Origin of the sequence: Phytoamicus setariae, assembly GCF_016722925.1 — a bacterium.
Taxonomy (GTDB): Bacteria; Pseudomonadota; Alphaproteobacteria; order Rhizobiales; family Rhizobiaceae; genus Rhizobium_E; species Rhizobium_E setariae.
Map to the genome: position 1 here is coordinate 1 of NZ_JAEQNC010000017.1, position 56,773 is coordinate 56,773.

The window sequence follows — 56,773 nt, forward strand, 5'->3', positions numbered from 1 at the left end:
TCCCCTAAAACCGAACCTTTCAGTCCAATCTCAGGAGCGAGCTCGTTGGCCGCCAGAAGCAACCGCCGCCCCGTTCGATGAAGCGGGTTATAGGCCCCACTCCTCATACTGTCAAACCCTATTTTGGAGAAATATGAAGTTTTTTTGAAGCTTCGAGGTTTCCAGCGCTTTGCCGGGCATCGCCCCCCGAAATCCAATTTCACCACGTATCTTTTGGGTTTTTCGCCCCGAACTTTTCACATTTTCAGGCAATGGGGATGAAGATTACGCACACACGGGCGCGTGTTTGACTCCCGCCCTATTATATTGCACTCATGCGGCAAGAACGGCGGGACCTATTCATCATATGGCGCATTCATGACAGATGCCAAAATCATCCGTTCTATCGGTGATGAGCCACCAATCCTGGCGGAAGGCCGGCGCACGCCCGACCGACGCGAGGTTTCGTTGCGCTGGCTTTCGGGGACGTTCCTCACAGGACTTACAAGTTCCATCCTGATGGGCGTTGCACTGTTTGCTGCGCTCGAGGGACGCGAATTGCTGGCAATTCCAGCCGAAGCCTCCACCATGACCCGCCTCGGATCGGATCCGAAAGAAGGGGCAGCCACCTTCGCACAGAAGGGCAAGCGCCTGATCGCCGCCACCATCGCCGCAAAGCCCGCCGACAAGTCGGTCATGGATGTACCGACTGTTGTCATCGAAGGCGAAAAACAAGTTATTCGCAAACGCCCCTTCGCACATGTGAAGATGGCGCTTGCCGCCAGCTATCCGCTTGAGGAGAGTTATCCGCGCTTCGACCCGCTCAATATGGTCTCGTCAGGTGAAAAGGCGGTCGCGGCTGCCCCCTCGCCGGTGTTCTACGGCTCTGACGTCGAATCGGAAGTGGCGCTCAAGACCAGCGATTTTCCAGCCGGGACCTCGCATTTTCCGCTGGCGGCCTCCATGTCCCTCGATGAGGTGGAGGAGAACGTCCGTACCAACGGCTCGGTGCTGACGGCCGGCGATGCGCAGGTCTCTACCCTTTACTACGTCGATCCGCAGCGTTTTGCGTCCGACAGCGACACCCTGGACATGATCAATCGCCTGTCAGCGCGGGTGGTCGAGGAAAACACCACCGTCGCCATACCCACGGCCATCACCGAGGCGACGCCCGAATATGCCGACGACATCATTCCGGTGCGCGCAAACGCCAAGCTCGGCGCCGTGCTTCTCGGCGCCGGCTATGCCAAGGCAGAGGCCCAGGACATCGAGGATTTCATCTCGACAATTCTGCAGCGGCGCGAGCTCAGCGAGGGCGAGGTGCTGCGAATCGGGATTATCCAGGAAGGGGAAAAGGCACGCGTCGTCCGCGTCAGCCTCTATAAGCGCGGCACCCACCAACTGACTGTCGCCATCGATGACAAAGGCAAATTCGTCACCGGCGCCGAACCACCCTATCTCGCCGCGATCGCCACCGCCTTCGACGACAACCCGACCGTTGTCGCCGACAGCCGCGACCTTCCCAGGGTCTATGACGGTATTTATCGTGCTGCGCTCTCCTATGGGATGAGCAAGGACATGACGGCGCGGATGATTCGCCTGCTCGCCAGCAGCGTCGACTTTCAGGCACGTCTCAAACCATCCGACCAGCTGGAAGCCTTCTATTCCGTGGAAGACGAGACGGGCGAAGCGACCGACGAATCCGAACTCCTCTACATCCACGCCAAGTTCGGCGACACAGACACCAGGCTCTACCGGTTCCAGGATCCCGACGACATGTCGATCGACTATTACGATCAGGACGGAAAGAGTCTCAAGCAGTTCCTGATCCGTAACCCGCTGCCGAACGGCTCGTTCCGGTCGGGATTCGGAATGCGCCGGCATCCGATTCTCGGCTATATGCGCATGCATACAGGCGTGGACTGGTCAGCGCCGCGCGGCACGCCGATTATCGCGGCCGGCAACGGCACGGTGATCAAGGCGGGCTGGGACAGGGGCGGCTATGGAAACCAGACGCTGATCCAGCATCCGAACGGTTACGTCACGTCCTACAATCACCAGAGCGCCATTGCCAAGGGCGTCAAGGAAGGCGCCAAAGTGGTGCAGGGTCAGGTGATCGGCTGGGTTGGCACGACAGGACAATCGACCGGACCGCACCTGCACTACGAAGTGATCGTCAACGGCAACAAGGTGGATCCCCAGCGGATTCGCCTGCCCGGCGGCAACTCGCTGCGAGGCGCAGATCTCGCCAAGTTCGAGCAAGAGCGCAAACGCATCGATGATCTGCTCAACAAGGGCGAAAGCAAGCAGGTCGCCAGCCAGTAATGAATTCATCCGGAATTGCAAACGGCGGCATTTCTGCCGCCGTTTTTATTCTTATACATTGTCAAAATATTCAGGCTGCCGCTTGCGCCTCGGTACGCTTGGCCGAAAACAGCAGCCGGTCGGATCCGGCCGTGACATGGATCTTCGAACCGTCGGCAAAATCGCCCGACAAGATACGTTCGGACAGCGGATCCTGCACATAGCGCTGGATCGCCCGCTTGAGCGGACGCGCGCCATAGACCGGATCGTAACCCTTGTCGGCCAGCCAGTTGAGCGCATCCTCGCCCATATCGAGTTCGATCTTGCGGTCCGCCAGCAACTGGTTGAGCCGGCCCAGCTGGATTCTGACGATCGTGCCCATCTCCTTGCGATGCAGCCTGTGAAACAGGATGATCTCGTCGACGCGATTGAGGAACTCCGGCCGGAAAGCCGATTTCACCACATCCATCACCTGATCGCGGACCTTGTCACTATCATCGTTCTCGCCCAGCTGGACGAGATATTCCGCGCCCAGATTGGAGGTCATGATGATGATCGTGTTCTTGAAGTCCACGGTGCGGCCCTGGCCATCGGTCAGGCGACCGTCATCGAGCACCTGCAGCAGCACGTTGAACACGTCGGGATGCGCCTTTTCGATCTCATCGAACAGCACGACCTGATAGGGCCGGCGCCGCACGGCTTCGGTCAAGGCACCGCCTTCGTCATAACCGACATAGCCCGGAGGCGCGCCGATCAGCCTGGAGACGGAATGCTTCTCCATGAATTCCGACATGTCCATGCGGGTGATCGCGGTCTCATCATCGAAGAGGAAGCGCGCCAGTGACTTGGTCAGTTCGGTCTTGCCGACGCCGGTGGGGCCAAGGAAGATGAACGAGCCGATCGGCCGGTTCGGGTCCTGAAGCCCGGCGCGCGCACGGCGAACCGCCCGCGAGACCGCCTGCACGGCATCGCCCTGCCCGACGACGGATTTCGCCAGTTCGTCTTCCATCCTCAACAACTTGTCGCGCTCGCCTTCCAGCATCTTGTCGACTGGAATGCCGGTCCAGCGGGAAACAATATGGGCGATGTTGTCGGGGGTGACGACTTCCTGCACCATGGCTTTCGCCAGACCGTCCTCGCTTTCGGCTTCGACAAGCTGCTTCTCGAGATCCGGGATCGTGCCATAGGCAAGTTCGCCGGCGCGCTGGTATTCACCCTTGCGCTGGGCGATCGCCAACTCGTTTCGGGCATCGTCGAGCTGCTTCTTCAGATCGGCGGCAAGGCCGAGCTTCTGCTTTTCCGCCTGCCAGCGGGCAGTCAGCGCATTGGCTTCTTCCTCGAAGCGAGTCAAATCCGCTTCCAGCTTCTCCAGCCGATCGCGCGAGGCGTTGTCGGTTTCCTTCTTCAAGGCTTCGCGCTCGATCTTCAGCTGCATGATCTTGCGATCGAGCTCGTCGAGCTCTTCGGGCTTGGAATCGACCTGCATGCGAAGACGCGAAGCAGCTTCATCCATCAGGTCGATAGCCTTGTCGGGCAGGAAGCGGTCGGTGATGTAGCGGTTCGACAAGGTCGCAGCCGCCACCAGCGCCGAATCGGAGATCCGCACCTTGTGATGCTGCTCGTACTTCTCCTTGAGACCGCGCAGGATCGAGATTGTATCCTCGACCTTCGGCTCATCGACGAAGACCGGTTGGAAACGACGCGCAAGTGCGGCGTCCTTTTCCACATGCTTGCGGTATTCGTCGAGCGTGGTCGCACCGACGCAGTGCAACTCGCCGCGGGCAAGCGCAGGTTTCAGCAGGTTTGACGCATCCATCGCGCCTTCCGCCTTGCCCGCACCGACCAATGTGTGCATCTCGTCGATGAACAGTATGATCTCGCCGTTTTCGGCCTGCACTTCGTTGAGCACGGCCTTGAGACGTTCCTCGAACTCACCGCGGAACTTTGCACCGGCAATCAGGGCGCCCATATCGAGCGCCATCAGTTTCTTTTCCTTCAGCGATTCCGGCACGTCGCCGTTGACGATGCGCAATGCCAGACCTTCGGCAATCGCCGTCTTGCCGACGCCGGGCTCGCCGATCAGCACGGGATTGTTCTTGGTACGGCGCGACAGGACCTGGATGGTGCGACGGATTTCGTCGTCGCGGCCAATCACCGGATCGAGCCGGCCTTCGCGGGCCTCGGCCGTCAGGTCACGCGCATACTTCTTCAGGGAATCGAAACCCTGCTCGGCATTGGCCGTATCGGCCGTGCGTCCCTTGCGGATCTCGTTGATCACCTGATTGAGCGATTGGGCCGACACGCCGGCCTTCTTCAGCGAATCTGCTGTCGAGGCGGTCGATTCCAGAGCCAGTGCGACAAGCAGGCGTTCGACGGTGACGAAGGAGTCGCCGGCTTTCTTGGCCTGCTCCTCGGCATTGTTGAAAATGCGCGCAAGCGGCTGGGCAAGAGAAAGCTGCCCGTTGCCGCCGGACGATTTCGGCAACTTCTTCAGCGCTTCATCATTGGCCAGCTTGGCGATCTTGGCATCGCCGCCGGCGCGGTCGATCAGCGAGGCCGCCATGCCCTGCTCGTCATCAAGCAGCGCCTTCAGCACATGCTCGGCGGTAAACTGCGGATTGCCCTCGCCAAGGGCATAAGTCTGGGCGTTCTGGAGAAAGCCGCGAACGCGCTCGGAATATTTCTGTAGATTCATTGTGTGCTCCGTTTCCCGTTCCGCCCTCTCTCGGCACGGAACGAACAGTCAGGATTCGGCTCCCGTCAAGGCAAGCCGTTTGGGGATATGCTCCCGCTGGACTGAATATGGGATCGGCGTTGCGGAAATAAAGGGTGTGCCACAGAGTTTTTTCGTACGTATTCAGCCATTTGCTTATCCCGGTATTCGGAGTGCCAGCCGTGTCAGCCGGTCGATGCGGCTGCGAATATCGCCAATTGATCGGCGAAAGCCCTTACATATGCCGGCCGCGCTTCGCCGCGAGCGACATAGGCGGAGAGGTTGGAACATTCCTCCAGAAGACCCGATCCCTTCAACCGGAGCAGCACCTTGCCCCGGTCGGGCGAGCGTTCAAAGGCGGCAGTTGTAATAGGCATCGTTGTTCTCCCGATCCTCTGACCTTGAAGACGATTGGCTCAGCGATATTCCGACACCCGCACTCGTAATAGTTATCGTGGAGGGCCGGATCGAAGTCGATTACGATGCGAGGCGACGCCCCAAAAATATTTCCGGGATGAATGTCGGATTTCGGTCGGGTCCATCGTCTATAGAGTGAAGGCCGGCAACCCGCCTGCCCGGAATTGAGCTACCAGGATCCATTTTTCGAAGCGAAAGGAGGAAGTAGCGATGGCAACTCCCAAGAACATGATTTGCGTATGGTACGACAATGATGCCGAGGCAGCAGCCAAATTCTATGCCGAGATTTTTCCTGACAGTTCGGTGAAGGCCGTCCACCGTGCTCCCAGCGATTACCCATCAGGAAAGGCGGGCGACGTGCTGACGGTCGAGTTCACGGTCGCGGGCATTCCGTGTCTCGGCCTCAATGGCGGCCCCATGTTCAAGCACAGCGAAGCATTCTCGTTCCAGATTGCCACCGACGATCAACAGGAGACGGATCGCTATTGGAACGCCATTGTCGGCAATGGCGGCCAGGAAAGCGCATGCGGTTGGTGCAAGGACAAATGGGGCATATCCTGGCAGATTACCCCCCGTGTATTGACCGAGGCGTTGGCTGTGGGTGGTGCGGAAGCAAAGCGCGCATTCGAGGCGATGATGGACATGGGCAAGATCGATGTCGCTGCAATCGAGGCTGCCCGGCGCGGATGATGCAGCTGACGCGCGGCTCGTGTTGCGCGGGGTGAAGTCCGCGATTGGCGGGACGGATGCTACACCCTGCTCCCGCCAATGACCCGCCGGATCGAAATGGCAGACGGCAAGAATGGGAGGTCACCGAATGAAGCTCTATTTCAGCCGCAACCCCAATCCGCGGCTGGCGGTCGCGGTTGCGCGTTTTCTCGACGCGCCGGTCGAGTTCGAATTCGCAGCCCCCTTCGCGCCGGGGCAGGCGGAAAAATTCCGTCCGCTCAATCCGAACCTGTCGATTCCGATACTGGAGGAACCGCAAGGCACGCTCTGGGAAGCTGACGCCATCGCCTGCCGTTTGTCGCAGCTCACGCAGTCGGATTTCTGGAGGCGTGACGACGACGAACCTGACATGATCCGCTGGCTGAGCTGGGGCAAGGCGCGATTCGTGGCGGCCACGGACATCGTGCATTTCGAGCGCGGGACGAAGCAACGGTATGGTTTCGGCCCCATAGATGCCGCGAAGGTGGAAGAAGGGCTCGAAATGTTTCGCGAAGCCTCCGCCATCCTAGACGCCCATCTTGCCGGTCGCGACTGGCTGCTTGGAAACGCCGTATCCTATGCCGATTTCCGCATGGCCACCTTCCTGCCTTTCAACGACATCGCACGGCTGCCGCTCGACGCTTACAGAGCGATCCTGCGCTGGTACGAAAGACTGGAAGCGCTGGACGCCTGGCGGGCGCCATTCGAAGGGCTCGATGCGCCGGAACTGCCGCCGGTGCCGATCGAAGGAAAGTAGAACTGTGCGGCATGCCTACCTCTCCCACGGGGGAGAGGTAGGGACTCACATCTTCATCCCTGGAATGGCCAGTGGATTGTCCTCGAGTGCCTGGCGGTCGGGGCGGTCGATGCGGGGCGTGCCGGTGAATGCGTCGAACACGCTCTGGACGAAGTCCTGCGGCAGGTTCCTGGTGATCAGCACCATGCGCGTGCGCCGATCGGCCGCGTCGGGCCACTTCGCCAGTCGTTCGGGCGGATGGAAGACGGATTGCACGCCGTGCAGGATCAACGGCCGCTCGGGATCGTCGGTGAGCGCCACGATTGCCTTCATCCTGAGCAGCCTTTCTGCATGCGCCGAACGCAGGAGGTCGATGAACATGCCGATCGCGGCGGGATCGACCGGCCTGTCATGGATGATGCTGAAGGATTTGATCTCGTCGTCGTGGCGATGACCGCGGTGATGATGGTGGCCGTGGTGATGGTCGTGGCCGCAATGATCGTCGCAGATATGGTCGTCATGCGCCTCGTCATGCAGCCAGCGCCCGACATCGGCGATCTTGGTTGCAGAATCATAAAGCCCCGCCGAAAGCGTCGCATAGCGGGCGGCCCTTGCGGAATCGCCGTCGATGATTTCGGCAAGCGGATTGAGCGCGCGCAGCCGCTCGGTCAACGGGGGCACGACATCCGTATCGGCAAGCGTGAGCTTGGTGAAGATCAGCCGGTCAGCGACGGCCACCTGCCGACGCGCTTCCTCGTGGTGGTCAAGCGTGGAGAGGCCGTTGACGGCATCGACGAGCGCGATGACGCCATCGATGGAGAAATCGCGCGCGATCTCCGGATTGCCGATTATAGATTGAATGACCGGCGCGGGATCGGCAAGCCCGGTCGTTTCGATCACCACCCGCTTGAGCGGCTTGATGCGGCCGTCGGCCATGGCCTCGCGGAAATAGACGAGTGTATCGGTGAGTTCGCCACGGACAGTGCAGCACAGGCAGCCGTTGGAAAGCTCGACCATCGCGTCGCCCGAGGATTCCACCAGCAGGTGGTCGATGCCAACCTCGCCGAATTCGTTGATGATCACGGCCGTGTCGGCCATGTCGGGATCCTTCAGCAGCCGGTTGAGCAAGCTCGACTTGCCCGCGCCCAAAAAGCCCGTGAGGATGGAAACCGGAATGCGGTCGGCAGGCGCGGCCATGATGATGCTCTAGTTCGACGGGCGCGGTTCGGGAATCGGAATGAACTCGGCCACGGTCTCGCCTTCGTCGGCTTCGAGCGCGGCGACCTTTTTGCCTGCAGGAATGATCGTGACCAGTGAAACATTCAGCGGTCGGTCGATCTTGCGCGCATAGGGCGAACCCTTGTCGCCGGCAGCATCGTCACGGCCCTCAGAACGGACCTTCTTGCCCTTCTTGCGGCAGATGTCCTCCGAAATGTCGTTTACCGCTTCGAGATGAGTGCCATACGGCTGGAGCCGTGCGAGCGTCGGCAGTCCGAACGAAGCACTTCCCGAAAGGCCTTTTTCCAGCAATTCGGCAGACAGATCGGCACGATGGATAAGGCTGTCTGATCCAAGCACCACCGACACGACTGCCCTGCCGTTGCGGGTGGCGGTCGACACCTGATTGAAACCCGAGGCGCAGATGAAGCCGGTCTTCATGCCGTCGGCGCCGGCAAAGCGGCCGATCAGCTTGTTGAAATTGCCATATTGGCGCTTGCCGACCTTCACACCTTCGAGCGAGAAATAGCCGGCATACTCGGGAAATTCCTTGCGGATCGCGACGGCCAGCAGCGCGAGGTCACGCGCAGTGGTGTACTGTCCCTTGCCGGGAAGCCCGTTGGGATTGATGAAATGCGTTGAACTCATGCCGAGCCGGGCAGCTTCTGCGTTCATCATGTTGACGAAGTCAGGCATCGTACCGCCGACATTTTCAGCGATCGCATACGCCACGTCATTGGCCGACTTGACCAGTAGCACCTTGAGCGCATCATCGAGCGACATGGAATCGCCGGGCTTGAGATACATCTTGGACGCAGGCTGGGCAGCAGCTGCTTTGCTCATGACCACCGGCGTCTCAATCGTGATGCGCCCGGCCCGAACCTGGCGAAAAACGGTATAGGCGGTCATAAGTTTGGTCAGCGAGGCGGGATACCATTTCTGGAAGGCATCCTCGTGTTCGAGGACCTTTCCGCTCTTGATATCAACAAGCATATGTGGGTTAGCGAGAGCTTCGCTTACTATCCCCGTCGAGAGTGCAAGTCCAAGGCACGCTGCAAACGCGCGCGCCGAACCACGCCGCAAAATTTTACTCATAGCGTCAACCGCCTCAAATCCGTACTGTCGAAGAACTTTGTTTACCCGCCGTTATTTAGACTATATGGCAGAGAAATGGCAGCTCCCTTTTTAATATTAGCAAAAACTTTTGCGGAAAAGCGGAGTTGCGCGCCGACCATGAGAGGATCAATTCAAGATGCCAATCCTGAACCGCGCGAGCGAAATGCATGACGAGATCACTGCCTGGCGTCGCCAACTACATCAAATGCCTGAGCTTTTGTTCGATGTCGTCAGGACGGCTGGGTTCGTCGAAACGAAGCTACGCGAATTCGGTGTCGACGAGATCGTAACCGGACTTGGACGCACCGGCGTCGTCGGTTTGATCAGAGGCGCGAACGGCCCGGGCCCGACAATTGGCCTGCGGGCAGACATGGACGCACTGCCGCTCATCGAGACGACGGGCAAGCAATGGGCCTCTCAGACATCAGGCAAAATGCATGCCTGCGGCCATGACGGGCACACCGCTATGCTGCTGGGTGCGGCCAAGTATCTCGCCGAGACCCGCAATTTCGCCGGCCAGATCGTGGTCATCTTCCAACCGGCCGAAGAGGGCGGCGGCGGCGGCCATGAGATGGTCAAGGACGGCATGATGGAGAAGTTCGCCATCTCCGAAGTCTATGGCATGCACAACATGCCCGGTCTGGATGTGGGAACGTTCGCCAGCCGCAACGGCCCGATCATGGCCTCGACAGACGAATTTGTCATTGCCGTGCGGGGCCGCGGCGCTCATGCCGCCATGCCGCACAAGGGCATCGATCCGGTGCTGATCGCGGCCCATATCATCACATCGCTGCAGTCAATCGCATCGCGCGTCACCGACCCCTTCGACTCCACTGTCGTCTCGGTAACCAAGATGAAGGGCGGCAATGCCCACAACGTCATCCCCGACGAGGCGACGATCGGCGGCACGATCCGTACATTGACGCCCGAACTCAGGACCCAAACCCAGGAACGGCTGCGGCAGATCGCCGAGGGCATTGCCAGCGCCCATGGCGCAGAAGCGCGCGTGCAAATCCATTCCGGCTATCCCGTCACTGTCAATCACGCCACGCAAACGGCAGCAGCGCTCGACGTCGCGAGCGAAATCGCCGGCCTTGCCAATGTCGACGGCGAGGTTCGGCCGACGATGGGCGGGGAGGATTTCTCCTACATGCTCAATGCGCGGCCGGGCAACTTCATCTTCATCGGCAACGGCGATACAGCCGGACTGCACAATCCCGGCTATGATTTCAACGACGAGATCATCCCCTTCGGCGTTTCCTACTGGGTGCGCCTTGCCGAAACGCGGCTCGCCTCGCTGGCCTGAATTTTTCTCTCAAGGATATCATCATGACCGCCCAAAGCTGGCTTACCCTTCCCACCCACCGCGACTGGCTGATGGGCGAGGCAAACAGGCTGTTCGAGTATTTCCAGTGGCGGTCGATCAATCCCAAGGGTGGGTTCTACGAGTTCGATGCCGACGGCAAACCACTGAATGCAGACAATCCCGTGCGCGGCATCCATATGTCGGCCCGCATGGTCCATTGCATGACGATCGGCCACCTGCTCGGCCGGCCGGGATGCGCCGACCTGATCGACCATGGCATGGATTTTCTCTGGAACGCCCACCGCGACCGCAAGCATGGCGGCTATTTCTGGCAGGTCGACAATGACGGCCCGTGCGATGCGACCAAGCAAGGCTATGGCCACGCCTTCGTGTTGCTGGCCGCGTCTTCGGCCTCGCTCGTCGGCCATCCGGTCGCTGAGGAGATGCTGGCCGATGTGACCGAGATCCTCGACACCAAGTTCTGGGAAGACAACCACGGTGCCATCGCTGAGGAATTCCAGGCCGACTGGACCGCCATTCCCGGCTATCGCGGCCAGAACTCCAACATGCACCTGACAGAGGCCTTGATGGCCGCCTATGAGGCGACCGACGAGGACCACTATCTCCAGAAGGCCGAGCGCATCGCCGACCTCATCATCAACCGCCTTGCACGCCAGACCGGCTTTAGGGTCGGCGAGCATTTCGACGAGAACTGGAACCTCCTGAAGAACTACAAGGGCAACGAAATGTTCCGCCCCTCCGGCACCACGCCGGGCCATTGGCTGGAATGGTCCCGGCTGCTGCTGCAACTCTATGCACTTGGCGATCACCAGCACGACTGGATGCTGGAAGCGGCGCAGGCGCTGTTTGCCCAATCCATGGCGCTCGGCTGGGACCACGCCCACGGCGGCTTCTTCTATACGCTCGACTGGAACGACCAGCCGGCCAAGCGCGCCAAACTCTGGTGGCCGATGGCCGAGGGCATCGGCGCGGCGTCCTTCCTCGTCAGCAATGCGCCCTCCGACATGCACGAGAGCAGCTACCGGCTAATCTGGAACACCATCGCCTCAAGATTCCTCGATCGTGACAAGGGCGGCTGGCACGAGGAATTGAGCGAGCAGATGGTGCCTTCCCATGAAGTCTTCGCCGGCAAGGCCGACATCTATCATGCCCTGCAGGCCTGCCTGATCCCGCTTTATCCAGCCGATGGCTCGCTGACGAGCGGCATTCTGCAGGCACAGGCTGACTAGGAGCACGTGGATAATGGTGCGCGAAAACGAAATCCGGCAAAACGAGGTGGCGGTATCAGCGCCGGAGCCGATGGACGCGCACCTTTGCTATATCGGGCGGATTTCCACACCCTGGACATCGCGGCTGATGACGCCACGGCAAGGCCGGCATGACGGACCGGTCTGCACCATCGAGATTTTCGAACCCTGGGTGGCTGGACTGCAAGGCATCGAGAAGTTCGAACGGCTCGAGGTGCTTTACTGGCTCGATCAAAGCCGTCGCGATCTGGTGCTGCAAAGCCCGGCCAGCAGCGGCAAGGTGCATGGCACCTTCTCGTTGCGCTCGCCCGTCAGGCCGAACCCGATCGGCACATCGATCGTGCTTCTCGAAAAAGTCGAGGGCAACAAACTATTCGTCCGTGGCATGGATTGCCTCGACGGCACGCCGCTCCTCGATATCAAGCCGGACCGCACACTGTTCAAGCCGATCGCACCGCCCCAGCCCGGCGATTTCGAAACTGGGCCGAAGGGTCATTGCGAAAAAGCGTAAGCCTTATCCGGTCGACCGTGATAGGACGTGCTAAAGGTACACGGATATGGACGACAGAACATGTACGCGGCACACGCAATCGATCACCACGACAAGCCCGCCTTTTACGATGAGCTCTGCGCCCAACTTGGTGCCCTGCTCGACGGCGAACTTGATCCGATCGCCAATGCGGCCAATGTTTCGGCCCTGATCAAGGAACTGGTGCCGGATCTCAACTGGGCCGGCTTCTACTTCCTGCGCGCTCCCGAGGAACTGGTGCTCGGCCCGTTTCAGGGCAAGGTCGCCTGCGTCCGCATCGCGGTCGGCAAGGGCGTGTGTGGCGCGGCGGTCGCGGAGCGGAAATCCATGTTGGTGGCCGATGTCCACGCATTTCCGGGCCATATCGCCTGCGATGCCGCCTCGCGCTCGGAACTCGTCGTGCCACTCATCCGCGATGGCGCCGTGTTCGGCGTACTCGATCTCGACAGCCCCCTGCCCGGCCGCTTCGATGCGGAAGACCAGGCAGGCTTCGAACGTCTGGCGGAGATCTATGTCAGGGCCAGTCGGCCGCTCTGATCTGCTATCACGTCATGTTGGTCGCCAGCGCCGCAACCGCGGCATAGCGTGCCGTCTTGGCCAGCGCGACCAGCAGTACGAACTTACCGATGGGTTCGCGCATCACGCCTGCGACCATGGTCAGCGGATCACCAATAACGGGCACCCAGCTCATCAGCAGGCTCCATTTGCCATAGCGCTGGTACCAGCCCTGTGCTCGCTCAAGCATGGCGGAGCCGACAGGAAACCAGCGTCGGTCGCGAAAGCGCTCGATGCCGCGCCCGAGCAGCCAGTTGATCACCGAACCCAGCACATTGCCGACACTCGCCGTCGCCACGAGAAGCACGACCGAATAGTCGGTGGTTGCCAGCAGCGTCGCCAGCACCGCTTCCGACTGCAATGGCAGGATGGAACCGGCAATCAATGCGGCCATAAACAGCCCGGCAAGGGTGGCGAGCAATGTCATCCGCGCACAGGTGCCGGGCGCGCGGCGACGGCATTGGCTTGCGGCCAACCGATATCGATGATGACAGGCAGGTGATTTGAGCCGAATTTCGGCCCGATGCGCCATTGCACCATGCCGACTACAGGCGAAAGCGCGACGTGATCGATGGTGACGCCGGCCGTCATCAGCGCCTCAAAGCGCATGCTGAACCGGGTTACAGCAGGCCAGGAGCGCCCCTGAAGGAATAGAAAACCCGTCTTGTCGAAGAACCCTCGGAAATAGGCTGACCATGGCGGCGTGTTCCAGTCTCCGGCCACGACAACAGGCACAGCCTTGGACTCCCTGGCGACATGATCGGCAAGCGTCTGGAGATAGAGATTGCGTTGCCGCCAGCGGCCCGGGCGGCGCGGGGTGTCGGGGTGTACTGCATAGACGACAAGCGGCCCGTTGGGCGTATCGATGACGACGCGCAGCGGGTGACGATAAAGCGGTTCTGCGCCGATATCCTCCTTTACAGTCGCCTCCGAGCGAATGGGAAAGCGGCTGAAGATCTTCATATCGTCGGTATCGACAAGATCTCCGCTATTCTCGAACGGTAAAAACCCGGCTTCGCGGATTGCCTTCTCAAAGCGCGGTCGCGTCTCCTGGGTGACGACGATATCCGGCTGCTGGCTGACCAGAAACGACACGAACTCCCTGGGGTCGGGATTGTCGACATACAGATTGGCGGTGATCAGCCTGAGCTTGCGTTCGGAAACGGCGTCGGGCGCAGCCGGCAGAGCAATAACCGGCACCAGGGACACGGCAAGCGTGACCGCAGCCAGAATTTTGCCCGCCCAGCCCGGAATGAACAGCGAAACTACAAGCAGCAGTGCGGCCAGCAGGATGGCGAACAACCAGAAGAAGGTCGCCACATCCAAGAGCCAGACATCGCGGCCAAGCGACAGCGTCACCGCCAGCCCGCAAAGGAAAAGCGCTTCAACGATGATGAAGGTCATCTGCAACACGTGGCCGGAACCTCGAAATATGGGTCAGTGTGCGATCACTTCCGACACTATCGTAGGCATGCCAATAGCGCCGGACACCGACAATGTCAATTAGACACACAAAATGCGAAGCAATATCAGTGAATTAACCGGAAAAAGCGAAACCAGCGGCGCAGTCCAGAGCACAGCATTGCTGATGCCGCTTGCCCCTCAGCCTAACCCTCTCCCCACAGGCGGGGGAGAGGGAAACCGAGAGGCCGCCAAAAATCAGAGCTTGATGGCGAAATGCTTGCGGATGGTTTCCTCGATCTTCCAGAGCCCCTTGAAACCCGGCTCGACCACGAAGGCATCGCCCGGTCCCAGCACTACAGGGACGCCGCCATCTGGCGTGATCGTCATCTTTCCCTGCATGACATGCACGAATTCGTAGTCGGTATAGGTGGCATGGTAGGTGCCAGGCGTCGCTTCCCAGTAACCGGAAATCATGCTGCCGTCGTTGGACGTATGCAGCACCCAGGTCTTCATGCTTGGCGTCCCCTCAACGACAACCCAGCCGTCGAGATCCGTCGTCACCGGCTCCTGAGCGTCCTTGCCAACCAGCTTTACAATCGTATCCATCGTGTTCTTCCCTCTCCACTTGGGTGCGGTTATCGCGGCCGCACGCCCGGCGTCAGGTGTCGCACACAGATTGAAAAGGGCAAGGTCGAAAATGTCCTCCCGGTGTCGCTTTCCGGCTTGACCCGGGCGGGATGTCCGGCTGGTCTCATCTGCCAATATCGGGCGCGGCGGGATCGAAATACATGCCGGAGGAACGGAACTCGCCCGGACTGACCCCGAAGACCCGGCGGAACGCCTTGCCGAAGTAGTTGGGATCGTCAAAGCCAACCTCAGCGGCGATCTGCTTGACCGGCATGGAGCCGGCACCAACAAGCAGCCGCGCCGCCCGCCGCATCTTTTCCTGCAGCACATATTCCGCCGGCGGCAGGCCGACCGCAGCGGCAAAACGCCGGGAAAAATGCGCCCGACTGAGACCCGCCACGGCAGCCATCGCATCGATATCCAGCTTTTCGGCCAGGTGCGACGCCACATGGGCAATGACCCGCGACAGCTCCGGCGCCATCGGCTGCTCCGACACATCGGTGCCGAACACATCGGCAAACAGCACCATCACCGCCTCATAGGCGAGCGCCGAGGCACGCGGCGCGCTGTCGCCGGCTTCGCCCTCCAGACGCAGGCAAAGATCGGCAAGCCGGTCGATGCTCTGCGGTTTCGGACGGAACACCGGCCCGACTGCCGTTGAAATCAGCGCATGGATGCGAATGGCCTCGGCGCCGCTCATCGAGATCCAGAAGAATTCCCAGCCTTGGCCCTGATCAAGCCAGTAGCGATGCCGATGCGGCACGGTCAGGATCATTGCCTCGCCCGTCGACACCGAAAGCCGGCGCCCCTCGTAAGCGAGATTGCCCTGCCCCGCGAGCGTGAACTGGAAGATGGTGAAGGGCGTCTGGCCGCGCTTCAGCCCATCCCAGTCATAGCCGGGCCCTTCGCGACGCTCATAGCCGGCGCTGGTCGGCATGACATGCAGAGGATGGCGCGCACGCGGCAGCGATACGCTGCGCATCATCGGCCCACGCGCGATCAGATCAGACAGCATGATATTACCCTCGATAGCACAGACACCCTCTTATTCCCGAAATATCAGCAAATTATAAGTGGATTTTCTACACGCGCAGATATCAGGGAGTGAGCACGAAATGGCAAGCAATCCGAAAATCGCCTTCATCGGCGCCGGATCGACGGTGTTCATGAAGAACATCGTCAGCGACATCCTGCAACGGCCGGCGCTCTCGGGCGCGACGATCGCGCTGATGGACATCAATCCCGAACGGCTGGCGGAAAGCGCCGTCGTCGCCGGCAGGATCGTTGCGACGCTCGGCGTGCCGGCGACGGTCGAAACCCATGCCAGCCAACGCCGCGCGCTTGACGCGGCGGACTTCGTCATCGTCGCCTTCCAGATCGGCGGCTATGAGCCCTGCACCGTCATCGATTTCGAGTTGCCGAAGAAGTATGGTCTGCGCCAGACCATCGCCGACACCCTCGGCATCGGCGGCATCATGCGCGGCCTACGCACGGTGCCGCATCTGTGGTCGATCTGCGAGGACATGCTGGACGTCTGCCCGAACGCCATCCTGCTGCAATATGTCAACCCGATGGCGATCAATACCTGGGCGATCGCCGAAAAATACCCTGCCATCCGGCAGGTCGGCCTGTGCCATTCCGTACAGGGCACCGCCTGGGAACTGGCGCGCGATCTCGACATCCCGGTTTCGGAAATCCGCTATCGCGCCGCCGGCATCAATCACATGGCCTTCTACCTCAATTTCGAGCACCGACAGCCGGATGGATCCTATCGGAACCTCTACCCGGACCTGCTGGCCGGCTATCGCGAGGGTCGTTTCCCCAAGCCCAGCCACTGGAACCCGCGCTGCCCTAACAAGGTGCGCTACGAGATGCTGACCCGGCTCGGCTATTTCGTCACCGAGAGTTCCGAGCATTTCGCCGAATATACGCCGTGGTTCATCAAGGACGGCCGCGAGGACCTGATCGAGAAGTTCGGCATTCCGCTTGACGAATACCCGAAGCGCTGTGTTGAGCAGATCGCCCGCTGGAAGACAGAAGCCGAAGCACTGAAGAATGCCGACACGATCGAGATTCGCGAAAGCCACGAATATGCCTCCGAAATCGTCAATTCCGTCTGGGCCGGCCAACCTTCGGTCATCTACGGCAATGTTAGGAACAACGGCTGCATCAGCTCGCTGCCGGCAAACTGCGCTGCCGAGGTGCCTTGTCTTGTCGATGCCAACGGCATACAGCCGACGTTCATCGGCGAGCTGCCCACCCAACTGACCGCGCTGATCCGCACCAACATCAACGTGCAGGAACTGACGGTGAAGGCGCTGACGACCGAGGACCGCGAACACATCTATCACGCCGCAATGATGGATCCGCACACGGCCGCCGAACTCGATCTCGACCAAATCCGGACGCTCACCGACGAACTCTTGAAAGCGCATGGCGAGTGGCTGCCGGAATGGGCGCGGGGATAACGGCACCTTCGAATAAAAAGAGCCCGAAGCTTTCGCTCCGGGCCAAGACGACACGGCCTCTCATGTGACCGCGACGGGATGGCTGCGGCGCCGGATGATGACGCCGCAAATTCTGGCTTAGCCGTGATAGGCGGCTTCGCCGTGAGCGGAGAGGTCGAGGCCTTCGCGCTCGGACTCGACGGTCACACGCAGGCCGACGATCAGGTCGACGAGCTTGTAGAGGATCGCCGAGGCCACCACCGTCCAGGCGATGGTGATGGCGACGGCCTGCACCTGAACCATGAACTGGCCGCCCATCGTCTGTTCGCCGACATAGCCGATGCCGCCGAGCGAGGACGAGGCGAGGATGCCGGTCGCCAGCGCGCCGAACAGGCCGCCGATGCCATGGACGCCGAACACGTCGGCGGTGTCATCGTAGCCGAACTTGTTCTTCACCACGGAGACGAAGAAATAGCACAACGGCGACACCAGAATGCCGAGAACGATGGCACCCATCGGGCCGACGATGCCGGCAGCCGGGGTGACTGCGACCAGGCCGGCGATCATGCCGGAAGCTGCGCCGAGCATCGACGCCTTGCCGCGGGTGACGGCTTCTACAGCCGACCAGGAAAGGATTGCGGCGGCAGTGGCGATGAAGGTGTTGACGGCGGCCAGCATCGCGCCGCCCGAAGCCTCGAGGTTGGAGCCGCAGTTGAAGCCGAACCAGCCGACCCAGAGCATGGCGGCGCCGACATAGGTGAGCGTCATCGAGTGCGGCGCCATCATATCCTTGCCGAAGCCGGTGCGCTTGCCGACCATGATCGCACCGACAAGACCAGCGAAGCCAGCATTGATGTGCACGACGGTGCCGCCAGCAAAATCAAGCGCGCCGAGGCCGAAGAGATAGCCCTTGGAATCCCAGACCATGTGGGCGATCGGGAAATAGACGACCGTGACCCAGAGCAGGCAGAAAACCACGGCGGCGGAAAACTTGATGCGCTCGGCAAACGCGCCGAGGATCAGCGCCGGGGTGATGGCCGCAAACGTCATCTGGAACAGCATGAAGATGTATTCGGGAATGACCGCCTTGGAGAAGGTCGCCGACACCGTTGTCATGTCGACGGTATTGAGGAACATCTTGGCGGTACCGCCCCAGATGGCGCTTTCGCCGCCACCAAAGGCAAAGGAATAGCCGTAGAGGACCCAGACGATCATGATCGCGGCAGCCACGACGGTGCACTGCATCAGCACCGACAGCATGTTCTTGGCGCGCACGAGGCCACCATAGAACAGGCCGAGGCCGGGAACGGCCATGAACAGCACGAGGATCGTGCACAGGAACATGAAGGCGGTGTCGCCCTTGTCCGGCACGACCGGGGCTGCCGCTTCTGCGGCGGCGGGTGCAGCGGCTTCCTGGGCAAACGCGATGGCCGGGGCCAGCGCAACGCCGAGCGTGAGCCACGCGCGGCCGACAGATGATGTGAGCTTAGAGAAAGACATCAGGTAAAACTCCCCTGCAAGTTCCGGCTGTCAGAGCGCTTCGGAATCGGTTTCGCCGGTGCGGATACGCACGGCATGGTCAATCGAGTAGACAAAGATCTTGCCATCGCCGATCTGGCCGGTTTTGGCGGCACCCGCGATAGCCTCGACCGCCTGGTCGACAGCGTCGCCCGGCACGGCGAGCTCGATCTTGAGCTTTGGCAGGAAGCTGACGGCATATTCCGTGCCGCGATAGATTTCGGTATGTCCCTTCTGCCGTCCGTAACCCTTGACCTCGGTCACGGTCAGGCCCTGGATGCCGACAGCGGTAAGCGCCTCGCGCACTTCGTCCAGTTTGAACGGCTTGATTATGGCCATCACTATTTTCATCTGGTTTCCCATCCTTTGACGAACATTTGCGGCAGCGGGCCGCCTCTCCGTTATCGCGGGCCAACCTTGCGCGCCTTCCCGTGACTGCAGATAGGAATACAAACGCCGTGCCAGTTTCGTTGACCGAAACTAACCGATTGAAAAGTAATATGATTATTCGGTAGCAATGAAAAACGGACGCCGCCCGCGTCCGCAATTGCTTAAATTTTGCTCAATGAAAAACAGATGCGCAATTATTAATCATTTGCCCGATTACGAATCAGCCCCTCCTGGGCCATCGAGGCAATGATGCGTCCAGAACGGCTGAAGATGGTGCCGCGGCTCAGTCCGCGCGCGCCGCCGCCGAACGGGCTATCCTGCGTGTAGAGGAACCAGTCGTCGACCGTCTCGGCACTATGAAACCACATGGAATGGTCCAGGCTCGCCACCTGCAGCGAGCGATCGAAGACGGAACGGCCATGCGGAAAGAGCGAGGTATCCAGCAAGGTCATGTCGGAAAGGTAGGCCAGGAACGCCGATTGCAAGGCCCGGTCGCCCGGAAATCTACCGTTCGGCCGCACCCATACATGTTGCAGGGCCGGCAGCGGCTCGTCGGAAACATAATGGGTCATCGAAACCGGGCGCATCTCGAAGGGACGCTCGCGCAGCCAGTAGCGCTTGACGTGCTCGGGTGCACCCTGGAGGAATTTCTCGGCGACGGTGGCGGGGTCATCGAGCGTTTCGGGCGCCGGCACGTCTGGCATGTTGGACTGGTGGACAAAACCCGGCTCATCGACCTGGAACGAGGCCGACAGCGTGAAGATCGGTTTGCCGTGCTGGATCGCCACGACGCGGCGCGTGGTGAAACTCGCGCCGTCGCGAATACGCTCGACTTCGTAGAGAATCGGCACTGCGGGATCGCCGGGCCGGAGGAAATAGCTGTGCAACGAGTGCACGAAGCGGTCCGCCACGACGGTGCGCTGCGCGGCGACCAGCGCCTGGGAGATGACCAGTCCGCCGAACACGCGCTGCCAGCCGACATTCGGACCTATGCCGCGAAACAGGTTCTCTTCGATCTTTTCAAGGTCGAGAATGCCGATCAGATGTTCCATGTTGCTCACGACGATATCTGGGCGCGTCATTTTGGCATTCTCCGGCAGTTTCTTCGCAGGTGCACATCCTCTATACTCCATGACAATTCATCATCAAGGGAGTTTCCAATGCTCGATATTCTGGTTGCCGGCGGCGGCTACACCGGCCTCTCGGTTGCCGTATCGATCAAGAAGGCCGCGCCGCACCTGAATATCATGGTTGTGGATGGCGCACCCGACGGCGCCTGGCAGAAAGACGGCCGGGCTTCTGCTATCGCCGCTGCCGCCTCGCGATTGCTCGATGCGCTCGGCGTCTGGAGCGAAATCCTGCCGAAGGCGCAGCCGATCAACAGCATGGTCATCACCGATTCGCGAACTGCAGACCCGGTTCGGCCCGTTTTCCTGACATTCGACGGCAATGTCGCCGACGGCGAGCCCTTCGCCCATATGGTTCCCAACCCGGCAATGGTCGGCCCATTGATCGAAATGGCGAAATCCCTCGGCGTCGAACTGCGTTACTCCACCACCGTCGACGGCTTCAGGAGCGGCCCAGGCTCCGTCAATGCGCATCTGTCCAGCGGCGAAACGCTGGCCGCGCGCCTGCTCGTCGCCTGCGATGGCGTGAAATCCAAACTGCGCGAAATCGCCGGCATCAAGACCGTGAATTTCGATTACGGCCAATCGGGCATCGTCACCACGGTCGAGCACGAACGGCCGCATGGCGGCGTCGCCGAGGAGCATTTCCTCCCCGCCGGCCCATTCGCCATTCTGCCGCTTCCGGACAACCGCTCCTCCCTGGTTTGGACCGAACGCACCCATGACGCCGACAGGCTGGTTGCATCGGACGACCTCGTCTTCGAGGAAGAGCTCGAGCGCCGTTTCGGCCACAAGCTCGGCACGCTGAAAGTGGTCTCCGGCCGGCGGGCGTTTCCGCTTGGGCTGACGCTGGCACGCGCCTTCGTCGCCGAACGTTTCGCGCTTGCAGGCGATGCGGCCCACGGCATTCACCCGATATCTGGCCAAGGCCTCAATCTCGGTTTCAAGGATGTGGCCGCGCTCGCCGAGACAATCGTGGATGCCGATCGGCTTGGCCTCGACATTGGTTCGCTTGCCGTGCTGGAACGCTACCAGTCCTGGCGCCGCTTCGACACATTCCGCATGGGTGTGACCACCGACGTGCTGAACCGTCTGTTCTCCAACGACATCACCCCGATACGGGTCGCCCGTGATTTCGGACTCGGGCTTGTCGAACGGATGCCGACGCTAAAGAGCTTCTTCATCCGGCAAGCCGCCGGCGTCAGCAGCGAGGGCAACCCGAAGCTGTTGCAGGGCGTACTTCCCTGACCGGCCGGGAAAATAGTTAACGTCCTTGTCTTGAAAGTTTTATGGATTGGTGACTATCTTGAGTGATCCGGGTGCGTCGCATTCGGGCGCTTGTTCTGTTCAAGATAGAAAGGAATGACACTGTCAACAGTACACGCAAAAGGAGGGGCACCATTCGCCTACTCCAAGAGCATGGAACGCGGTAACGATACCGCCGCCAGCGCTCTCAAGCTGGTCCTCGAAAGCCTTGAGGACTCGAAAGCAGAAAACATAACCTCAATCAACATCACCGGCAAATCCGCGCTCGGCGACTTCATGGTCGTTGTGTCCGGTCGCTCGAACAGGCACGTGGCCGCAATCGCCGACCACCTGCTCGACGACATCAAGGCCGGCGGCATGGGTTCTGCGCGCGTCGAAGGTCTGGAGACCGGCGACTGGGTGCTGATCGATGCCGGTGACATCATCGTCCACATCTTCCGTCCGGAAATCCGCGAGTTCTATAACATCGAGAAGATGTGGGCCGCGCCGGATCTCGAAGAGGGAACGGTGCACTAGCATGCCGACGCTCGCCGCTTAAAACGGCAGCGGGTATTGATCGCCAGAAACGCTGCGGAAGGTGCGCCTTCCGCAAGATGTAAATTCGGTCCGGAATTGGAGTGCCAACATGCGGATTTCCCTATTCGCGGTGGGCAGGTTGAAGAACGGGCCCGAAAAAGAGTTGGCCGAGCGGTATTTCGACCGCTTCGCCAAGGCTGGGCCTGCTGTCGGCCTGGAACTTGCCAGGATCAACGAAATCAATGAGAGCCGTGCCGGTAACGCCGAAACGCGTAAGCGGGAAGAGGCTACCCATCTCGAGAAGATGCTGGCCGACGGCGCGCTGCTGGTGCTGCTCGACGAGCGGGGCAAGGCGCTCGACAGCCCCGGCTTTGCCGACCTTGTCGGCACTATCCGCGACCAGGGAAAGCGCGAACTCGTCGTCGCGATCGGTGGCCCTGATGGGCTTGACCCGGCGCTGGCGGCCCGCGCCGACCACATGCTGTGCTTCGGCAAGATGACCTGGCCCCACCAGATGGTGCGGGTGATGATTGCCGAACAGCTCTACCGGGCCGTGACCATCCTTTCCGGCCATCCCTACCACCGGGTTTGACACAATCAAATCGTTTGGCCCCCGGCGCAAATCAGCATAACATTCGCCGGATTTTTCAGGCTGGATACGGCATTCTCTGGTGCGCATGAATTTTTTCGAACGACAGATCAGGACGGGCGGCGCATTTGCGCTGGCGCTGATGCTGTCGGCGCCACCCTTGGGCGCAATGGCGCAGGAAGCCACCCCGATTCCGCCAACGACGGTCAATGCCGAAGGCGTCCTGACCATCCGTCGCAACGCCACGGAAAGCGAACTCCGGGAACTGGCAAAATCACTTGCCGAAGCCAAGGAGCGCAGCGAGGCGCTTGCCGTTAGTCTGGCCGGCATCGAGAAGACGACAGCGGGGATCCGTACGGCGCTCGTCGATTCAGCGGCAAAACGCAAGGGCCTGGAACGGCAGGTGCTCGCTGACGAGCGCCGGCTGAAGGAACTCGAGGAAAGCCAGAGCAAGGTCAAGGCGTCGTTGCATTCGCGGCGAGGCCTGCTTTCCGAAGTGCTTGCCGCACTCCAGCGCATGGGGCGCAATCCACCGCCCGCACTGTTGGTGACGCCCGACGACGCATTGTCTTCGGTGCGCAGTGCCATCCTGCTTGGGGCCGTGGTGCCCGGCATTCGCGGCGAAACCGAAAAGCTCGCCGCCGACCTCTTGTCGCTTGGCAAGTTACGCACCGAGATCGCAGCGCAAAAGGAAAGCTACGTCAAGACGATGGCTTCCGCGCTCGAAGAAGAGAAGCGCATGGCGGCGCTGATCGCCGAAAACGACAAGCTATCCACCAGCAATCGTACAGAGCTGGCCAAGGAACGTAAGCGCGCCGAGCAACTGGCCGCGCGCGCCACCAGCCTCGAAGGCCTGATATCGTCGCTCGAGCGTGACATCGCGTCGGCCCGCGAGGCAGCGGCGCTGGCCAAAGCCGAGGACCTCAGGCGCCAGAACCTTTCGGCGGCGGAAATCGAGAAGGCCAAGCGCGAGGCCGCCACCGGGTTGCCCGACAAAAACCGCATTGCTCCAGCATATGCGTTTTCGACGCTGACGGCGAAGCTGGACCTGCCGGTGGCAGGTGACGTGCTTCGCTCTTTCGGCGACGAGGACGGCACTGGACATGCCGCACAGGGCTTGACGGTTGCCGCGGGGCCGGGTCTTGTGGTGACAGCGCCGGCTGATGGCTGGGTGATGTTTGCAGGGCCTTTCCGCAGCTATGGCCAGATGGTCATCATGAATGCGGGAGAGAACTATCACATCGTTCTTTCCGGCATGGACATGGTGACGGCACGCCAGGGGCAGTTCGTCGTCGCCGGCGAGCCGATCGGCCAGATGGGCGCAAAGAGAATCGCAAGCGCGGCCGGTCTTAATCTGGTAACGGACCGTCCGACATTGTACATAGAATTCCGAAAGGACGGAAAACCGGTCGATTCGCGACCCTGGTGGTCCGCCAAAGACCTGGGAAAGGCCCGAAATGATACGTAAAACTTCTTTGGTGCTACTCGGTGCGTTGATGGGTTCGACGGCGATGATGGCGGTCTATTCCGTCGTTGCGCCTGCCGAAGCTGCCGGGTCATCGACCTACCGTGAACTTAGCATTTTCGGCGAAGTCTTCGAACGCGTGCGGGCGCAATACGTCACCCCGCCGAACGAGGAAAAGCTCGTGGAATCCGCCATCAACGGCATGTTGACGTCGCTGGATCCGCATTCGAGCTACATGAACGCCAAGGACGCCGACGATATGCGTACCCAGACGCGCGGCGAATTCGGCGGTCTCGGCATAGAAGTGACGATGGAGAACGACCTGGTCAAGGTCATCACACCGATCGACGATACCCCTGCTTCGAAAGCCGGCGTGCTGGCGGGCGACCTGATCTCCAAGATCGATGGCGCCGACGTCCGTGGCCTGAAGCTGGAAGACGCGGTTGACAAGATGCGCGGCGAGGTCGGCACGCCGATCAAGCTGACGATCCTGCGCAAGGGCGCAGACAAGCCGATCGACATCACCATCAAGCGTGACATCATCGCGGTTCAGGCTGTCAAGGTGCGTGTCGAAGGCGACGTTGGCTACCTCCGCGTCATTTCCTTCACTGAGAAGACTTATGACGACCTGAAGAAGGCAATCGAAAAGATCCAGGCGCAGGTGCCGAACGACAAGCTCAAGGGCTATGTCCTCGATCTTCGCCTCAATCCGGGCGGCCTGCTCGATCAGGCGATCAACGTCTCCGACGCTTTCCTCAACAAGGGCGAGATCGTTTCGACGCGCGGCCGTGTCGAAAGCGAAACCCGTCGATTCTCGGCCACCGACGGCGAACTAGTCAACGGCAAGCCGGTGATCGTGCTCGTCAATGGCGGCTCGGCATCGGCCTCGGAAATCGTTGCCGGTGCGCTGCAGGATCTCAAGCGCGCCACCATTCTCGGTACGCGCTCGTTCGGCAAGGGGTCGGTCCAGACGATCATCCCGCTCGGCGACAATGGCGCATTGCGGCTGACGACGGCGCTCTACTACACGCCATCAGGCAAATCGATCCAGGGCATCGGTATCTCCCCCGACATCAAGGTCGAGGAACCGATCCCGGCCGAACTGCAGGGCAAGATCGAGAAAGCCGCTGAATCGTCGCTGACCGGCCATATCAAGGGCCAGAACGAGACCGACGAAGGCTCCGGCTCGCAGGCCTATGTGCCGCCGGATCCGAAGAACGACGTGCAGCTGAATTACGCACTCGATCTTCTGCGCGGCAAGAAGACCGATGCGGCCTTCCCGCCGGACCAGACCAAGGCGGTCGCCGCCGAACAGGCCAAGTAACAACCGTGCGGCGGGATCCAACGATCCCGCCGCTCCACATTTCCCAGCAAGGGCAGGCGGTCACCCTTTGAGTTCCGGCATTCACACCCCCCTGGGCAAAGACAGAAAACCTTCTTCCGCAAGGCCGCGCTTCCTCACCGCTGGCCGGCTCTTGGTTGCCACCGGCATCATCGTTGTGCTTGGAGGGTCCATTTACCCGCTGATAGCGCCAGAAAAGCTGGCGAAGCCCGAAGCCCTCGTCGCCGATGCGGTCAATGCCGGCGTGCAGGAAGATCAGAATTCACCAGAGACGGCGGGTTCCGAGACTGATCCCAAGCAATTCGACAAGCTCAAGCGCTCCAGGCCGCTCGATGGCGCCAATGTCGACAGGCAGGTTCTCGAAGATGGAACGGTCGTCACCAAGATCACGCCGAAAAGCCGCGACAAGAGTGGCCCGATCGTTATCGATGCAAAGGCCAATGCCGCGCAGGACCCGCGCAACTCGACCTTCCCTGACGAGGCGCTTGTACAAGAAACCCCTAACGGCAAACTGCCTGTTGTCGCCGCCGATGGCACCCGTCCGGTCGAGCGCTACGCCCGGCCGTGGTCCGGCGCGCGGGGCACCCGCATTGCCATCGTCGTGGGCGGCCTCGGCCTAAGCCAGACCGGCACGCTGCGGGCGCTGAAAATGCTGCCGGAAGAAGTCACTGTCGCGTTCGCTTCGAATGGCAATTCGTTGGCCCGCTGGATGCCGGAAGCCCGGCGCGGCGGCCATGAGGTGCTGCTGCAGGTTCCGCTCGAGCCGTTCGACTACCCCGACAACGATCCCGGCCCGCTGACGCTGCTGCACAGCAATTCCGAAGCGAAGAACCTGTCGCTACTGCATAAGTCGATGGCCAAGACGACCAATTATACCGGCGTGATGAACTATCTTGGCGGCCGCCTGCTCGCCGATCCGTCAGCGTTGGAGCCAGTCATGCGCGACATCGGCGAACGCGGCCTTCTGTTTCTGGACGACGGTTCGTCGGCGCAGTCGCAATCCGGCACTTATGCGAAAGCATTTGCGATGCCGCACGCCTTTGCCGACATCGTACTGGACAACGAGGTTAATCGCTCAGCGATTCTGAAAAAGCTCGACGAACTGGAGCGGGTCGCACTCCGCAAGGGCAGCGCGGTCGGCGTGGCCTCCGCGTTTGACGAAAGCGTCGATGCGGTGACGGAATGGGCGCGTCAGGCGGGCGGCCGCGGCATCGAAATCGTCGGTGTGTCGGCATTGGCCGAAGTTCCGAACTGAGTTTGAATTCCACCCGCATCCTAGCCCTCTCCCCGCAAGCGGAGAGACTAGAGGCGACGGCGGCACCACAATTCCCTTCTACCGGTTTTAACGGGGAGAAGGTGGCGGCAGCCGGGTGAGGGACACACCACATTGATGGAGATCATTATGACCAAGAAAATCAAAGCCGAAGACCTCCCCTACCGTCCCTGCGTCGGCATTATGGTGCTCAACCGCGATGGCTTGGTCTGGGCTGGCAAGAGGACGCCGATCGGAAACTCGGAATATGACGGTTCGCCACAGCTCTGGCAGATGCCGCAAGGTGGCATCGACAAGGGGGAAGATCCCGAAGCAGCGTCTCTGCGCGAACTCTATGAGGAAACCGGCATGCGAACAGTCAAGCTGGTCGGCCGCGCGAAGGGCTGGATCAACTACGACCTGCCGGAAGATCTGATCGGCATCGGCCTCAAGGGCAAATATCGCGGCCAGACGCAGGCCTGGTTCGCCTATCGCTTCGAGGGGGATGATAGCGAAATCCAGATCGCCCCGCCGCCCGGCGGCCACGACCAGGAATTCGACGAATGGGCCTGGAGGCGCATGGAGGATCTTCCGGGGCTGATCGTCCCCTTCAAGCGCGCGGTCTACGACCAGGTTGTCGCCGAATTCGCCTATCTCTCAGGTGTGAAGGCTTGAACGCAACCGTAACAAATAAGCCCGCCGACATCCGTCAGGCGGGCTTATTTGTTTTGGGAGTGCCGATGCGCTTACTCGGCTTCGTTTGCCGGCTCGGCGTTCAACTGGCCATACTTTTCTTCGCCAAGCTTGGCGAGCAGATCGAGTTGCGTTTCCAGGAAGTCGATATGACCCTCCTCGTCCGCCAGCAATTCCTCGAACAGCTTCATTGAAACATAGTCGCCGGCTGCATGACAGATATCACGCGACTGCTTGTAGGCGGTACGGGCATCATACTCGCCGGCGAGATCGGCTTCCAGCACTTCCTTGATGTTCTGACCGATCCGGAGGGGAGCCAACGTCTGCAGATTGGGATGACCTTCGAGGAAAATGATGCGGGCAACCAGACGGTCCGCGTGGTGCATTTCTTCGATGGATTCGGCCCGCTCCTTCTTGGCCAGCTTCTGGTAGCCCCAGTCCTCCAGCAGCCGGTAATGGACCCAATACTGGTTGACGGCACCGAGTTCCAAGAACAGCGCCTGATTCAGCCGTTCGATGACTTTCGCATCACCCTTCATGGCAGATAACTCCCTTTTGGCTTGAATGAAGACATAAAAACAGGATCGCACGGGAAAGTCGAGCGCGAATTAGAATGATTCAAATAGGGTACTGGAGCGACGATGTTGGGTGCGCCGCAACGCTTCCAGTCGCTGGGAAAATCAGGCGGCGCGGACGGCGGTCCGCTGGCGGCGCTCGATGATCGCGGTCTTCTGCTCGATATGGAACACCTTAAGGCGCTCCATGAAATCGATGACTTCGACGCTTTCAGCGTCGCGGGCCGCATGATATTCTTGGGTTGTCTTGACGATGATGTCGACGACATTCGGAAAGCAGCCGCAGCAACGGCCACGCTTCTGCATGGCATGATAGACCTTGCCCGGAACGATCAGCTGCCAACAGTCTTCATCAAGAAGCGATACGATTACATCCCTGATGTCGTTGTCAGTTATGATATTGCAGCTGCATACCATCATGTCCGGCAAATCCGCATAAACTCTAACCTAATCCCTTTAATCAAAAGGGGAGTGGTTGTGTCAAGATAACTTATGCCCCAATGCCCACAATTTCGAGCCGGGCGCCACCCAGATTTGCGCGATTGAAAATCACACCTTCACCAGCAGCTCATGGAAGTCTTCCGTGCCGAAAAAGCGCTTGTAGCGCTCGACCTCGGACGGCTCCCCGGTTGCCTTGCGCGGGTTGTCGGACAGCTTCACGGCAGGCCGCCCATTGGCCTCGGTGACCTTGCAGACCACCGAGATGGCATCGAGCCCGACAAGGTCGTCCGGCGCGCAGTCGTGGAAATCGTTGGTGAGATTGGTGCCCCAGCCGAAGCTCATCCGCACCTTGCCATGAAAGTGCTTGTAGGTCTCGATGATCGTGTCGACATCCAGCCCATCAGAGAAGATCAGCAGCTTCTCCTTCGGGTCTCGACCATGCGCCTTCCACCAGGCAATGATCTTTTCGCCACCTTCGATCGGCGGGGCGCTGTCGGGCCGGAAACCCGTCCAGTCCGCCACCCATTCCGGCGCATTGCGCAGGAAGGCCGCAGTACCGAATGCATCGGGAAGCACGATCAGCAGATTGCCGCCATAGAGCTGCTTCCAGTCCTCCAGCACCGTATAGGGCGCCGCACCGAGTTCGGCGTCGTTGTTTGCCAACGCCGCTTTGACCATCGGTAGCTCATGCGCATTTGTGCCGACTGCTTCGAGGTCAGTGTCCATGGCGAGCAGCACGTTGGACGTGCCGGTAAAGGCCGGGCCGATACCTTCCTTGAGGGCTTCGACGCACCAGCGCTGCCAGAGGAAAGAATGCCGTCGACGCGTGCCGAAATCGGAAATCCTCAGGCCGGGATATTGCCTCAGCCGCTGCACCTTCTCCCACATGCGCGACTTGGCGCGCGCATAGATGACATCCAGCGTGAACTGGCCGAGCCCCTTCATCGCCGCGCGCGAGCGCAACTCGTTGATGATTGCCAGCGCCGGAATCTCCCACATGGTGGTTTCCACCCAGCGCCCTTCGAAGGTGATCTCGTACTGGCCATCGCGACGCGACAGCTCGTAGGGCGGCAGGCGGAAATTGGCGAGCCAGCTGACGAATTCCGGCTCGAAGATCTGCTTGCGGCCATAAAAGCTGTTACCCGCCAGCCAGATCATTTCCTTCTTGGTGAACCGCAGCTCGCGGCAATGGTCGAGCTGGTCGCGCAGTTCCTGTTCGTCGATATCGTCGGCAAGCCTGACGGACTTGGTACGATTGATAACCGAGAACGTGGCGTTGACTTCCGGATGCAGCTTCCAGATCATCTGCAGCATCAACAGCTTGTAGAAATCCGTATCCAGCAGGCTGCGGACAATCGGATCGAGCTTCCATGCGTGATTGTAGACGCGTCTGGCTATATCAGTCTTTGCCGCCATGCGACGTCTCCTTTGAGCCGGCTAGATCAGCTGCACGCCGGCCTGTTTCATCTTGTCGATCATCGTTGCCATCGAGCCGCCGAGATCGATTCCCCGGCAGGCATCCAGCACGACCTGCGCTTCAAACCCGGCCTTGACCGCATCCAGCGCCGAATAGGCAACACAGAAATCGGTCGCCAGCCCGCAAAGCACGATCCTGGCAATCCCCCGTTCCCGGAGATACCCGGCCAGGCCGGTCGGCGTTGCGCGGTCGTTCTCGAAGAATGCCGAATAGGAATCGATTGACGCGCGAAATCCCTTGCGGATGACGATTTCGGCCTTGGTCCAGGCAAGATCCGGGTGAAACTCGGCGCCCGAAGTGCCCTGCACGCAGTGGTCGGGCCAAAGCGTCTGTTCGCCATAGGGCAGCTGGGCCGTCTCGAACGGGTTCTTGCTCAGATGGGTCGATGCAAAGCTCGAATGGCCGGCGGGATGCCAGTCCTGGGTCAGCACCACATGCTCGAAGCGTTCAATCAGGCCATTGACCACGGGCACGATGCGATCACCCTCGGCGACCGCAAGCGCGCCGCCGGGGCAGAAATCGTTCTGGACATCGATGACGACAAGCGCTTCAGCGGTCATGGACCCACCTCAAATTTTTCCAGAGCAAAGGTCAATCACGTTTGCCGCCCGTAGACAAGCCACGAAACGATGAAAAACGCGGCGAAATCAATGCCCTTTGATCCCGTCTGCATGGCGGGCGAGCGATGACAGCGCCAGCACCACAATCAGCAGCATCGGCGTGCCGATGAAGATCGCCGAAAAGCCGGTATGCTCGGCAATGAAGCCGAACAGGGTTGGGGCAAACAAGGATCCGGAGTAACCCATGATCGTTACGACGGAAAGACCCACGCCCTTGGCCATGCCCGGCAGGTTGCCGGCGGCCGAAAACGCGATCGGCACCATGTTGGAAATGCCGACACCCGCCAGTGCAAAACCGCCGATTGCCACATAGGCATTGGGCGCAAAGCCGGCAATGAGCATGCCGACAAACGCGATCACGCCCGAAATACGCATGGTCAGCACAGCACCCAGCCGATCACGTATGCCGTCGCCGGCAAATCGCATGATGGTCATCGCGCCGTGCAGCGCACCTGCGGCAAACGCAGCCTGCGTGAGGCTGGAACTCAGATCATCGCGCAGGTAGAGCGCGCTCCAGTCGATGACGATGCCTTCCTGCACCATGCAGAACAGCGCCATGATGCCGAGCAGCCAAGGCAACGGGCTACGGAACAGGCTCGTTTTCGGTGCGGCCGCAGACTCTTCGGTTTCCACGTGCGGGCCATCATGCATGATCATCGTGAACGCCAGCGTCAGAAGCACCGCGTTGACGATGGTGATGGCAATGGCATGCGGCAACGATCCCAGTTGGTCGATCATGTAGCCGCTGGTGGATGCCCCGATCAGCGCCCCCAGGCTCCAGAATGCGTGACACGAAGACATGATTGCCCGGCGCATCGACTTTTCGACCTCGACAGCATTGGCGTTCATTGCCACGTCAAGCGCTCCGGCAAATCCGCCGAACAGGAATACTGCTGCCGCTGCCGTCCAGATATTCGGCGCCAGCGTGATCAGCAGCATCGTTGGCAGGAAGACCACTGCCGTCGCCTTTGCCACGATACTCGATCCGTATTTGGCGATGCGGCCTCCGCAAAGCGGCATGATCACCACCGACCCAACGCCGAAGAACACGACGATAAGGCTGACATAGAAGGGAGTAAGATTCAGTCGGATCAACAGCTCCGGCACTTTCAACGACCATGCGCCAATGAAGAGGCCATTGGCGAGAAACAGCAACGATACTGCGATGCGCTCCTTGGGAAAGGTGCCGGCGAGGCGCGCGGGGGACGCGACAGCGGATTGTTCGGTCATTTCTTCTCCATTTCAGGCGATTCGCCACACACGAACGCCTTCGGGCTTTCCTGTCGCGACAAGGCGTTCGAAAGCGATTTCAAATATTGGCCGGGCTGCGAACTTGCCGCTTTTGCGCACCAAACCATCGTCATTTCCCGCCAGTCTGGTAGCCGCCGGCACGGATCACGTTTGCTCCCGCCCTCGCGATTGCCTCCGCATAGTGCGGATCTGCATCCTGCTCAATCACGACGTGATCGCATTTTTCCATCGGAATAACAGCGCACGGCGCGGGCACACCGAGCTTGTCGTTGGTGACAGCCGCCATCACCGAACGGCTACGCAACGCAATGAAACGCTTGAACTCCGCCTCTTCCGGAAAAGATGCGGTGACGCCCCTGTCAACCTCAAACCCGCAACTGCCGAGTATACAGAGGTCAGGGTTGAAGTTGGCCGCATCCTGGATCGCTTTTGAGCCAAGCACGGCGCCGGATCCGCGGTCCAGCTGTCCACCGATCACCACCACAGCGATATCGGGTCGGTCCATCAACGCGGCGGCAATGAGCGGTGCATTGGTGATCACGGTGAGCTTCAGGCCGGGAGGAATGGCCTGCGCAATGGCCAGATTGGTTGTCCCTGCGTCTATAAAGAGGGTCATGCCCGCGCTGATACGGTTGACCGCGGCTTTAGCGAGCGCATCCTTGCGTTCGGGCTTGATCGACATTCGACTGAGAATGGAATTGTCATCTGTCGACTGAACTGGCAATGCGCCGCCATAGACCCGTTTCAGCAGACCGGCAGCTGCCATCTCCCTGAGATCACGGCGAATGGTATCTTCGGAGATCGCGAATTGCTGCGCAAGGTCGGCAGCGATGACTCTGCCGTCATCCGCAAGACGCTTGCGGATAAGGCTTTGCCGTTCGTGCAGGAGATACTCGGTGGCCGACATATTTGAATCCGGTGCAATCTGGCTAAAACATGCATAAACGTGCAATGATAGTCAAGAGAGCTGGAGTGTGACTTTGCATGGGCAACGCCGATTGAAGAGTGATCGCGAGGGAATAGACTTCATCTGAGAAGGGCCTCCTGCAACCGCCGGTACGATTTATCGGCCCGATTTCCGGTGCAATGCAGATACCTTGCCTTCACGATTCGAACGCTGCCGCAAGCTCGGCGCAACCTGTGATGACTATCAACTCCCTAGACATCTAGTGATTCGACATTGAGATATTGCGATGCAAGTTTCGTCAGGGAACAATTTTCACTACCGGTTTGGCGGGTTTGACGACAGGCGGCAACAGTCGGATTCCGGCAGCGACAACCCGGCAATGCCGCAAGTCGCGCACAACACCGGAAGCGATGAGTATTTCGGCGACGATTTCCTGAGCTCCCTGGAGCCGACCCCTACATCGCAGGAAAACATCCTGCTCGAAGAGGATGGAGCCTACCAGATCCGCCCCTCCTCAGCTCATAGCGCATTTGGCGCGGCCGTCGCCAAGGTGATCGTCGCCCGTTGGTGACTGTGATTTCAGACCATGCGGTCACGATCGCTAGAACAGGCGACCGTTGTTCGCCTGCCCAAAGGTGGGACAGCTCTTTCAGGCACGGAGTCTCAAAGGTGCGGCGACCACATCGGAAAAGTCGAAGCTCGTCTTCTCCTCCGGGCGGCCGAGCAGATAACCCTGCCCCTCCTGGCATCCCCAACCTGCGAGCATCGCAAGTTCACCCGGCTGCTCTATGCCCTCGGCGGTGCACCTGACGCCAAAACTGCGCGACAGGTTGATTATCGCATCGACGATTCTTCGGCTATCCTGATTGTCGGATAGAGAACTGACGAAACTGCGATCGATCTTGAGCTTGTCGAAACGGCAGGCGCGCAGATGATTGAGGCTGGAATGACCCGTGCCGAAATCGTCGAGTGCAACTGAAACACCCGCCGCCCGCAATTCTCGGATCGTATCGCTGGCGGTCTCTAGATCAGCTATCAGCGCGTTCTCGGTAATCTCCACCTCCAAACGACGCGGCGGAAAACCGGTGGCGGCCAAAAGATCGAGCAGCTTGCGACCAAGACCCTTGTCGCGCAATTGCACCGGCGACACGTTGACCGAGAGCGATATGTGCTGCGGCCAATGACGGGCGACGTCCGTCGCCTTGACGAGCATCTGCTCGCTGAGTTGCATGATCAAACCGCATTCCTCAGCGACCGGGATGAACTCGGCCGGGCTGATCGAGCCCCTTTCCCGATGGTTCCACCGAGCAAGCGCCTCATAGCCCAGCACTTTGCGGGTCGACAGATCGACGACCGGCTGGAAATGCGGAACAATGTCGCCGTTTCTGATGGCTTCGCGCAACTCGTTCTCGATCCAGTTCCGCTCCTTGACCACACGTTCGAGCGCGTCTTCGAAGAAAGCCACCTGCATCCGGCCACCGCGCTTGGCCTTGTAGAGCGCGATGTCGGCATGGCGCAGCGCCTCGGCGATCGAGTCGCTGATCATCGCGACCCCGACCGACGAACCCAGATGGAGGGCGGTGCCGTTGTAGTCGAAAGCGTCGCTGACGCCGGCGATGCAGAAGCGTGCATAGCGCAGCGCCTCGCCATCCTCTCTGAGAGGCGGCGTGATCACCGCAAACTCGTCACCGCCAAATCGAGCGACGATCCCGCCCGGAAAATGACCCTGGATCCGTTCGGCATAGTCCACCAGAACCTTGTCGCCGGCGGCGTGGCCATAGATGTCATTGACTGACTTGAAATGGTCGAGATCGATAAGGAACACGGCGCGACGCTCTGAAAGCGGCCGTTCGAAAATAACGCGCTGGCCGAACTCCTCGAAATTCCGGCGATTGGCCAGGCCGGTCAGTTGGTCGTGCAACGCCAGTTTTCGGGACTGTCTTTCGGCCTCGCGTTGCTTGTCGAGCGCATGCCTCAGGCGGCGGTTCTGAACGAAGGCAAAAGCCGAAAGCCCAAGACTGGCCACCAATCCGAACAACAGAAGCGTGCCCAACTCTGCTTTCCCAGGCACTTCGGCCTGCGGCTCCGTGCCCGGAAAGATCAGGAGGCGATGGTCCCCTAGTGATCGCATTTTCATCTGGCTCGACGGCTGACTGCTCTCACTCAGATAGCTGTAGATCGTTTCATGCAGGTCGCTGATCAGCGCCATGAAAAACACACCGGCGCAAACCGCCAGGATGGCCAGGTTCTCGACCAGATGCTGCCGCATCACTCTGCCCGACGCTTGCATGCCATCATCGCTGCTCATGGATGCCCCCGAAATCGTTTGTGCCGGGAGCACCCCTATCAAAAGCCCCTTGCCGCAATTGTTAAAATTGGAGGCAATTGCATCGCAGCGGCACACATTCCCGCCGCCATGCTTAACCGATGCTGAAATGGCCGGGCAAGAGCGCCCGGCCGTTCAGTTGCTTCAGCCGAAGACGACCAGCAGGTCCTTGGCGTCGATCTGGTCGCCGGCGCGCACCAGGACCTCGGCGACAACGCCGTCCTTTTCGGCATGCAGCGCGGTTTCCATCTTCATCGCCTCGATGGAGAGCAGCACATCGCCCGCCTTGACCTGCTGGCCCGCGGCAATCGCAACCGTCGAGATCACACCCGGCATCGGCGCGCCGACATGCGCGGCATTGCCAGCCTCGGCCTTGCGGCGCACGGCGCCACCCGAGGCACCATGTGCCCGATCCGGGACCTTGATACGGCGCGGCTGGCCGTTCAGTTCGAAGAACACCGTCACCATGCCCTTCTGGTCGGTTTCGCCGTGTGCCTGGTTGAGGATGACGAGCGTCTTGCCGCGCTCGATGTCGACGAACAACTCGCCTTCCTGCTCCAACCCATAGAAATAGGCCGGCGTCGGCAGGGTCGAGACAGGTCCGTAGGTATCGGCGGCGATGGCGAAGTCGGTGAAGACCTTCGGGTACATCAGGTAGGATGCGAACTCATTGTCGGAGACCTTGCGTTCAAGCTTGGTCTCGATGTCGCTGCGCTCCTTGGCGAGGTCGGCGTCTGCCAGCAGCGACCCCGGACGGACGGTATAGGCTTTTTCGCCCTTGAGCACTTTCTTCTGCAGCGCCTCGGGCCAGCCCGACGGCGGCTGACCGAGGTCGCCCCGCAGCATCGACACCACTGATTCCGGGAAAGAGATTTCCTTGGCCGGATTGACCACATCCTCGACGGTGAGATCCTGGCTGACCATCATCAGCGCCATGTCGCCCACCACCTTGGAGGACGGCGTGACCTTGACGATGTCGCCGAACATCTGGTTGGCATCGGCATAGGCCTGCGCGACCTTGTGCCAGCGGGTTTCCAGCCCCAGCGAGCGTGCCTGTTCCTTGAGGTTGGTGAACTGGCCGCCCGGCATTTCGTGCAGGTAGACTTCCGACGCCGGACCCTTGAGATCACTCTCGAAGGCGGCATACTGCGTGCGCACCGCTTCCCAGTAGAAGGAAATGCGGCGGATCCACTCGGGATCCAGGCCGGGGTCGCGCTCGGTGCCCGAAAGCGCCTCGACGATCGAGCCCAGGCATGGCTGCGAAGTGTTGCCGGACAATGCGTCCATGGCCGCATCGATCGCATCCACGCCCGCTTCCACGGCGGCAAGCACGGTGGCCGCAGCGATTCCCGAGGTGTCATGCGTGTGGAAATGGATCGGCAAGCCAACGGCCTGCTTGAGTTCGCGGAACAGGATCCGTGCAGCTGCCGGCTTCAGCAGGCCGGCCATGTCCTTGACGGCGATGATGTGGGCGCCCGCCCGTTCCAGGTCCTTCGCCAGATTGACGTAGTATTTCAGATCGTATTTCGGCCGGGCCGAATTGAGGATGTCGCCGGTGTAGCAGATCGCCGCTTCGCAGAGCTTGTTTTCCTCGGCCACCGCGTCCATCGACACGCGCATGTTCTCGACCCAGTTCAGGCAGTCGAACACGCGGAAGAGATCAACCCCGCCGCGCGCCGCCTGGCGGACGAAGTACTTCACCACATTGTCGGGATAGTTCTTGTAGCCGACGCCGTTGGCGCCGCGCAGCAGCATCTGCAGCAGGAAGTTCGGTGCATTCTCGCGGATATGCGACAGCCGCTCCCAGGGATCCTCAGTCAGGAAGCGCATCGACACGTCGAAGGTCGCTCCGCCCCAGCATTCCAGCGACAGCAGGTTCGGAAGCGCCTTCGAATATGTGCCGGCGATATTGGCGATATCGAAGGTGCGCATACGGGTGGCCAGCAACGACTGGTGGCCGTCGCGCATCGTGGTGTCAGTCACCAGCACCCGCTTCTGATCGACCATCCATTCGGCGAACTTCTTCGGGCCGAGATCATCAAGCAACTGCTTGGTGCCCGGATGCTGCGGCAGATCGCAGAACGGGACGACCGGCAAGGCCGCATCCTTCGGCGGACGCGCCCTACCCTTGGCCTCGGGGTGACCGTTGATCGTCACGTCGGCAAGGTACGTCAGCAGTTTCGTCGCGCGGTCCTGGCGCTTGACCTGCTGGAAGAGTTCCGGCGTCGTGTCGATGAAACGCGTGGTGTAGGAATTGTTCTGGAAGGCGGGATGCGTGATGATCGCCTCAAGGAAGGTGAGGTTGGTCGCCACGCCACGGATGCGGAATTCGCGCAGCGCGCGATGCATGCGGTGGATCGCCTCGATAGGCGTCGGCGCCCAAGCGGTAACCTTTTCGAGCAACGGATCGTAGAAGCGGGTGATGACCGCGCCGGAATAGGCGGTGCCGCCGTCGAGACGGATGCCGAAACCGGTCGCACCGCGATAGGCGGTGATGCGGCCGTAATCCGGAATGAAGTTCTGCTCCGGATCCTCGGTGGTGATGCGGCACTGCAATGCGTGGCCGTTGAGCTTGATGTCTTCCTGTCGGGGAACACCCGACTCCGCAGTGCCGATGGCAAAACCATCGAGAATGTGGATCTGCGCCTTGACGATATCGATGCCGGTCACCTGTTCGGTGACGGTATGCTCGACCTGGATGCGCGGATTGACTTCGATGAAATAGAATTTGCCGCTGTCGATATCCATCAGATATTCGACCGTGCCGGCACCGACATAGTTCGTCGCCCGGGCGATCTTCAACGAATAATCAGCAAGCTCCTGGCGCTGCGTTTGGGTGAGGTAAGGAGCCGGCGCACGCTCGACCACTTTCTGGTTTCGGCGCTGGACCGAGCAATCGCGCTCGAACAGATGCACGACATTGCCGTGCGTGTCGCCGAGCACCTGGGATTCGACGTGACGGGCACGCTCGACCAGCTTTTCCAGATAGACTTCGTCCTTGCCGAAGGCGGCTTTCGCCTCGCGCTTGGCTTCCATGACTTCGCGGGCGAGATCCTTGGGATCGCGAATCGCCCGCATGCCGCGGCCGCCACCGCCCCACGAGGCCTTGAGCATAATGGGATAGCCGATTTCCTCAGCCATTTTGGCGACTGCCCCCATATCGTCGGGCAGCGGATCGGTCGCGGGAACGACGGGCACGCCGATCGAGATCGCCAGATTGCGCGCCGCCACCTTGTTGCCGAGCTGAACCATCGTTTCCGGCCGCGGGCCGATGAAGGTAATGCCGTTGTCGGCGCAGGCCTGGGCAAATTCCGGGCTTTCCGACAGCAGGCCGTAGCCGGGATGAATGGCATCCGCGCCCGAGAGCTTGGCGACGCGGATCACTTCCTCGATGGAAAGATAGCTTTCAATCGGACCAAGATCGCGCTCGAGATGCGGGCCACGCCCCACCTGATAGGATTCGTCTGCCTTGAAACGATGCAATGCCAGTTTGTCTTCTTCCGCCCATATGGCGACCGTTTCGAGCCCCAGTTCGTTGGCGGCGCGAAAGATGCGGATGGCTATTTCTGAACGGTTGGCTACCAGTATTTTCTTGATCGGCAAGGCCGGGCTCCCAAGGCTAGAGGCAGGGTCGAATGCGCTACATCTGATCCCACGGGAAGCATCAATTCAGGTCAAAACCCGACAACCGGAGCGGAGAATCCGGCAAAAAATTGTGCAGAACAGCAGGGCTTATTGCAAGCGCGAAGAAATCCTAGCGCGTTGCAATGAGAAGTGCAATTTCGAAAATTGTTGTGGCGGCAGGGATGTTTTACGTTATCAGGCCCTGGCGGAAAGCAAGCGCCACCGCATGGTTGCGGTTGCGAGCCTGCAGTTTTGCCTGCAGGCTGTTGACGTACCAGTCGACCGTGTTCGATGACACGTCCAGGATCTGCGCGATCTCCGGCGATGTTCTGCCTTCCGCGAGATTGTTGAGCGCCTGGATTTCTCGGTGCGTCATGGTGATCTCGGTGCCTGGGGCCACGCTGTCGGCATGCTTTTCACCCATGAACTCGAGATATTTGAGATAGGCATTGCGGAAGGCCGTTTCCAAGAGTGCAACTTCCGCCTGGGTCAACTCGATTTCCTTCGGGCCGCCGATGGTAGTGGCGCCGATCAACCCATTGCGGGTGAAAACCGGAAATATATAGCCCGAAGCCAGACCATGCCCTTTGCCATCGGCCATCATCGACTTCATCCGCCGATAATGCGGCGTGTCCTTGTAAGCCTCCACGGCCTGCGCCCATGAGAAGCTTCTATTGGCGCGCAGCAGAAACCGGATCGTCGGATCGGTAACGATATACTTCTTCTCGACGTAACGGGCGACCCATTCCGGCGGCCAATTGGCAGCGACGATCAGTTCGGCAGCGTTCTCGATCGGCTTGGGCTGGTGAAAGACGCAATAATATTTGAAACCGAAGAAATCCAGCAGGCGCTCGAGTTCGCGGGTCAAGATCTGTGGAGTCGGCACCTCGCCAATCGCCACAAGAAAATGCATAATTGTTCTGAAGCGCAACTTCGTTCCCCACCCTGGTCTGTTGCTGTTCAACGGCGACAGAACACGGCATGAAAGCCCATGAAATGTCGAAAAAGTCATTCCGTGCTGAAATCTAACGGCATTTATAGGCCTAAACCGCGCAAAATTGCGAGTATTTAACCGAAACTATCCGTCTTTTTCTTCAAAACAAGCAAATGGGTGACACTTCGGATTATTGCGGCGCCAAAAGCAATGGGCCCGCAAGGGGCCCATTGTCTCCTGGTTATAGATGCGACATGAATCAACCAGTCGATGCGCCTGCGTGCACGGATCAGCCCATCCGCTCCGATGCATAGGAGCCAGGGCTGGCCGGGAAGACGACCGTCTTGTTGCCGTTCATGAACACACGATTGTGGATGTGGGCATGGATGGCCCGCGCCAGAACCTGGCTTTCCACATCGCGGCCGATGGAAACGTAGTCCGCAGCGCTTTGGGCATGCGTGATGCGCGCAACGTCCTGCTCGATGATCGGACCTTCATCGAGATCCTCTGTAACGTAATGGGCCGTCGCACCGATCAGCTTGACCCCGCGTTCATAGGCCTGCTTGTAGGGATTGGCGCCCTTGAAGGACGGCAGGAACGAGTGATGGATATTGATGATACGTCCCGACATCTTCTTGCAAACTGCATCGGACAGAACCTGCATGTAGCGCGCAAGCACAATGAGTTCCGCACCTGAATTGGTCACAACATCCATCAGGCGCGCTTCGGCTTCGGGCTTGTTGGCCTTGGTGACATTGATGTGATGGAACGGAATATCGTGGTTGACCACCACCTTCTGGTAATCGAAGTGGTTGGAAACGACGCCGACGATATCGATCGGCAGCGCGCCAATCTTCCAGCGATAAAGCAGATCGTTGAGGCAGTGGCCAAACCGCGAGACCATCAGCAATACCTTTATGCGGTGGTCGCTGTCGTGAAACTCGCATGTCATGCCGAACTTCTGCTTCACCGGCCCGAAGCCGCTGGTGATCTCTTCGATCGTCGCGCCTTCCTGGCTGGTGAACGTCACCCGCATGAAAAACAGGCCGGTTTCCAGGTCATCAAACTGCGAGGAATCGATGATGTAGCAACCCTTGTCGGCCAGGAAGCCGGAGATTGCGGCAACGATACCGCGCGTGGAGGTGCAGGTAACGGTGAGAACGTAGCTCGTCATAGGGCGCCTTTCAGGTGCGTATCTCAGGTCGACAGATTGCGGAGGCGGGCTCGCGTCCCGCCTTTATCCCCTCCCGGCATATGGTGACAAGGGGAGAATCCTCACCAGTTCTCCCCACAAGCGGGGCCGGTGTCTCGCCGTTGTCGCCGGCCACCCGCACCATACCGCTTTTCCAATGTCGCAATTTCCTGTTTGCGACAGACCTTGGGATTCGCCCGTCAAATATCGAGCGTGTTGGCCTTCTCCCAATCGGTGAAATGCGAGCAGAACGCGTTCCACTCCTGATGCTTCAACTTGAGGAAGGCGGAGGAGAACTCGGTGCCCATCAGACGCTTGAGTTCGCTGTCTTCATCGTAGAAGCGCAGTGCATCGAGCAGGTTGAGCGGCAGCTTGGCGCCACCGTTGAACTTGTGGCCATCCTTGTACATGTCGATGTCGGAATGCGGGCCGGGATCGGCCTTGGACTGAACGCCACTCATGCCGGCGGCAATGATGATCGCCTGCAGGAGATAAGGGTTGACCGCCCCGTCAGGCAGCCTGAGTTCGAAACGGCCGGGACCTGGCACGCGCACCATGTGCGTGCGGTTGTTGCCTGTCCAGGTGACCGTGTTCGGCGCCCAGGTGGCTCCCGAGATCGTCCGCGGCGCATTGATGCGCTTGTAGGAATTGACCGTCGGATTGGTGACGGCCGCCAGCGCCGAAGCATGCTTCATGATGCCGCCGAGGAAGGTGCGGCCCTGTGCGGACAGGCCGAAGGGCATTGCCTTGTCGGCAAACGCATTCTTCTTGCCTTCCATGTCCCAGACCGAGATATGGGCATGGCAGCCATTGCCGGTCTTGCCCTGGAAGGGCTTCGGCATGAAGGTGGCGCGCAGGCCGTGCTTTTCGGCCACCGACCTGACCATGAACTTGAAAAACGAATGCTTGTCGGCAGTCGCCAGCGCATCGTCATATTCCCAGTTCATCTCGAACTGACCGTTCGCATCCTCGTGGTCGTTCTGGTAGGGGTTCCAGCCGAGCTCAAGCATGTAGTCGCAAATTTCGGCAATCACGTCGTAGCGGCGCAGCAGCGCCTGCTGGTCGTAGCATGGCTTTTCGGCCGTATCGGCGGCATCGGAAATCTCCGAGCCATCCGGCGTGGTCAGGAAGAATTCCGGCTCGACCCCGGTCTTGACGCGCAGGCCTTCCTGCGCCGCCTCACCGATCAGCCTCTTCAGCGTCACACGCGGCGATTGGTCGACCGGCTTGCCTTCCATCATGCAGTCGGCAGCGACCCATGCTGCATCCTTCTTCCAGGGAAGCTGGATGACGGAAGACGGATCGGGCTTTGCGAAAAGGTCTGGATGTGCGGGAGTGAGGTCAAGCCATGTGGCAAAGCCGGCAAAGCCCGCGCCTTCTTCCTGCATGCCCCGGATGGCAGCGGTCGGGACCAGCTTGGCGCGCTGTGCACCGAACAGATCGGTGTAGCTGATCATGAAGTATTTGACGCCGCGTTCCTTCGCCCACGCCTCGAGATCGATAGTCATTCGCACGTTCCCCTGTATTTTATTAGACGCACTAAAAACTCTGATTCCTAAAAAGCTCACCCCGGCCATGGTTGAACCGGGGTGAAAGTCGTATCCTCAGTCTGGTCAGAACCCCTTTCCAGGAATCCAGCTCGTTCCTGCGAGCGGCACCTGCGCCATGGCCGATGCCTCGATCGTCAGCGCGACGAGATCCTCCGGCTCGAGATTGTGAAGATGGTTCTTGCCGCAAGCGCGCGCGATCGTTTGCGCTTCGAGCGTCATGACCTTGAGGTAGTTGGCCAGGCGGCGGCCCGCCGCCACCGGATCGACGCGCTTCATCAGCTCAGGATCCTGGGTGGTGATACCAGCCGGATCCTTGCCTTCGTGCCAGTCGTCATAGGCGCCGGCCGTCGAGCCGAGCTTCTGGTATTCCTCCTCCCACTTCGGATCGTTGTCACCGATGGCAACAAGAGCCGCCGTACCAATCGCCACGGCGTCAGCACCCAGTGCCAGAGCCTTTGCAACATCGGCACCGGAGCGGATGCCGCCCGAGACGATCAACTGCACCTTGCGGTGCATGCCGAGATCCTGAAGCGCCTGTACGGCGGGGCGGATGCAGGCAAGGATTGGCATGCCGACATTCTCGATGAACACGTCCTGGGTCGCGGCCGTGCCACCCTGCATGCCATCGAGCACGACAACGTCGGCACCAGCCTTCACAGCAAGCGCAGTGTCGTAATAGGGACGTGCACCACCGACCTTCACATAGATCGGCTTTTCCCAATCGGTGATTTCACGCAGTTCGAGGATCTTGATCTCGAGATCGTCAGGGCCGGTCCAGTCGGGATGACGGCAGGCCGAACGCTGGTCGATGCCCTTTGGCAGGTTGCGCATGTTGGCGACGCGGTCCGAGATCTTCTGGCCAAGCAGCATGCCGCCGCCGCCGGGCTTGGCACCCTGGCCGACCACTACTTCGATGGCGTCGGCGCGACGAAGATCCTTCGGATTCATGCCGTAGCGCGATGGCAGGTACTGATAGACCAGCGTCTGCGAATGGCCGCGCTCTTCATCGGTCATGCCGCCGTCGCCGGTGGTCGTCGAGGTACCGGCGATCGTGGCACCACGGCCCAGCGCTTCCTTGGCGGGACCCGAAAGCGCGCCGAAGCTCATGCCGGCAATAGTGATCGGCGTCTTCAATATGATCGGCTTCTTGGCGAAACGCGAGCCGAGCACCACGGACGTGTCACATTTTTCGCGATAGCCTTCGAGCGGATAACGCGAGATCGACGCGCCAAGAAACAGCAGGTCGTCGAAATGCGGCACCTTGCGCTTGGTGCCGGCACCACGGATGTCATAGATGCCGGTGGCCGCCGCCCGCCGAATTTCGGCAAGCGTATAGTCGTCGAATGTCGCCGACTTGCGGGGCGGGGTATAGGGGTTGTGATAGCTCATAGTCTCTCCCAGCCTCAGTATGCGTCGGCGTTGTCGATGTTGAAATTATAAAGTTTGCGGGCAGAGCCATAGCGCTTGAATTCTTTAGGGCTGGCGTCCATGCCGGTCTTTGCGAGAATGTCGGCGAGAAACTCGATATGTTCGGGCCGCATTTCCTTCTCGATGCAGTCGGCACCGAGACTCTTGACGCTGCCGCGCACGAACAGCCGCGCTTCATAGAGCGAATCGCCCAGCGCCTCGCCGGCGTCACCCAGCACGACGAGATTGCCGGACTGGCCCATGAATGCCGACATGTGGCCGATATTGCCGCCGACGACGATGTTGATGCCTTTCATCGAGATACCGCAACGGGAAGCCGCATTGCCACGGATGACAAGCAGACCGCCACGACCGGTCGCGCCAGCATACTGGCTGGCATCACCTTCGATGACGACGGCGCCGGACATCATGTTCTCGGCAACGCCAGGGCCGGCGGAACCGTGAACCGTAATCGTGCCGCCGTCGTTCATGCCGGCGCAATAGTAACCGACACTGCCGCGCACATCGACGGTGACCGGTGTATCAACGCCGACCGCGACGGCATGGCTGCCGCGCGGATTGACGACTTCGAATGCGGTTTCGTTGGAGCCTTGGGGGATGTTGTGAAGCTTGGAATTCAATTCGCGAAGCGGGGTCTCAAGTAGATCGATGACCGGCATGTTCAAACCTTGATTTGGTGGCCCTAAAAGTGATCAGTGTTCCCAGAAGTAAACCGTCGATGGCTCCGGCTCCCAGACCCGCGCCTGGGCGATGCCCGGCAGGTTGACGAGCGCGCGGTATTCGGAACCGAAAGCAACGTAGCGGTCGGTTTCGGCCATGACAGCCGGCTTGCAGGCGATCGGATCGCGCAGGACGCCAAAGCCGTTGTGGGTGCCGACTACGAAGGTGAAGAAACCGTCGAGATCGTCGAGCGCCGATGTCAGCGCCTGCCCGAGATCCTTGCCCTTGGCCATTTCGGCCGAGAGATAGGCAGCTGCGACCTCAGTGTCGTTTTCCGTCTCGAAAGTCATGCCGAGCCGCTTGAGTTCGCGGCGGATATTGTTGTGGTTGGACAGCGAGCCGTTGTGCACCAGGCACTGATCCGGGCCCGTCGAAAACGGATGCGCGCCCAGCGTCGTCACAGCCGATTCGGTTGCCATGCGGGTGTGGCCGATGCCGTGAGTGCCGGACATCTTGCGAATGTCGAAACGCGAAACCACGTCCTTCGGCAGGCCGGTTTCCTTGTAGATCTCGATCGTCTCGCCGGCGCCCATCACCCGAATGCCGGGGACCGCAGCACGCAGGGCCGCACGGGCGGCATCAAGCTTGGATCGCTCGACCGCCACGACAGCATGCGTGTCCTTGGCATGCAGCGACACGACCTCGATGCCGGCATCGCTCAGCGCCCGCTTGACGAGCGGGAAATCGCGCGCCGGTTCTGGCGACTGCACCGTCAATTTGACGAGGCCATTGGAGCCGCCGCCGTAGATGGCAATCCCTGCACTATCCGGCCCGCGGTCGGTCAATGTGACCAGCATATCCGAGAGCAGCGCACCCAGTTCGCCTTCCAGCGATTTGTCCTTGAGAAAAAGCCCAGCAATTCCGCACATGGTTTAATTTACTCCAGTTCAGTTGAGCGAGAAATATCACTCACATGAAATTAAATCAACCGTGATGAAAATAGATTCATCGCTTTCCGCGCGATTTTTCTGGGTAGGAGATGATCGAGAGATAGCGCGCGGGGAGCTTGACGAGCACCTCCGGACCGTGCGGCGCATCGGCATCGAAAAACAGGCTGTCACCCGGCGTCATGGGGTAAAGCTTGTCGCCATGTCGGTAGTGTACTTCGCCTTCCAGCATATAGAGGAACTCGATCCCCTCGTGCTGAAAGGTCGGAAACACGTCGGAATCGGTGGTCAGCGTGATGAGGTAGGGCTCCACCAGCACGCCGGCGGAATTATTGCCAATATGGCCGAGAAGATTGTATTGGTGGCCGGCGCGCGTGCCACGCCGCTCCAGTTCCACTCCTTCGCCGGCCCTGACGAAGACTGCGTTTCGCTGCTCTTCGAAGCGATTGAAGAAAGACGTCAGCGGAACACCCAGCGCCTTGGCTAGCGACTGCAGGGTGGTCAGCGATGGCGAGGTGTTGCCATTCTCGATCTTCGACAGCATGCCGAGGGAAATGCCGGTCGCGGACGCCAGATCGGCACCTGTGATACCCAGCTTCTTGCGAAGCGTGCGAACCTCATGCCCGATCGCCATTTCCAGATTGTTTTCCTTCGCCTCACGCAATGCATGCGGGTCTTGGAACGGCAGGCTGGATTCGTCTTCTTCGATGGGATCTGCATCGAAAATCGAGGTCGTGTTTTTGGCCATGAGCACTCCTTCACTTTCCTCACGGGAAAGAAACTATCAAACTGCGAAAAATTTGGAACTGGTTATTTCACGATTTCCGAACTGATCCAGGGCTTTCGCCATACATCGCCCGCCAGGCGCGGGCAAATTGCGACGACCCGGAAAATCCGCAGGCCAACGCGATTTCGGAAATCTTCATCGGGCTTTGCCGAAGCAACGTACGGGCGCGCTCCAGCCGCATCTTGAGATACTCTTTCTGGAACCCCGATTGCATGACCGTCGCAAAAAGCCGGTCGAGATGGCGTTCGGAAATCCCGGCGAACTCTGCCATATCAGCGCGGCTCAGCGGCTTTTCGATCGCATGTTCCATCTTTTCAAGAACCGCGGCCAGAACCTTGTGATGAACCCTGTAGCGCTCGACGATCGACGATCGCTGCGGGCTGGCCGGCGCATCGACATGCGTGTGCAGATACCAGTCGCTGACGCTGCGGGCAAACTCGCTGCCTTGTCGGGACTCGATGATCGCATGCATGAGGTCGAGCGGCGCCACCCCGCCGCCGCAGGTGATACGGTCGCGATCGATGACGAAGCGAACCCGTTCCGGATGCAGGTCCGGCCAGCGCTCCATCAGGGCGGAGGCATGCTCCCAGTGGACAGTAAAACGCCGGTCGGCGAGCAGGCCGGCCGCCGCCAGGAGGAACGGTCCGCCCGAAATGCCGCCGATCGTCACCCCCCAGCGAGCCATGCGCCTGAGGCAGGAAAACAGTGCCGGATCCGGATTTTCCGCCGCAGGGTCACCACCGGCCACGACAAACAGGGCATCGAGACCATCGGGTTTGCGGGGCAACGGCTCCGCATCGACATGCGCGCCCGTCGATGCGGAGACCCGCCCGGAGTGACTTGAAAAGAAACGGACGTCATACAGCGATCGCCCCGCCAGCAGGTTGGCGGCCCGAAGCGGTTCGACGGCCGAGGCAAACGACATCAGCGCAAACCCCGGCACCAGGATGAAGCCGATGCGATAAGGCTCCGACCCCATTGGATCAGCGAAGCTTGTCGGTGGACGATGCTGCGGCGGCGACGAGCCGGGAGAAGTTTTCCCGTAGCCGTCGATCCGTGGCGACGGCGACTTCCGGATACTCCTCCAGCATTCGTCGAAACAGCACCCGGCTGATGCGGATCACTTCGCTCTGTTCGACCGCGGTGGCGGTAAAGTGCCGTTCCGCATCGGTAATCATGGCAATCTCGGTGAGCATGGAACCCGGGCCGGCTTCGCCAAGCAGCTTTTCGCCACCTGTGGCGGCGTGCATGGTCAGCTTGAGGCGGCCCTCGGTGATCACGAAAGCGGAATCTGCCGATGCGCCCTGCCGAAAAAGCACGTGCCCCTTCCCCAGACGCCGCCTTTCGGCGCCGAAGGCAAGCAGGCGCAAGTGCTCTTCCGAAAGGCCTTCGAAAATCGAAAGCTGCTGGAAGAGCGCGATGTCGTCTTTCAGGGCCATCTAGGAGAGTGTTCCGCTCGTCAGGGTATGATCTTGTAACCGCCATTCTCGGTGACGAGAATTTCGGCGTTGGAAGGATCCTTCTCGATTTTTTGGCGCAGGCGATAGACATGCGTTTCAAGCGTATGGGTGGTGACGCCGGAATTGTATCCCCATACCTCTTCCAGGAGTTCGTCGCGGGTCACAGCCTTCTGTCCCGCGCGGAAGAGGTAGCGGATAATTGCAGCCTCCTTCTCGGTGAGGCGGATCTTCTTGCCGTCGCCATCGGTCAGAAGCTTCTGCGCCGGCTTGAAGACATAGGGTCCGACATTGAACGTGGCGTCCTCGCTCTGCTCGTACTGGCGCAGTTGCGCGCGAATACGGGCAAGCAGTACCGCGAATCGAAACGGCTTGGTCACATAGTCGTTGGCGCCGGCCTCTAATCCCAGAATGGTATCGGCGTCGGTATCGTGGCCGGTGAGCATGATCACCGGGCTCTTGAAACCACCCTTGCGCAGCAGCTTCACCGCCTCGCGCCCGTCCATGTCAGGCAAGCCGACATCCATGACCAGCAGGTCGACATGGCCCGAGCGGGCGGTCTGTATGCCTTTGGTAGCCGTCGCTTCCTCGATCACGGAAAACTCCTCATAGAGGCCGAGCTGTTCAACCAGCGTTTCGCGTAGATCTTTGTCGTCGTCGACGAGAAGGATTGTCCGGGCGGTCATATCAGCAAATCTTCCGGTTTTCACGTAACTACAAGATTGGTATGCCAGAATCGTCATCAATAACAAGGGTTCGGCGGCATAAGCCCCCTCTTGGAGATAGTTTTCGCTAAAATGCAACGCAATTAGTTGTGAAAAGATGAGGACAAGTGATTTGCTGCCCCAAGCCCACATCAGAGAAATCGTTGTTCGCGCCGCCCCGGGCAATCCTCGCCGGGCGATCGTGCAGGCGGGTCACCTGACCTTTCCGGCAGCTCTGGGACGCTCCGGCCGCACCTCGACCAAGAAGGAGGGCGACGGCGCAACGCCGATCACGACGATGCGGCTGCTGCATGGATATTATCGGTCCGACCGCCTGATCGCACCGAAGACAAGCCTGGCCCTGACCGCCATCCGGCAAGACATGCTCTGGTGCGATGCGCCGGCCGATGCCAGCTATAACACGCTCGTCCGCGCGCCCTTCCAACCGAGCCATGAGAAAATGACGCGCGAGGACCATCTCTACGATATCTGCCTGGTGATGGACTGGAACATCTCGTCGCGGCAGCGCAATCGCGGGTCGGCCATCTTCTTCCACTTGGCAAAGCCAGACTACAAACCGACCGAAGGCTGCATCGCCATCCGGCTTCGCGACATGCAGCGGCTGTTGCCGTTGCTCGGACCAGACACTGTAGTGCGGGTGTTGTAGCTCAGCCGATCGTTTTCGGTGTCACGAACCGGTCGAGCGAGCCGCATTTGTCTTCGAGAGACGACCAGGCGTCAGCCTTGAATGACAATACCGCGATCGCGCCAGTGGGGAACTTCTCCCTGAGGCGCGACTGGGCGTCGCTATCGTTGTTGGTCATAAGCCGCTTGGCGAGATCTTCCATGCCGGGATTGTGCCCTACAAGCATCAGCGTGTTGACCTCGGGCGCCGTGGCGCGGACGACGGCGAGCAATGCGTGGTCCGAGGCCGCATAGAGATCGGGCGATGTCTTCGTTGGCAATTTCTCCTTGATCGCGAGCGCCGCACGCTGCCAGGTTTCTTGCGCGCGCCGCGCCGTCGACACCATCACGAGATCAGGCAGCAACTTGTGCTTGGCGAGCCAGGCTCCCATGACTGGAGCGGCCTTTCTGCCTCGATCGGCAAGCGGCCGGTCGTGATCGTCAAAGCCTTCCGGCCAGGCGGATTTGGCATGTCTGAAGAGAATGAGGCGTTTATGACGCTTGGTATTGTTCATGATGGGGAAAATCCGGAACCGCTGAAATGAGTGCAGCGCAGGATAACATTATTTTGCACCGCGCAATGTGAATTTTCCGAACCGCGCCTATATGGAGGCAGTGCGCAACACGCGCTTCTGAAACACGTTCGAGTTTCAAAACCTATTCTTCGCGCGCCGGCGCGCAATCCCAAGATACTGGAGAAGACGAATGTCCGAACAGACCTTTATCACGCTCAATGACGGCCACAAGATCCCGCAGGTCGGGCTTGGTGTCTGGCAAACTCCGAACGATACTGCCGTGACTGCTGTCAAGGCAGCGCTTGAGGCAGGCTATCGCCACATCGACACCGCCGCCATCTATGGCAACGAGGAAGGGGTGGGCGAAGGCATGCGCGCCTCCGGCGTCTTGCGTGACGATATCTTTCTGACCACCAAGATCTGGAACGACGCGCAGGGCTACGATTCAACCTTGAAGGCAGCGGAACAAAGCCTGAAGCGCCTCGGCACCGACTATGTCGACCTGCTCCTGATCCACTGGCCCTCGCCCCATCGCGGCCTTTACTCCGAGACCTGGAAAGCGCTGATCCAGCTGCGCAAGGAAGGCAAGGCAAGATCGATCGGCGTATCGAACTTCGGCGAACAACATCTGGATCGGATCATCGCTGACACTGGCGTCACCCCGGCGCTCAACCAGATCGAGTTGCATCCGGATTTCGCCCAGCACGAACTGCGCAAGGTGCATGGCCGGCTCGATATTTCGACGCAATCCTGGAGCCCGCTCGGTCAGGGGCAGCTGCTCGACAATGCTGCAATCGGCAAGATCGCCGGCAAGCACGGCCGTACGCCGGCCCAGATCATCATTCGCTGGCATATCCAGAATGGTCTGATCGTCATTCCCAAATCTGTCACGCCCTCGCGCATCGCCGAGAATTTCAAGGTCTTCGATTTCCAGCTCGATGAAGCGGATCTGGAGGCAATGAGCAAACTCGACAATCCGGACGGTCGAATCGGCCCGAACCCGATGACAGCAACGTTCTGAGCGCTGAGTTAACGAAGCGCGGTGACGATATGGGCCCGGATCCTGCCGGTGATTGGCCCTTGGCCGAAACGCGCCTGCAGCGCTTCGGCCACTTTGCCGGTGATCTCCTCCAATCGCCCGGGCGCGCGCGCCTCGATTTCGCCTCTGAGCGGATTGCCCTGGCAATATCCAGTGGCGGCATCAAGCGCAGACGCAGCAGCACTTTCACATTCGACCGTTTCGATGTGCGGCGAAGAAAAGCCTGCGGCCTTCATGTCCCGGGCGATGGCATCTATGTCATGATAGCCATGCGGCGTTCGCTCCATGAAGCGCGGCGGATCGTCGGGAAACAGCTCAGCCAACGCCTCGCTCGTGACGCTGACGAATTCATTGGCCGCAAGCCTGTCCCAGACGCTGAAGACATAGCGACCGCCGGTAGCCAGCACGCGGCGCACCTCCGAAAATCCCTTGACCTTGTCGGGAAAGAACATCACCCCGAACTGGCAAGCCACAGCATCAAATGATTGATCGTCAAACGGGAGCGCCAGCGCGTCCGCCTGCTTCCAGCCGAACCGGTCATCCGCTGTCTGCCTGGCCATCGCAATATCCAGCATCGGCTGGTTGAGATCGGTGGCGATGACCTGAACCTGCGGATCGAGCCTCGCCGCCATGGCGCGCGTCAGTACGCCGGTCCCGGCGGCGATTTCGAGCACATTGGCTGGCTCCAGTGCCGCCACGCGCGCGGCAATCTCCTGCGCATAGGGCTCGAAGATCATCGGCACCAGGTATTTTTCATAGATTGCAGGGATGTTTTCGGAAAAGATCTTGTCACTCGCGGTCATGCAGCAGCTCCGCAATTGAGTCCAGGCATCAAACCTGGACGGACTGCATGGACTTTACCACAACCCCGTGAACTGCAACAGCATCGCCCCGCCCCCACACTATCGATGGCCTGAACGCGGAAAGGCCGCCAAAACGGCGGCCTCCCATCAACAATAGGTCGGGCAGGTTACTGCCAGTCGCGGATATCGACGAAGTGACCGGCAACCGCCGCGGCTGCGGCCATGGCCGGCGACACGAGGTGTGTGCGGCCCTTGAAGCCCTGGCGGCCTTCGAAGTTGCGATTCGAGGTCGAGGCGCAGCGCTCGCCCGGCTTCAGCCGGTCGTCGTTCATGGCCAGGCACATCGAACAACCCGGCTCGCGCCATTCAAAGCCTGCTGCCTTGAAAATCCTGTCGAGGCCTTCGGCTTCCGCCTGTTCCTTGACCAGACCCGAGCCCGGCACGATCATGGCGTTGACGGTCGAAGCGACGGTCTTGCCTTCGACGACCTTGGCGACTTCGCGCAGGTCCTCGATGCGGCCGTTGGTGCAGGAGCCGATGAACACGCGATCGATGGCGATATCGGTGATCGGCGTGCCCGGCTTCAGGCCCATATAGTCGAGCGCGCGCCATTTGGACGTGCGCTTGTTTTCGTCAGCAATATCGTCCGGGTTCGGCACGACCCCCTGCACCGAGATGACGTCTTCCGGCGAAGAACCCCACGAAACGATCGGCGGCAGGTCGGCGGCGTTGAGCACCACGACGCGGTCGTAATGGGCGCCTTCGTCGGTGTGCAGCGTCTTCCAGTATTCGACGGCCTGATCGAGTGCGGCACCCTGCGGGGCGCGCGGCTTGCCCTTGATGTATTCGAAGGTCTTTTCGTCGGGCGCGATCAGGCCGGCGCGAGCGCCGCCTTCGATCGTCATGTTGCAGACGGTCATGCGGCCTTCCATGGACAGCGCCTGGATCGCTTCCCCAGCGAATTCGATGACGTGGCCGGTGCCGCCAGCGGTGCCGATTTCGCCGATGATCGCCAGGATGATGTCCTTGGCGGTGACGTGCGGCGGCAATTTGCCGTCGACGCGCACCAGCATGTTCTTGGCCTTCTTCTGGATCAGCGTCTGAGTAGCGAGCACGTGCTCGACTTCCGACGTGCCGATGCCATGCGCCAGCGCCCCGAAAGCGCCGTGTGTGGACGTGTGGCTGTCGCCGCAGACGATCGTCATGCCCGGCAGGGTGAAGCCCTGCTCTGGGCCGACGATGTGAACGATGCCCTGGCGCTTGTCATGCTCGGAATAGTATTCGACACCGAATTCGGCGGCATTGTTGGCAAGCGCCTCGACCTGAATGCGGCTTTCCTCGTTCTTGATGCCTTCATAGCGATCGAGCGTGGTCGGCACGTTGTGGTCGACGACGGCCAGGGTCTTTTGCGGCGCGCGTACCGTACGGTGGGTCATCCGCAGGCCTTCGAACGCCTGCGGACTCGTCACCTCGTGAACGAGATGGCGGTCGATATAGAGAAGACAGGTGCCGTCAGCCTGCTGATCGACGACGTGGTCGTCCCAGATCTTGTCATAGAGGGTACGGGGTGCGCTCATTGGTTTCACCATGGAAATGCGAGTGATGGTTTTGAAAGTCACGTGGTGCGGCCAACCGCCGCGAGCAAGCCCTTAGAAAAGGTGGGCGGTCGCAAGACCCGAAAGCTCGGCAAAAAACCGCGCGGGCAGGCGCTTACGGTCCTGCAGCACGAAGATATGGCTTTTTGCGCTGTTTTTGCTCATGGCGTCGCCATTAGCATTTTTTACATGAGGGGGCAATGGAGGAGTTGGCGCCTCAATTGGCGCCTTCTTTGACCGCCGGCCGGTTGACCAGCTTGGCCGCTTCGATCACCAGGGGCTGGAGGCCTTCACCACCCTTGTCGACAAGCTCGAAGAACTCGCGGCGCATGCGCGGTTCCCAGAATTTGTTGATATGATTGGCGACACCCTTGGCGCGCTCGGCTTCCGGTTGCGAGTTGAAGAAGATAGCGATCTGGTTTGCCATGCGGGCGAGTTTGTTAGGCTGCATCGGCCTTTGCTCCCATTTTGATCCGGTCTGCACCGGTAAATATTTCATAGTCCTCGCCACGCGCCAGTGCCACGAGCGTCATGCCGGCACGAGTTGCCATGTCGATGGCCAGCGCCGTCGGCGCCGATATGCCGATCAGCACAGAACTCCCGAGCTTGGCAGTCTTCTGGATCAATTCGACCGATAACCGGGAGGTCATGATCACAGCACCTGCCGAACCGGCGATATCATTGCGCGCCAAATGGCCGATCAGCTTGTCCAGCGCATTGTGCCGACCGACATCCTCTCGCACAGCGATCATGCCTTTGCCCGGAATATAGAACCCGGCCGCATGCACGGCACGCGTCTCGGCATTGAGCGGCTGATTGGCGGAGAGCGAAGCCATGGCTTCGGCGATTTCAGAGGGCAATAGCGTCACCGAAACGCTCGTGACGTCGGCCGCCGGCTTCAACGCTTCCTCGATCGATTCCACGCCGCAAAGTCCGCAGCCCACCGGGCCGGCCTTGGCGCGCCGCCGGACGCGCAACGCGCGATCAACATCGTCTTTGAGACGGATCTGCAAATCGATGCCGCCGGAGGCGGATTCGATCTCGACCGCCTCGACCTCATCCATCGATCCGACGATACCTTCCGACAGCGAAAAGCCGATAGCGAAATCCTCGAGATCGGCGGGCGTCGCCATCATCACGGCTTCCGTGGATCCACCATAGGACAGCGCGATCGCAGATTCTTCGGCGACGACGCGAAGGCCTTCGGAGAGAACGCGGTTGCGGAAGACGATTTCCGGCACGCGGCGAGAGCTGGGGATGGTCATGCCGCCTCCGACTGGAGGAAGACCCCCTCATCCGGCCCTTCGGGCCACCTTCTCCCCGCTGGGGAGAAGAGAGAATTCGTGGATTCGCCCGTGCCATGAGCAACCGCTGGCGCACGCAGAATGGCCAATCGAGGCAGGCCGTGACAATGCTCTCCCTCTTCTCCCCAGCGGGGAGAAGGTGGCCCGAAGGGCCGGATGAGGGGGTGGCGCAGCCGATGCGACAATGCTTGCTACTCCGCCGCTTCCAGCTTGCCGACGATCCGGCGCGACTGGCGGGCTTGCTCGTTGTAGTTTTCCTGCCATTCCGACGGGCCGTTGGAGGGCGCCACCTGCACCGCCGTCACCTTGAATTCCGGGCAATTGGTCGCCCAGTCGGAGAAGTCGGTGGTGATGACGTTGGCCTGTGTGTCCGGATGGTGGAAGGTCGTATAGACCACGCCCGTCGCCACCTTCTCGGTGATCTGCGCCCGAAGCGAGGTCTCGCCGGCGCGCGATTGCAGCCGGACCCAATCGCCATCGCGGATGCCGCGCTGTTCGGCATCATGCGGATGGATTTCGAGCCGGTCTTCCGGATGCCAGGCGACATTGCCGGTGCGGCGCGTCTGTGCACCGACATTGTACTGGCTCAGCACGCGACCGGTGGTCAGCAGCAGCGGGAAGCGCGGACCAGTGCGCTCGTCTGTCGCCACATATTCGGTGCGGATGAACTTGCCCTTGCCGCGCACGAAACCGTTGACATGCATGATCGGCGAACCTTCCGGCGCCTTTTCGTTGCACGGCCACTGCACCGAACCCATCTTCTCCAGATAGTCGTAGGAGACCATGGCAAAGCTCGGCGTGGTGGCGGCAATCTCATCCATGATTTCGGACGGATGGGTGTAGTTCCAGGCAAGGCCCATGGCGCGCGCCAGTTCCTGCGTCACTTCCCAGTCGGCATAGCCGTTCTTCGGGCTCATCACCTTGCGGACGCGGTTGATGCGGCGTTCGGCATTGGTGAACGTACCGTCCTTTTCGAGGAAGGTCGAACCCGGAAGGAAGACGTGGGCGTAGTTGGCGGTCTCGTTGAGGAACAGGTCTTGGACGACGACGCATTCCATTGCGGCGAGGCCGGCAGACACATGCTTGGTGTCGGGGTCGGACTGGAGGATGTCCTCACCCTGGATATAGATGCCCTTGAACGAACCGTCGACGGCAGCATCCAGCATGTTGGGAATGCGCAGGCCCGGTTCGTTGTTAAGCTCTACGCCCCAGAGCTTTTCGAAGATGGCGCGGGTCGCATCGTCGGAGATGTGGCGATAGCCCGGTAGTTCATGCGGGAACGAACCCATGTCGCAGGAACCCTGGACATTGTTCTGGCCGCGCAGCGGGTTCACGCCGACGCCCGGACGGCCGATATTGCCGGTGGCCATCGCGAGGTTGGCGATTGCCATGACGGTGGTCGAGCCCTGGCTGTGTTCGGTAACGCCGAGACCGTAGTAGATCGAACCGTTGCCGCCACGAGCAAACAGACGCGCCGCACCACGGATCAGTTCCGGATCGACGCCGGAATATTGCTGGATCGCTTCCGGGCTGTGCTTTTCCTCGGAGACGAACTCGGCCCAATCGGAGAATTCGGACCAGTCGCAACGCTCGCGGATGAAGGCTTCGTCATAGAGGCCTTCGGTGACGATCACATGCGCGAGCGCCGTCATCACGGCGACGTTGGTGCCCGGCAGCAGCGGCAGGTGATAGTCCGCCTTGACATGCGGCGAGGAAACGATCTCGGTCTTGCGCGGATCAATGACGATCAGCTTGGCGCCTTGGCGCAGCCGCTTCTTCAGTCGCGAGCCGAACACCGGGTGGCCTTCGGTCGGGTTGGCGCCGATGACGATGACGACGTCGGTATATTCAACCGAATCGAAATCCTGGGTACCAGCCGAAGTGCCGAAGGCTTGGCCGAGGCCGTAGCCGGTCGGCGAATGGCAAACGCGGGCGCAGGTATCGACATTGTTGTTGCGGAAGCCGGCGCGGATCAGCTTCTGCACCAGATAGGTTTCTTCATTGGTGCAGCGTGACGAGGTGATGCCGCCGATGGAATCGCGGCCGTATTGATACTGGATGCGGCGGAACTCGGATGCCGTATGCGCCAGCGCCTCTTCCCAGCTCACTTCCCGCCACGGATCGGAAATCTTCTCGCGGATCATCGGGTTGAGGATGCGGTCCTTGTGGGTGGCGTAACCCCAGGCAAACCGGCCCTTGACGCAGGAGTGGCCGCGATTGGCCTTGCCGTCCTTCCACGGCACCATGCGCACGAGTTCCTCGCCGCGCATTTCCGCCTTGAACGAACAGCCGACGCCGCAATAGGCGCAGGTGGTGACCTTGGAATGTTCCGGCTGGCCGATCTCGATGACCGACTTTTCCGTCAGCGTCGCGGTCGGACAGGCCTGCACGCAGGCACCGCAAGACACGCATTCGGAGGCCAGGAAATCCTCGTTCATGCCGGCGGAGACACGGCTGTCGAAGCCGCG

52 protein-coding genes and 1 pseudogene (1 of these 53 cut by a window edge) are annotated in these 56,773 nt (G+C 60.4%); 18 read left to right on the top strand and 35 right to left on the bottom strand.

Translation table 11 applies throughout. The features are described 5' to 3' along the window. The first annotated feature begins 357 nt into the window (after positions 1-357). Positions 358-2,304, top strand: a complete 1,947-nt coding sequence (locus JJB09_RS23080) for a M23 family metallopeptidase (protein WP_201663452.1) — start codon at positions 358-360, stop codon at positions 2,302-2,304. 70 nt (positions 2,305-2,374) lie between these two features. Here JJB09_RS23080 and clpB read toward each other — a convergent pair whose 3' ends face one another. Next, positions 2,375-4,978 (bottom strand): ATP-dependent chaperone ClpB, encoded by a 2,604-nt coding sequence (gene clpB / locus JJB09_RS23085; RefSeq protein WP_201663453.1) that lies wholly within the window; start codon positions 4,976-4,978, stop codon positions 2,375-2,377. 203 nt (positions 4,979-5,181) lie between these two features. Further along, positions 5,182-5,325 (bottom strand): annotated as a pseudogene (locus tag JJB09_RS23090) (glutathione S-transferase family protein); the annotation flags it as partial. 298 nt (positions 5,326-5,623) lie between these two features. Between JJB09_RS23090 and JJB09_RS23095 the strand changes: the two are divergent. After that, complete coding sequence (locus tag JJB09_RS23095) at positions 5,624-6,103, top strand: VOC family protein (protein WP_201663454.1); 480 nt, start codon at positions 5,624-5,626, stop codon at positions 6,101-6,103. Between the two features lie 127 nt (positions 6,104-6,230). Further along, the gene (locus tag JJB09_RS23100) at positions 6,231-6,878 is read left to right on the top strand and encodes a glutathione S-transferase family protein (protein WP_201663455.1); all 648 of its coding nucleotides are present in this window, start codon (positions 6,231-6,233) and stop codon (positions 6,876-6,878) included. 45 nt (positions 6,879-6,923) lie between these two features. Here the strand turns inward: JJB09_RS23100 and JJB09_RS23105 are convergent, their stop codons facing one another. After that, complete coding sequence (locus JJB09_RS23105; protein WP_201663456.1) at positions 6,924-8,054, bottom strand: CobW family GTP-binding protein; 1,131 nt, start codon at positions 8,052-8,054, stop codon at positions 6,924-6,926. A 9-nt stretch (positions 8,055-8,063) separates the two neighbouring features. Further along, positions 8,064-9,170 (bottom strand): D-alanyl-D-alanine carboxypeptidase family protein, encoded by a 1,107-nt coding sequence (locus JJB09_RS23110; protein ID WP_201663457.1) that lies wholly within the window; start codon positions 9,168-9,170, stop codon positions 8,064-8,066. A 157-nt stretch (positions 9,171-9,327) separates the two neighbouring features. Between JJB09_RS23110 and JJB09_RS23115 the strand changes: the two genes are divergently transcribed. Genes JJB09_RS23115 through JJB09_RS23130 form a run of 4 tightly spaced genes read left to right on the top strand, consistent with a single transcriptional unit; the run spans position 9,328 to position 12,831 of the window. Beyond that, a complete protein-coding gene (locus tag JJB09_RS23115) occupies positions 9,328-10,497 on the top strand; it encodes a M20 aminoacylase family protein (protein ID WP_201663458.1) in 1,170 nt (389 codons plus the stop codon). Between the two features lie 23 nt (positions 10,498-10,520). Continuing rightward, positions 10,521-11,747 carry an AGE family epimerase/isomerase gene (locus JJB09_RS23120; protein WP_201663459.1) on the top strand — a complete coding sequence of 409 codons (1,227 nt, stop codon included), beginning with the start codon at positions 10,521-10,523 and terminating at the stop codon, positions 11,745-11,747. 13 nt (positions 11,748-11,760) lie between these two features. Then, on the top strand, positions 11,761-12,276 hold the full coding sequence (tsaA, locus tag JJB09_RS23125; RefSeq protein WP_201663460.1) for a tRNA (N6-threonylcarbamoyladenosine(37)-N6)-methyltransferase TrmO: 516 nt from the start codon (positions 11,761-11,763) through the stop codon (positions 12,274-12,276). Between the two features lie 60 nt (positions 12,277-12,336). Then, the gene (locus JJB09_RS23130; protein WP_201663461.1) at positions 12,337-12,831 is read left to right on the top strand and encodes a GAF domain-containing protein; all 495 of its coding nucleotides are present in this window, start codon (positions 12,337-12,339) and stop codon (positions 12,829-12,831) included. A gap of 7 nt (positions 12,832-12,838) precedes the next feature. On the opposite strand, the gene JJB09_RS23135 is transcribed toward JJB09_RS23130, so the two are convergent. The 4 genes from JJB09_RS23135 to JJB09_RS23150 all read right to left on the bottom strand — a co-directional run bounded on the left by JJB09_RS23135 (position 12,839) and on the right by JJB09_RS23150 (position 15,895). Further along, entirely contained in the window at positions 12,839-13,276 is a 438-nt protein-coding gene (locus tag JJB09_RS23135) for a YqaA family protein (RefSeq protein ID WP_201663462.1), read from the bottom strand. Then, positions 13,273-14,253, bottom strand: a complete 981-nt coding sequence (locus JJB09_RS23140; RefSeq protein ID WP_201663463.1) for an endonuclease/exonuclease/phosphatase family protein — start codon at positions 14,251-14,253, stop codon at positions 13,273-13,275. The genes JJB09_RS23135 and JJB09_RS23140 overlap by 4 nt, the downstream gene beginning before the upstream one ends. 255 nt (positions 14,254-14,508) lie before the next feature. Beyond that, positions 14,509-14,859 (bottom strand): cupin domain-containing protein, encoded by a 351-nt coding sequence (locus JJB09_RS23145; protein ID WP_201663464.1) that lies wholly within the window; start codon positions 14,857-14,859, stop codon positions 14,509-14,511. A 145-nt stretch (positions 14,860-15,004) separates the two neighbouring features. Further along, complete coding sequence (locus JJB09_RS23150; protein WP_201663465.1) at positions 15,005-15,895, bottom strand: AraC family transcriptional regulator; 891 nt, start codon at positions 15,893-15,895, stop codon at positions 15,005-15,007. 100 nt (positions 15,896-15,995) lie between these two features. Between JJB09_RS23150 and melA the strand changes: the two genes are divergently transcribed. After that, entirely contained in the window at positions 15,996-17,348 is a 1,353-nt protein-coding gene (gene melA, locus JJB09_RS23155; protein WP_201663466.1) for an alpha-glucosidase/alpha-galactosidase, read from the top strand. A gap of 117 nt (positions 17,349-17,465) precedes the next feature. Here the strand turns inward: melA and JJB09_RS23160 are convergent, their stop codons facing one another. The 3 genes from JJB09_RS23160 to tesB form a co-directional block, all read right to left on the bottom strand. Beyond that, on the bottom strand, positions 17,466-18,827 hold the full coding sequence (locus tag JJB09_RS23160) for an ammonium transporter (protein ID WP_201663467.1): 1,362 nt from the start codon (positions 18,825-18,827) through the stop codon (positions 17,466-17,468). Between the two features lie 30 nt (positions 18,828-18,857). Continuing rightward, the gene (locus JJB09_RS23165; RefSeq protein WP_281431860.1) at positions 18,858-19,208 is read right to left on the bottom strand and encodes a P-II family nitrogen regulator; all 351 of its coding nucleotides are present in this window, start codon (positions 19,206-19,208) and stop codon (positions 18,858-18,860) included. A gap of 224 nt (positions 19,209-19,432) precedes the next feature. Next, positions 19,433-20,317 carry an acyl-CoA thioesterase II gene (tesB, locus tag JJB09_RS23170; RefSeq protein ID WP_201663469.1) on the bottom strand — a complete coding sequence of 295 codons (885 nt, stop codon included), beginning with the start codon at positions 20,315-20,317 and terminating at the stop codon, positions 19,433-19,435. A gap of 78 nt (positions 20,318-20,395) precedes the next feature. Here tesB and JJB09_RS23175 point away from each other — a divergent pair, with 78 nt between their 5' ends. The 7 genes from JJB09_RS23175 (at position 20,396) to JJB09_RS23205 (ending at position 27,467) form a co-directional block, all read left to right on the top strand. Continuing rightward, the gene (locus JJB09_RS23175; RefSeq protein WP_201663470.1) at positions 20,396-21,610 is read left to right on the top strand and encodes a ubiquinone biosynthesis hydroxylase; all 1,215 of its coding nucleotides are present in this window, start codon (positions 20,396-20,398) and stop codon (positions 21,608-21,610) included. Positions 21,611-21,724: 114 nt separating this feature from the next. Beyond that, positions 21,725-22,144, top strand: a complete 420-nt coding sequence (rsfS, locus tag JJB09_RS23180; protein WP_201663471.1) for a ribosome silencing factor — start codon at positions 21,725-21,727, stop codon at positions 22,142-22,144. A gap of 109 nt (positions 22,145-22,253) precedes the next feature. After that, positions 22,254-22,736: a 23S rRNA (pseudouridine(1915)-N(3))-methyltransferase RlmH gene (gene rlmH, locus JJB09_RS23185; RefSeq protein WP_201663472.1), complete on the top strand. Its 483-nt coding sequence runs from the start codon at positions 22,254-22,256 to the stop codon at positions 22,734-22,736. A gap of 85 nt (positions 22,737-22,821) precedes the next feature. After that, the gene (locus JJB09_RS23190) at positions 22,822-24,201 is read left to right on the top strand and encodes a murein hydrolase activator EnvC family protein (protein WP_201663561.1); all 1,380 of its coding nucleotides are present in this window, start codon (positions 22,822-22,824) and stop codon (positions 24,199-24,201) included. Further along, complete coding sequence (locus JJB09_RS23195) at positions 24,191-25,522, top strand: S41 family peptidase (protein WP_201663473.1); 1,332 nt, start codon at positions 24,191-24,193, stop codon at positions 25,520-25,522. Before JJB09_RS23190 ends, JJB09_RS23195 begins: the two co-directional genes overlap by 11 nt. A gap of 67 nt (positions 25,523-25,589) precedes the next feature. After that, positions 25,590-26,795 carry a divergent polysaccharide deacetylase family protein gene (locus JJB09_RS23200; RefSeq protein ID WP_201663474.1) on the top strand — a complete coding sequence of 402 codons (1,206 nt, stop codon included), beginning with the start codon at positions 25,590-25,592 and terminating at the stop codon, positions 26,793-26,795. A 147-nt stretch (positions 26,796-26,942) separates the two neighbouring features. Then, positions 26,943-27,467: an RNA pyrophosphohydrolase gene (locus tag JJB09_RS23205; protein WP_201663475.1), complete on the top strand. Its 525-nt coding sequence runs from the start codon at positions 26,943-26,945 to the stop codon at positions 27,465-27,467. A gap of 71 nt (positions 27,468-27,538) precedes the next feature. On the opposite strand, the gene bfr is transcribed toward JJB09_RS23205, so the two are convergent. The 6 genes from bfr to JJB09_RS23235 form a co-directional block, all read right to left on the bottom strand. Beyond that, a complete protein-coding gene (bfr, locus tag JJB09_RS23210; protein ID WP_201663476.1) occupies positions 27,539-28,024 on the bottom strand; it encodes a bacterioferritin in 486 nt (161 codons plus the stop codon). Positions 28,025-28,165: 141 nt separating this feature from the next. Next, positions 28,166-28,480, bottom strand: a complete 315-nt coding sequence (locus JJB09_RS23215) for a (2Fe-2S)-binding protein (RefSeq protein WP_201663477.1) — start codon at positions 28,478-28,480, stop codon at positions 28,166-28,168. 129 nt (positions 28,481-28,609) lie between these two features. Beyond that, on the bottom strand, positions 28,610-29,917 hold the full coding sequence (gene pncB, locus JJB09_RS23220; protein WP_201663478.1) for a nicotinate phosphoribosyltransferase: 1,308 nt from the start codon (positions 29,915-29,917) through the stop codon (positions 28,610-28,612). Positions 29,918-29,938: 21 nt separating this feature from the next. Further along, entirely contained in the window at positions 29,939-30,538 is a 600-nt protein-coding gene (gene pncA / locus JJB09_RS23225; protein ID WP_201663479.1) for a bifunctional nicotinamidase/pyrazinamidase, read from the bottom strand. Positions 30,539-30,625: 87 nt separating this feature from the next. Then, positions 30,626-31,828, bottom strand: a complete 1,203-nt coding sequence (locus tag JJB09_RS23230) for an MFS transporter (protein ID WP_201663480.1) — start codon at positions 31,826-31,828, stop codon at positions 30,626-30,628. A gap of 130 nt (positions 31,829-31,958) precedes the next feature. Further along, positions 31,959-32,756: a DeoR/GlpR family DNA-binding transcription regulator gene (locus JJB09_RS23235; protein ID WP_201663481.1), complete on the bottom strand. Its 798-nt coding sequence runs from the start codon at positions 32,754-32,756 to the stop codon at positions 31,959-31,961. A gap of 286 nt (positions 32,757-33,042) precedes the next feature. Between JJB09_RS23235 and JJB09_RS23240 the strand changes: the two genes are divergently transcribed. After that, positions 33,043-33,327 (top strand): hypothetical protein, encoded by a 285-nt coding sequence (locus tag JJB09_RS23240; RefSeq protein ID WP_201663482.1) that lies wholly within the window; start codon positions 33,043-33,045, stop codon positions 33,325-33,327. Positions 33,328-33,405: 78 nt separating this feature from the next. Here JJB09_RS23240 and JJB09_RS23245 read toward each other — a convergent pair whose 3' ends face one another. From JJB09_RS23245 to JJB09_RS23300, 12 genes are all read right to left on the bottom strand, one after another. Next, the gene (locus tag JJB09_RS23245) at positions 33,406-35,064 is read right to left on the bottom strand and encodes a putative bifunctional diguanylate cyclase/phosphodiesterase (RefSeq protein ID WP_201663483.1); all 1,659 of its coding nucleotides are present in this window, start codon (positions 35,062-35,064) and stop codon (positions 33,406-33,408) included. A 162-nt stretch (positions 35,065-35,226) separates the two neighbouring features. Then, complete coding sequence (pyc, locus tag JJB09_RS23250) at positions 35,227-38,685, bottom strand: pyruvate carboxylase (protein WP_201663484.1); 3,459 nt, start codon at positions 38,683-38,685, stop codon at positions 35,227-35,229. A 208-nt stretch (positions 38,686-38,893) separates the two neighbouring features. After that, a complete protein-coding gene (locus tag JJB09_RS23255; RefSeq protein WP_201663485.1) occupies positions 38,894-39,619 on the bottom strand; it encodes a helix-turn-helix transcriptional regulator in 726 nt (241 codons plus the stop codon). Positions 39,620-39,929: 310 nt separating this feature from the next. After that, the gene (gene purU / locus JJB09_RS23260) at positions 39,930-40,814 is read right to left on the bottom strand and encodes a formyltetrahydrofolate deformylase (RefSeq protein WP_201663486.1); all 885 of its coding nucleotides are present in this window, start codon (positions 40,812-40,814) and stop codon (positions 39,930-39,932) included. A gap of 218 nt (positions 40,815-41,032) precedes the next feature. Beyond that, a complete protein-coding gene (gene glnT, locus JJB09_RS23265; protein ID WP_201663487.1) occupies positions 41,033-42,340 on the bottom strand; it encodes a type III glutamate--ammonia ligase in 1,308 nt (435 codons plus the stop codon). A 105-nt stretch (positions 42,341-42,445) separates the two neighbouring features. Beyond that, positions 42,446-43,771, bottom strand: a complete 1,326-nt coding sequence (locus JJB09_RS23270; protein ID WP_201663488.1) for an FMN-binding glutamate synthase family protein — start codon at positions 43,769-43,771, stop codon at positions 42,446-42,448. 14 nt (positions 43,772-43,785) lie between these two features. Then, positions 43,786-44,469, bottom strand: a complete 684-nt coding sequence (locus JJB09_RS23275; protein WP_201663489.1) for a GltB/FmdC/FwdC-like GXGXG domain-containing protein — start codon at positions 44,467-44,469, stop codon at positions 43,786-43,788. A gap of 33 nt (positions 44,470-44,502) precedes the next feature. Further along, positions 44,503-45,399 (bottom strand): class II glutamine amidotransferase, encoded by an 897-nt coding sequence (locus tag JJB09_RS23280; protein ID WP_201663490.1) that lies wholly within the window; start codon positions 45,397-45,399, stop codon positions 44,503-44,505. 76 nt (positions 45,400-45,475) lie between these two features. Beyond that, entirely contained in the window at positions 45,476-46,165 is a 690-nt protein-coding gene (locus tag JJB09_RS23285; protein WP_201663491.1) for a helix-turn-helix domain-containing protein, read from the bottom strand. A gap of 67 nt (positions 46,166-46,232) precedes the next feature. Then, a complete protein-coding gene (locus JJB09_RS23290) occupies positions 46,233-47,183 on the bottom strand; it encodes a GlxA family transcriptional regulator (RefSeq protein WP_201663492.1) in 951 nt (316 codons plus the stop codon). 4 nt (positions 47,184-47,187) lie between these two features. Next, on the bottom strand, positions 47,188-47,643 hold the full coding sequence (locus JJB09_RS23295; protein WP_201663493.1) for a cyclic nucleotide-binding domain-containing protein: 456 nt from the start codon (positions 47,641-47,643) through the stop codon (positions 47,188-47,190). 20 nt (positions 47,644-47,663) lie between these two features. Further along, positions 47,664-48,347, bottom strand: coding sequence for a response regulator transcription factor (locus JJB09_RS23300; protein WP_201663494.1), 684 nt, complete (start codon positions 48,345-48,347; stop codon positions 47,664-47,666). A 136-nt stretch (positions 48,348-48,483) separates the two neighbouring features. Between JJB09_RS23300 and JJB09_RS23305 the strand changes: the two genes are divergently transcribed. Continuing rightward, entirely contained in the window at positions 48,484-49,032 is a 549-nt protein-coding gene (locus JJB09_RS23305; protein WP_201663495.1) for a L,D-transpeptidase family protein, read from the top strand. Between the two features lies 1 nt (position 49,033). On the opposite strand, the gene JJB09_RS23310 is transcribed toward JJB09_RS23305, so the two are convergent. Further along, complete coding sequence (locus tag JJB09_RS23310; RefSeq protein WP_201663496.1) at positions 49,034-49,564, bottom strand: SixA phosphatase family protein; 531 nt, start codon at positions 49,562-49,564, stop codon at positions 49,034-49,036. A gap of 190 nt (positions 49,565-49,754) precedes the next feature. On the opposite strand from JJB09_RS23310, the gene JJB09_RS23315 reads away from it, so the two are divergent. Continuing rightward, the gene (locus JJB09_RS23315; RefSeq protein ID WP_201663497.1) at positions 49,755-50,585 is read left to right on the top strand and encodes an aldo/keto reductase; all 831 of its coding nucleotides are present in this window, start codon (positions 49,755-49,757) and stop codon (positions 50,583-50,585) included. Positions 50,586-50,593: 8 nt separating this feature from the next. Here JJB09_RS23315 and JJB09_RS23320 read toward each other — a convergent pair whose 3' ends face one another. From JJB09_RS23320 to fdhF, 5 genes are all read right to left on the bottom strand, one after another. Further along, positions 50,594-51,406, bottom strand: coding sequence for a class I SAM-dependent methyltransferase (locus JJB09_RS23320; protein WP_201663498.1), 813 nt, complete (start codon positions 51,404-51,406; stop codon positions 50,594-50,596). 167 nt (positions 51,407-51,573) lie between these two features. Further along, positions 51,574-52,983, bottom strand: a complete 1,410-nt coding sequence (gene leuC, locus JJB09_RS23325; RefSeq protein ID WP_201663499.1) for a 3-isopropylmalate dehydratase large subunit — start codon at positions 52,981-52,983, stop codon at positions 51,574-51,576. A gap of 235 nt (positions 52,984-53,218) precedes the next feature. Next, the gene (locus tag JJB09_RS23330; protein WP_201663500.1) at positions 53,219-53,452 is read right to left on the bottom strand and encodes a formate dehydrogenase subunit delta; all 234 of its coding nucleotides are present in this window, start codon (positions 53,450-53,452) and stop codon (positions 53,219-53,221) included. After that, positions 53,442-54,266: a formate dehydrogenase accessory sulfurtransferase FdhD gene (fdhD, locus tag JJB09_RS23335; protein WP_201663501.1), complete on the bottom strand. Its 825-nt coding sequence runs from the start codon at positions 54,264-54,266 to the stop codon at positions 53,442-53,444. The genes JJB09_RS23330 and fdhD overlap by 11 nt, the downstream gene beginning before the upstream one ends. Before the next feature lie 230 nt (positions 54,267-54,496). After that, a protein-coding gene (gene fdhF, locus JJB09_RS23340; protein ID WP_201663502.1) for a formate dehydrogenase subunit alpha crosses the window boundary here: on the bottom strand, positions 54,497-56,773 show its 3' portion. It continues 603 nt past the right edge of the window; the window shows 2,277 of its 2,880 coding nt (coding positions 604-2,880); its start codon lies beyond the right edge, outside the window; it ends in the stop codon at positions 54,497-54,499.

What these genes read in the sequence shown, in the direction of transcription:
- JJB09_RS23165 (WP_281431860.1), bottom strand. Translation starts at nt 19,208, where the DNA reads ATGGGAAACCAGATGAAAATAGTGATGGCCATAATCAAGCCGTTCAAA.
- JJB09_RS23135 (WP_201663462.1), bottom strand. Translation starts at nt 13,276, where the DNA reads ATGACATTGCTCGCCACCCTTGCCGGGCTGTTTATGGCCGCATTGATT.
- JJB09_RS23110 (WP_201663457.1), bottom strand. Translation starts at nt 9,170, where the DNA reads ATGAGTAAAATTTTGCGGCGTGGTTCGGCGCGCGCGTTTGCAGCGTGC.
- JJB09_RS23160 (WP_201663467.1), bottom strand. Translation starts at nt 18,827, where the DNA reads ATGTCTTTCTCTAAGCTCACATCATCTGTCGGCCGCGCGTGGCTCACG.
- JJB09_RS23140 (WP_201663463.1), bottom strand. Translation starts at nt 14,253, where the DNA reads ATGACCTTCATCATCGTTGAAGCGCTTTTCCTTTGCGGGCTGGCGGTG.
- rlmH (WP_201663472.1), top strand. Translation starts at nt 22,254, where the DNA reads ATGCGGATTTCCCTATTCGCGGTGGGCAGGTTGAAGAACGGGCCCGAA.
- JJB09_RS23115 (WP_201663458.1), top strand. Translation starts at nt 9,328, where the DNA reads ATGCCAATCCTGAACCGCGCGAGCGAAATGCATGACGAGATCACTGCC.
- tesB (WP_201663469.1), bottom strand. Translation starts at nt 20,317, where the DNA reads ATGACGCGCCCAGATATCGTCGTGAGCAACATGGAACATCTGATCGGC.
- JJB09_RS23295 (WP_201663493.1), bottom strand. Translation starts at nt 47,643, where the DNA reads ATGGCCCTGAAAGACGACATCGCGCTCTTCCAGCAGCTTTCGATTTTC.
- tsaA (WP_201663460.1), top strand. Translation starts at nt 11,761, where the DNA reads ATGGTGCGCGAAAACGAAATCCGGCAAAACGAGGTGGCGGTATCAGCG.
- JJB09_RS23105 (WP_201663456.1), bottom strand. Translation starts at nt 8,054, where the DNA reads ATGGCCGCGCCTGCCGACCGCATTCCGGTTTCCATCCTCACGGGCTTT.
- melA (WP_201663466.1), top strand. Translation starts at nt 15,996, where the DNA reads ATGGCAAGCAATCCGAAAATCGCCTTCATCGGCGCCGGATCGACGGTG.
- JJB09_RS23305 (WP_201663495.1), top strand. Translation starts at nt 48,484, where the DNA reads ATGAGGACAAGTGATTTGCTGCCCCAAGCCCACATCAGAGAAATCGTT.
- JJB09_RS23190 (WP_201663561.1), top strand. Translation starts at nt 22,822, where the DNA reads ATGAATTTTTTCGAACGACAGATCAGGACGGGCGGCGCATTTGCGCTG.
- JJB09_RS23330 (WP_201663500.1), bottom strand. Translation starts at nt 53,452, where the DNA reads ATGCAGCCTAACAAACTCGCCCGCATGGCAAACCAGATCGCTATCTTC.
- JJB09_RS23095 (WP_201663454.1), top strand. Translation starts at nt 5,624, where the DNA reads ATGGCAACTCCCAAGAACATGATTTGCGTATGGTACGACAATGATGCC.
- clpB (WP_201663453.1), bottom strand. Translation starts at nt 4,978, where the DNA reads ATGAATCTACAGAAATATTCCGAGCGCGTTCGCGGCTTTCTCCAGAAC.
- JJB09_RS23100 (WP_201663455.1), top strand. Translation starts at nt 6,231, where the DNA reads ATGAAGCTCTATTTCAGCCGCAACCCCAATCCGCGGCTGGCGGTCGCG.
- JJB09_RS23080 (WP_201663452.1), top strand. Translation starts at nt 358, where the DNA reads ATGACAGATGCCAAAATCATCCGTTCTATCGGTGATGAGCCACCAATC.
- JJB09_RS23245 (WP_201663483.1), bottom strand. Translation starts at nt 35,064, where the DNA reads ATGAGCAGCGATGATGGCATGCAAGCGTCGGGCAGAGTGATGCGGCAG.
- JJB09_RS23195 (WP_201663473.1), top strand. Translation starts at nt 24,191, where the DNA reads ATGATACGTAAAACTTCTTTGGTGCTACTCGGTGCGTTGATGGGTTCG.
- JJB09_RS23290 (WP_201663492.1), bottom strand. Translation starts at nt 47,183, where the DNA reads ATGGGGTCGGAGCCTTATCGCATCGGCTTCATCCTGGTGCCGGGGTTT.
- JJB09_RS23145 (WP_201663464.1), bottom strand. Translation starts at nt 14,859, where the DNA reads ATGGATACGATTGTAAAGCTGGTTGGCAAGGACGCTCAGGAGCCGGTG.
- JJB09_RS23300 (WP_201663494.1), bottom strand. Translation starts at nt 48,347, where the DNA reads ATGACCGCCCGGACAATCCTTCTCGTCGACGACGACAAAGATCTACGC.
- JJB09_RS23230 (WP_201663480.1), bottom strand. Translation starts at nt 31,828, where the DNA reads ATGACCGAACAATCCGCTGTCGCGTCCCCCGCGCGCCTCGCCGGCACC.
- JJB09_RS23215 (WP_201663477.1), bottom strand. Translation starts at nt 28,480, where the DNA reads ATGATGGTATGCAGCTGCAATATCATAACTGACAACGACATCAGGGAT.
- JJB09_RS23255 (WP_201663485.1), bottom strand. Translation starts at nt 39,619, where the DNA reads ATGCATTTTCTTGTGGCGATTGGCGAGGTGCCGACTCCACAGATCTTG.
- JJB09_RS23310 (WP_201663496.1), bottom strand. Translation starts at nt 49,564, where the DNA reads ATGAACAATACCAAGCGTCATAAACGCCTCATTCTCTTCAGACATGCC.
- JJB09_RS23240 (WP_201663482.1), top strand. Translation starts at nt 33,043, where the DNA reads ATGCAAGTTTCGTCAGGGAACAATTTTCACTACCGGTTTGGCGGGTTT.
- fdhD (WP_201663501.1), bottom strand. Translation starts at nt 54,266, where the DNA reads ATGACCATCCCCAGCTCTCGCCGCGTGCCGGAAATCGTCTTCCGCAAC.
- JJB09_RS23150 (WP_201663465.1), bottom strand. Translation starts at nt 15,895, where the DNA reads ATGCTGTCTGATCTGATCGCGCGTGGGCCGATGATGCGCAGCGTATCG.
- JJB09_RS23275 (WP_201663489.1), bottom strand. Translation starts at nt 44,469, where the DNA reads ATGCCGGTCATCGATCTACTTGAGACCCCGCTTCGCGAATTGAATTCC.
- pncB (WP_201663478.1), bottom strand. Translation starts at nt 29,917, where the DNA reads ATGGCGGCAAAGACTGATATAGCCAGACGCGTCTACAATCACGCATGG.
- JJB09_RS23270 (WP_201663488.1), bottom strand. Translation starts at nt 43,771, where the DNA reads ATGAGCTATCACAACCCCTATACCCCGCCCCGCAAGTCGGCGACATTC.
- leuC (WP_201663499.1), bottom strand. Translation starts at nt 52,983, where the DNA reads ATGAGCGCACCCCGTACCCTCTATGACAAGATCTGGGACGACCACGTC.
- JJB09_RS23280 (WP_201663490.1), bottom strand. Translation starts at nt 45,399, where the DNA reads ATGTGCGGAATTGCTGGGCTTTTTCTCAAGGACAAATCGCTGGAAGGC.
- JJB09_RS23320 (WP_201663498.1), bottom strand. Translation starts at nt 51,406, where the DNA reads ATGACCGCGAGTGACAAGATCTTTTCCGAAAACATCCCTGCAATCTAT.
- pncA (WP_201663479.1), bottom strand. Translation starts at nt 30,538, where the DNA reads ATGACCGCTGAAGCGCTTGTCGTCATCGATGTCCAGAACGATTTCTGC.
- JJB09_RS23175 (WP_201663470.1), top strand. Translation starts at nt 20,396, where the DNA reads ATGCTCGATATTCTGGTTGCCGGCGGCGGCTACACCGGCCTCTCGGTT.
- purU (WP_201663486.1), bottom strand. Translation starts at nt 40,814, where the DNA reads ATGACGAGCTACGTTCTCACCGTTACCTGCACCTCCACGCGCGGTATC.
- JJB09_RS23315 (WP_201663497.1), top strand. Translation starts at nt 49,755, where the DNA reads ATGTCCGAACAGACCTTTATCACGCTCAATGACGGCCACAAGATCCCG.
- glnT (WP_201663487.1), bottom strand. Translation starts at nt 42,340, where the DNA reads ATGACTATCGATCTCGAGGCGTGGGCGAAGGAACGCGGCGTCAAATAC.
- JJB09_RS23205 (WP_201663475.1), top strand. Translation starts at nt 26,943, where the DNA reads ATGACCAAGAAAATCAAAGCCGAAGACCTCCCCTACCGTCCCTGCGTC.
- JJB09_RS23120 (WP_201663459.1), top strand. Translation starts at nt 10,521, where the DNA reads ATGACCGCCCAAAGCTGGCTTACCCTTCCCACCCACCGCGACTGGCTG.
- rsfS (WP_201663471.1), top strand. Translation starts at nt 21,725, where the DNA reads ATGACACTGTCAACAGTACACGCAAAAGGAGGGGCACCATTCGCCTAC.
- bfr (WP_201663476.1), bottom strand. Translation starts at nt 28,024, where the DNA reads ATGAAGGGTGATGCGAAAGTCATCGAACGGCTGAATCAGGCGCTGTTC.
- JJB09_RS23235 (WP_201663481.1), bottom strand. Translation starts at nt 32,756, where the DNA reads ATGTCGGCCACCGAGTATCTCCTGCACGAACGGCAAAGCCTTATCCGC.
- JJB09_RS23285 (WP_201663491.1), bottom strand. Translation starts at nt 46,165, where the DNA reads ATGGCCAAAAACACGACCTCGATTTTCGATGCAGATCCCATCGAAGAA.
- JJB09_RS23130 (WP_201663461.1), top strand. Translation starts at nt 12,337, where the DNA reads ATGTACGCGGCACACGCAATCGATCACCACGACAAGCCCGCCTTTTAC.